Here is a 56855-nt window from a genome sequence, read left to right on the forward strand (position 1 = left end):
CCTTGCCCTGATCGACCGCCGTGAGCAGATCGGTCAACAGGTCGTCGCCCGGTTCCTCGCGCTTGCCGCGCATCTTGCCGCAGATGTAGGCGCGCAGTTCTTCCCAGGCCACGCGCGACGCGCTGCGTGGACCGCTCTCGTGCTGGTGCGTCATCACCTCGTCGGACAGCCCGGCGAAGAAGGCGTGGTCTTCGTAGGGCACCCCCATCAGCGCGCTGATGACTATCGCCGGTAGCGGAAACGAAAGATGCCTCCGCAGGTCGGCAGGCTGCGCCTGGGCCGCTAGCGTCTCGAACAACTGCGCGGCGATCGTCTCAACCTGTTGCGCGAGCAGCTTCACCCTGCGATTGCTGAAGGCTGGCGCCACGATTGTGCGCAACCGGGCATGCTCGATCCCCTCGTGCGACACCAGCCACCCAGGCGACCCAAGAATCACCGAGTCCGGCGTGAACTCCGCTGGCGGCATGCCAGCTGGCCGGAACGCCGCATCTGACAGCACCTGCTTGGCCTCGTCGTAACCGGTCACCCACCAGCCTTCGTGTCCGGACGGGAACCGCACGCGGTGGATCGGGCCGTTGGCGAGCAACGCCAGCATGTCGGGCGAAGGTTCGATGTGATTGACGCGCCACATCGGCAGCGTCGGCAACGAATGGTCTGACATGGCGCTCATTCTCTAGGCGATGGAAGGGCGAAAGGTGACCGGCAGGCGCTGCGGGCAGCGAATGACGTAGGACGGCATGTAGGTCACCTCTTCGGTGGCGATGGCCAGCGCCAGATCATCCAACCGTTCAAACAGCGCAGGAAAGGCGCAGCGCAGTTCCAGGCGCGCCAGCGCAGCGCCCAGGCAAAAGTGCGGGCCCTGACCGAACGACAGATGGGGGTTATGGCGGCGAGTGACATCGAACCCGTCGGCGCCTGGACCGAAGGCCTCCTCGTCGCGATTGGCCGTATGAAACGCCATCAGCACGGCATCGCCGCGGCGCACGGGGCAGCCTTCGATATCCATATCCTGCGTGGCATAGCGGAACGGAAGATTCGCCACACTGCTGCACCAGCGCAATATCTCCTCGATCGCCTGCGGCCACGGCACCTGGCCGCTGCGCACCAAGTGCAATTGCTGCGGATGGGTCAGCAAGGCCAGCACGCCATTGCCGATGACGCCGGTGGTAGTGACGAAGCCCGCGGAGAGCACCATGAACAGCATGTCGATGAGTTCGGTATCGGACACCAGTTCGCCCTTGTCGCGCCCGGCGATCAGCGCCGAGGCCAGATCGTCGCCTGGCTCGCGCCGCTTGCGCGCGATCAGCCGATGGAAAAACTCCGGAATGCGCTGGCGTGTCTGTTGAATCTCCTCCGCGGTGGCGGAGGTGTTGGCCAGGCTATTGGTGAGTGCGACGATCTCCTCGCGCTGGTCGTCCGGTAGACCGAACAGGTCGGCGATCACGCTGGTGGGAAGCGGAATGGCGAATTCGCGCATCAACTCGGCGCTGCCATGCCGGGCCATCCCTGCCAGCAGCCTATCGACGCAGTGTTCGATGCGCGGCGCCAGCAGGGCGATACAGCTGGGTGCGAAACTCCTGGCGAGCAGACCGCGCAAGCGCTGGTGGTCGGCACCATGCGCGGTGACCATGTTGTCCAGCTTGCACATCCCGATCAGCGGATGATTTTCAGGAATCTCGCCGTCCTGCAGCGCCCGCCACTGCCGCCAATCCCGGTTGAAGCGCTGGTCGGCGAGTAGCCGTCCGAGCGTGCCGTGATGGCCTGCAGCCCAGGCCACTACATTGCCGGGAAGCGCTACCCGCGCCATCCCCGGCCGCTGCAGAATCGCGGAAGACAAAGAATCCAGTTGCGTGGGAGCAACCGAAACATCGATCACGTCGCAATGATCGTTTTCTGGGGACATGCCAAAATTCCTTGAATGGCAGCAGGACAATCTCAGGATTAAGGTAAAGCCTCGCGCAGTGCACTGGTCGAAGAAGAAGTCGACTCCCTGCGCGATGGCGGCGACGACTTAGATGGCGCGGCCTGCTCTGTGGTGGGGGTTGCATAATGCTCAGGTGAGCCTGCAATGCTCGGCTTTGAACTGCATAGACCCATGTCGATCTCCTGCAGTGACTGTAGAAGCAAGTTTGCCGGGGGAGCGCTCGACTTGTTTCGCCTCACCGAAGTCCTGGCTGGGACGACGAAGGCATACGGGATGACCGGTGCCTTCCCCCGAAACGGCTGATCATCTGCCTGCTGGCGTTGCACCGGCTGCGATGGCGTTTTCGGGTTCTCCAACGGGGCGCGGTGGCCGCAGCTGCTCCAAGAGCTGTTCCAGCGTGCTCAGACGTACCGTGGCCCGCAAGGTGTCCGCCTCGGCGTGTTCCCGGCGCTGGCGCTCTTCGACCAGCTCTGTCCGCGCCGCAGCCAGTTCGGCGCGCACACCTTCCAGCGCTTGGACATCTTTGGTCCATCGCGCCTGCAGGCCTTGGTGCTCGGCGGCGGTCAGGCGCAGCGCGTCGCGCTCGCGCTGCTGGGCGTCGGCACGCTGGCGTGTCTGCGTCAGTTCCTGCTCCAGGCGGGTATGGCGTTCCAGCCACTGGCCGTTTTCCCGGTTGAGCTGCATCAGGTCGTGGTTCTTGGCGGTCAAGGCCTCGTTGGCCTGCCGCAGGGGCGACCTGCAACTCCTGCACCTGGTTCTCATGCCGGCGCTGTTCCTGCTCGCGCTGGTCTCTGACGGAGGTCCGGTAGTGCTCAAGGGCTTCCCTGGCGTGTTCGTGCTTCTGCTCCAGCGACTGGGCATGACGTTCGTGCTCCGCCAATCGCGCAGTGAGGCCCGCGATCCGCTCCTGCAGTTGAGCCAGTTCGGTAGTGCGGCTGGCCACCTCGCTTCTGGCGGTGGCGCTCGCCTCGCATTCGGCCTGCAGGGCGGTCTCGCAGCGCTGCAGCTGCGTCGTGAGTGAATCAGCCTCTTGCCGGGTGCGACGTCCCCCCACCCTGAGTAGTGGCTTGGTTTAGATTCCGGGGGTAATGATATCGGTGTTTGCCAGATGTTGGGCATAAGCAGCCGGGGTCATGCCGCCGATCGCCTTCTTGGGTCGGTCCTCGTTGTATTCGCGTCGCCAGCGTTCGATTTCGGTGCGCGCGTGCAGCAGTGTCGGGAACCAGTGCTCGTTGAGGCATTCGTCGCGTAGTCGGCCATTGAAGGATTCGACGTAGGCGTTCTGGTTCGGTTTGCCGGGTTGGATCAGCCGCAACTGCACGCCACGGGCATGCGCCCAGGCGACCATCGCCTTACCGCAAAACTCCTTGCCATTGTCGGTACGGATGACGTGAGGCAAACCGCGACTGTGTGCCAACCGATCCAGCACGCGCGTCACCCCGTGCCCGCAGATCGCGCGCTCCACGTCGATGGTGACCGCTTCGTGGGTTGCATCGTCCACGATCACCAGACACTTGATCACTCGGCCTTCGGCGGTGCGGTCGAACACGAAATCCATCGACCACACCTGATTGGCCTGTGATGGCCGCAGCAGCGGCTGACGCTCGCCTATTGGCACCTTTTTGCGTCTGCGACGCCGGACCTGCAGCTGCTGCTCGCGGTACAACCGCTCCACACGCTTGTAGTTCACGATGCGTCCTTCTTGTCGCAATTTGAGATAGATCATCCCCACGCCATAACGGCGATGGCGATGCGCCAACGCACAGATGCGTTCGCGCAGTTCGACGTTGCGATCTTCGCGCGGGCAATAGCGCAGCGCACTGGCGCTCATACCGATCACTGCCAACGCACGACGCTCGCTGGCACCACGCCCGATCCACTCGCGCACCAGCGTACGACGCGCCGGTGCGCTTACCACTTTTTCGCAGCGCATCCTTGATCAGGTCGTTCTCGAACAATTGCTCGGCCAGCAACTTCTTCAGCCGCGCGTTCTCGGACTCGAGGTCCTTGAGTCGCTTGGCATCGGGCACGCTCATCCCGCCGAATTTGCTGCGCCACAGGTAGTACGAGGCCTCGCTGAAGCCATGGCGCCGGCACAGGTCCTTGATCGCCACGCCGCTTTCGGCTTCGCGCAGAAAGCCGATGACCTGCTCGTCAGTAAAACGTTTCTTCACGTCCAATCTCCTCGGGGTAGGGAATTGGACTCCAAACTGAGGCGCTACTCAAAATTGGGTGGACGTCGAGAGCACGACCTGCATCAGGTCCTTCCAGTGCGTCTCGATCAGATCCCAGTCGACAGTGTCCCGGAACAGCGCGGGCCACGGTACGTCTGAGCACGCTGGAACAGCTCCTGGCGCAGCTGCGGCCACCGCGCCCCGTTGGCGAACAAGTAACGTCTGGGAAGGACGAAACCTCCCCAGACGCAAATAGTCAGTTGCTTTGAGGAAAGCTAATGCCGGGCGAAGCGCCACCAAAGACGGAGCAACTACCGCGCGTCAGGTTGTTCTGCTCGAACGTCTGGCCGGCATTGCCCAGGCAAGTCGGGGCATTTGTCGTACCATCGTTTACCGCTACGTTTACCGTGACGTGCGAGCCGCGATTGAACGACACCGTCTGAGTTCTGGCGCCGTTGCCGAAGATGTTGAATTCGGTCAGGCGCCAGATCTTATTGATATCCACCGTAGAGGCGCGCTGACTCACGCTGTAGGCCCTTCCGTTCACCGAAAACGACACGGTATCCACGCCCCCCGAGGTCGCAGAACCGGTCAGCTTGACACCAGCGATGCCCGAAACTGGCACCAGAGGCACTCGCACCAATTCGCTGTTAATCACGCAAGCGTTGCCTTCGTAAGCATCCCAGCCGGACGGGCAACCCGCCGCATCGTATTCCGAGGTACTGTCCGCATATACCCAGCTTTCAATGAAGATGACCGGGTCAAAGCCATTACTTGAGTCTTCGTCGGCGTCGCTGGAGTAGACGTACTGTTGCCAGGTCTTGCACGAAGAAAAACCGAACTGCGCGCAAGCGGCGGGGTTGCTGTCGTTGTCGGTATTGATTTGCAGCGAGTATTGGACTACCCCAGTGGTCACGCCGCTTACGCTCGGGAACGAACCGACGGCTGAGTGGGTGAGCCTGCCCGTGCGTGCAGCGTAGTCATCGCCATTGCCGGTGATGAGCACACGGTTGTCGGTGGTGGTACGAGCGTTGCCGCTGGCAACGTGTCGTGGCTTCATGACCAACTTCGGCGGTGCGCCACAGCGTACCGCCTGCCACCCCATGTCCGGAAATGTCGAGCTAAAGCAGCCCTCCATAGCCGGAGCCTCGTGCTTGAGCGTAGTTTCCCATGCAGACATAGCCTCGGCACGGCCAGTATTGTTTATTGCAGCGACCTGCGCCGCTGCACCCGCGCTAACGATGCTTCCAACGATGCAGGCGCCAAGCATGTACTTCGATTTAAATTTTCTCATGGTCTTTCTTCTGGTTTGATAGTTAAATTACAGTAAAATTTTAGTAAATTTGCGGCGCACCAATCGGAAGTAATCGCCGCGTTAGAGAAGTGCCACTTCTGCGGCAACGCGTTACTTCGTCCTCGATCACAATTCATAAAATGGCGCGAGACCAGCGCTAAACCGCCAGACGTGGAGGTCGCGGTCCAGCATGCGCGCGGGCCAGCTCGGTCAGGCGTCGCGCGGCGCTGGCGATGGGCGCATCGAACCAGACGGCATGCGGAGTGCCGGAAGCCGGGGCGGTTCACCGGCCTACACCCCCCCAAAAAAAGTGAGCTAACTCGCTGTCAGTAAAGGCCTTTTACACGAATCCCTGCCGACCCCTAATCCTGCCGGGCACGATGGCGCTAGCCGCCGGCCAGGCGGCTAGCGCCATCGTCCGGATCAACGCGCCTCGAATGCCCCCAGGTCCGGCGCACGTCCGTTAAAGGCCTCACCGGTATCGGCGCCGGCGTCGATCAAGGCGCTGCCCGGTGCCAGGGTGGCGAAGGTGATGATGGGTAGGTCGCCGTTGGCCTGGCGCGGACGCATGAGCTGTCGCTCGTCCAGGCTGACGAAATCGCCTGCACTGATGACAAGGGGAAGATTGAACAAATTGCGGCCGATATCGTTCTCACTTGCAGACCCCAGGTTGATCATTTCGATGCGCGTTCCGAATCCCAGGTTATTGGCCAGATGGTGGTCGTATCCAGGCACGTCGGTGAGGTTGTCGCTTAAGGTGGATTGCATGTCGTAGTTGGCGCGGCCGTTCTTGATCGATGTATTGCTGATCCACTCCTGCCCACCGATGTGGTGATTGGCGTAGAGGCCGTTGGATCGATTGCCCACTGCCAGATTGAACCGCACGATATGGCGCGGCACCGGCTTGGGATAATCGCTTCCGTTGCGGCCGTAGCCGCCTGCCTTGAAGCCTGCGCCATTGCCCAGCGGGGTGAATGCGCTGTCGTACCCGTTGTAGAACGACCAGTTGCGTTGCAGGGTGACTGCGGCAGCAGCATTGATCAGGTCGAACCCATCGTCGCTGTTGAACCATGCGCGGCTGCCTTCGATAAGGTTTCCGGTGCTTCCGGCAAGCGTCGGGTGCACGCCGAAACCGTCGATGTTTCCATCGGAGAATGCATTTAGTCCGCGGTTGTTATAGGCATCGACGTTGTGAACCCGGTTGTCGTTGCCGGAAACCAGGTACCAGCCGATCGCCTGGCCGTCATGGATCGCCAGATTCTCGAACAGGTTGCCGTTGCCGCGGTCAACGCGGAATGCCTCGGACTGGGTCAGGCGGTCTGCAATGGTGATCCGCACACCCACCACCTCGAATCCGCGAAAGACGCAGTTGTTGCTGGCCACCCGGAATGCGGCCACGCGCAGGCCGGTGGGCGTCACCGCAGAGAAGTCGAACACCGGCCGCTCGTTGGCGACGTTGACATAGGCGATGCCGGGCTTGGTGATCTCGTTGACCACGGCGTAGGGCTGCCGCACCACGCTGATGTTGGCGCTGGTCAGGCGATAGGTGCCGCCGCGCAGATAAACGGTATCGCCACCGGACGCGGCGGCCTGCGCAGCCATCACGCTGGCAAAGGGGGCGGCGCGGGTGCCGGGATTGCCGTCGTTGCCGGTGGGGGCGACGTACCAGTCGGCGGCAACGGCCGTGCACGGCGGCACGCAGGCGGCAATGGCGATCGCCACGATGGTGCAAAGAGAGAGGTTCATCGGATGTCCCTGGTGTACCGCATGAAAGTGACTGCTTGCCGCCCTTGACCCGGCGTGGCGCAAGCCGCGACTCGCGACTCGCGCAGCTTGCGGGAACCGGTTTGCGCTCGACAGTGGTCGTGCTCGGTTCTGCTACGGCGGTTGACGTTTCGATGTGCCGCAACGCAGAAGTGTGCAAACGGGACATAGGTCTCTGGATCGATGCGGGCGCTGCCGCTGCCCGCACTGCGGCGCGACGTTCCACGGCCGCCCTGTGTCCGGCATCGCATCGCCGCGCGCCATGCGATAGAGAACCGCCGTGGACCGTCGTACCTTCCTCACCCTGTCGGGCATTGGTGCTGCCGGCTTGCTGCTGCCGAACACCCGCCTGATCGCCGCCAAACAGTTGCTCACGCCCAACGATGCCGCACGCAGCCGGCGCTTGTCCGATACCGCGCTGAGCACCGCCAAGGCAGCCGGCGCCAATTATTGCGATGTGCGCGTAAGCAACTATCTGCGCCAGTTCGTGATCACCAGCGAGGCGCAGGTGGAGAACGTGGTCAACGCCGAATCCAGTGGGGTGTGCGTGCTGGCCGATGGCGCCTGGGGTTTGCGCCACCAACACGCTGACAGCGATGGCGTAACCACCGCCACGCCGGGCGGTGGCGATCGCCAAGGCCAACGCGCGGCCGGCCATCGCAAGCTGGTGCACTGGCTGGCACGACGCGAGGTTGGCCAAATTGTCCTGGAGACATCGGGCGGCTCCAGGGCCTGCACGTCTTCAGCCCAGTGCCGCTGCAATGACACTGCGGTGTTGCTTTGCTGCCCAAAATATCCGCTAACGCACTGATGCAATGAATGAAATACGAACGTATGAGCTATTTTTACACGTATGTCGGCTGAACCCCAGCGTCAGCGTCAGGGTATTGAGCTGGCGAAGGCCAGAGACAAGTACCGTGGCCGCCCGGCCGATCCGGCCGTACATGCTCGCATCGTCGCGTTGCGCGGTCGTGGGGAGACCATCGCCAACACTGCGCGCCTGGCAGGCGCGAGCGTCACCACCGTCAAGCGTGTGTGGGCCGCTCACTGCGCGCAAGGTCATGGGAATTGACTATATTGGACCCTCATGTAGGGAGAAGCGTGGAATTGCATAGCGGCATGCGCCCCACGCGCGCGCGTCGCAGACGCCACTTGCTGCGGCTCTTCGATCACGATACAAGGAGACGCTCAACTACCGACAAGGATGCAGTATGGAAGTCAATCCACCGTGGACATGTGACGAGTGCGGCAAGCCGATTCTCAGCGTTGATGACGGCTGGGTAGAGTGGCTCAATGGACGAAGCGAACCCGATAACATTCAGCGGAGTGCGCACCATCTTCGCCTTGTCCATCATCGGCACGCATCCCCAAACGCAGACAGGAAGAACGCGTGCTATCACGATGAGAACCAGTGGTTTGCCACCAAGCGATACACCGTTGCCGACCTGCCGCTTTCCAGTTTCGTAGGTTCCGATGGCCTGATTACGCTTCTGTCGTTCCTATATGATAAGCGCTTCTCGGAAGAGAGCGAGGTTCTGGAACTAATCAAACGTTTGCATGTGCCGAACTATGAAGCCGCCCGCCATTACTTTGAGGCCGCGATTGCTAACGGGGTATTTGAGCCGCGCTCCGCGCCGTCCTATTACGATCAAGAAGAAATGCGTGCGGTGCTGAATTGGGCGCAGGAGCAACAAGAACAAGCCTAGTCCTTTGACGCGTAACGAGGATTGGCCTTTTTGCGTATGGTTGTCATGCGAATGTTCGTCATCCAACTCCGAGCCCTCTTGAACATCGGGACGGAATCGAACTCAGCCGCAACAGCAAACGCACTCCTATAAGATTCCGTGAGTTCGAACTGAGCGGCGCCGAGCGCTTTTGACCATTCCTGGTTTTCTCCAAGCGTGTTCGGCATTTTTTTTTTCAAAAGGTCGACGACCTTCTCGCAGGCGAGGGCCGCATTGTGCAGGGGTTGCAAGAGGCGGGCATCAACGATGTTCTCAAGAGGCACAGCACGCAACGACTGTGCGAACACCTCAAACATTTTTGCCTCGGCGCTATATACGGATTCACGCGACTCCTCGCCTTGATTTCCAAGGAAAAACGTCTTGATCTGTACCACGTTTAGCGCTGCTTGTTCGATCCGTTTGAGGAACACGTCAGTTCGTCTACTGATGGCGCGGCGCTCCTGGCTAACCGCAAGCCGAGCGGCAAACCAAATTGCGGCTCCGGCAAGCAGTGCCTGCAGTAGTGCGGCCCAGACCTGCCATGCCTCGGGTTTTTCGCAGAGTGTCCAAAAGATCGGCTCGCAAAGCTGGGTTGTAGGCATGTGGCTCCATCCTTATTTGAAGACTTGGCAGATCGCATTTTTGTTCGGCATTGAGGGTCGGCAGGGATTCGTGTAAAAGGCCGTTGCTGACAGCGAGTTAGCTCACTTTTGGCTGTTTTTTACACAAATCCCTGCCGACCCTCCATATGCGATATATCACGGGCAGCTTCTCTAGCCAGGTGCCGGCAGCGTTCAGCAGTGCAGCCAATCAACGCTTGTACGATGGCGGCGTCCCCGTAAGGACATAGAGAATATCGACGCCAATTTGGTGCGCAGCGATGAGATACGCGCCACCCGGTAGATTCGTATCTTTTTCGAAATATAGCTGCGCCCACCGACTGACAGAACAGCGCTCGGCCATTTCGATTTGAGTAAGGCCGAGGCGCTTTCGCTCCGTCAGAAGACGTGCGCCGACGGTCTCGGGGAGCGCGGCTGTAGTTGTACGTGGGTTTGAACTCATGTTCACCAATGCCCCGGCTTATCGATTGCCTTGCCAGGCTTACGAACGCGTTTCGGTAGCTGGGCGGCCGCGAGCTCATCATCCAAAATGTATTGACGTGTCCAGTCAGCGCGGCACGACAGCGAGACGCTGACTCTTCTGTCCGATTCACCATCGATCGGCGGCCTGCGTGGCGTGACCACGCCTAGCACGATGATCGGGAAGTCCTCGCGGATCGCCGCAAGGACCGGCTCGATATCGCTATCGTTGGAGCACACAACCAGCTGCTGATAGCGCGCCGACGCAGCATCGCGATACATGGCCAGCGCCAGGTTCACATCGGTCTGTTTCTCTTCGAGCTTCCAGACCCGAACCCGGCGTGTCCGATCATACGGCTGGCCGCTGACAAACTCCGGCAGAAGGGTTCCCGCCTTGTCCCAGCTGTGTTTGCCTAACGTCGTGGCGAATCGTTGTGGGTGGGTGTGTGCTAGCGCGTGCAGATATGTCGCTTGCGTTTCCGAGGCCTGCTTGTGGGTCGCAAACCGACCCAGCGCCGGCGCTGTGAAATATCGGACGTGCAGCAGATCGGTGGTCGGGTCTTGGTCATGCAGGAGGCGATCGAACAGTGTGACCACATCGAGCCACTTGAATGCGGTCCCACGGATGCGCCCGTAGTATAGGTTGTAGCCATCGATGTAGACGGCAGTCGCTTTGGCGATGGTCACATGGAGCTTCCTGCGGACATGAAAAAACCGCCTTGCGGCGGTTTTTTCGTCCCAAGCCGTTACCCAACTGAATGGGGCGACAGGGGAGGAGTGGTGAGGCTAGCCTAATGGATGCGCCCGGGCGATGCAACATCTGGACTACTTTGGGTTCATGTGCGGAGGAAGCCCTGCCCCACTGCGTGGAATCCGCGTTATGTCCGCAAACGGCTCGCAACACCAGGCTTGCACCGCGACTTAAAATGATCAAGCATCAAACATCAATGTTTGATAGACCTATGATGACATCAACCATTTCCATCACCACCCTCGCCGCCCTCGCCAGTGCCGGTGTGCTGAGCACAGTACAGCTGGTCGGCCAGGCCGGCGGCTACGTATTGATGGTGCGCGTGGGCCAAACCGAAAAGCAACTGATCGGCCAGCGCGGCGAGCCGCGTGTGTTTTCCAGCCTCGACACCGCCGCCGCCCAGCTGCTGGCGCGAGGGGTGATGGTGTTTGAAGTGCTGCCAGCCAACTACGTGCGTGCGCCGAAGATCTACCGACGAGGACGGCCGGCTGCGCTCAAGGAGTTGTCCAACAGCAAGCGCGAGAGCAACCCCGCCAAGCCGGCCAAGAAATCGGCTTGCGCCGCGACGACGGTGGCCACCGTCGCCGTGAAGATCCTACCCAGCGATCGGGCCCAGCTGAAACTGCCCGGCCTACCGCGCAGCCGTAAATCCAACCCAACACCTAAAGGACGTAAAGCGCTATGACGCAGGACCGCTACGGAATCTCATTCAACGACTCGCCGGTACCCCTGTGGGTGTACGCGCTGCCGCGCGCAGAAGGTCGCCTGCCAGAGGAAACGAACGGTGGCCAATGGCGGTGGCTTCGCCTGGACCGCATCACGCAAGTGATGACGGAACTTGCAGTTGGTGATCCTGCCGACGAGAGCGGCCAATACATGGTGACCATCACGGCCGATGGCGAGCAATATCACCCTACGAGTCTGCTAATCAAAGATGAGGAAATCGACGCGGCGGAGCTGTATGTCATCGAGTATGTCAATCGATCCCTGGCCGTGCTTGCCAAAGGTCGCAAGAACTGAAGCCCGCGCAGCAAAACGAAGCGCATCAAGTGATTGACACCCCAACGATCGAGCGACGGAGCAATACATGACGATCAAAGCAAGTGCGGTCACACCAGCAAAAGCGATCGAGCTTGCGCCCGGCGCGCTCTTCGTGATCAAACAAGAGTGGTACTTGCGTGTGCAGCTAACAGGTCACTACGAGCCAATCGTTGAGTCTGCGATCCAACTGGGTGGAGGAACTGAGGTTTTCGACCCAAGCGGGGAGCGCTGTATCACCCTAGCCCCGAACCATTCCTTTGAGGTCCGCCTAATTGGCGCAATCGACGGGCCGGGAGCGCCCCCGCACGGCGCGCCCAACGGACCGAGGCGGGTCCCCCACGGCTCGCTCACCTGGACGGTTGGCGGCAAGCTGGTCATAGCTTGGGAAAAGCTCTATTTGACACTCGATGGTCTCGAGTCCAACGAGGTCAACCCGCACGATGCTTTTTATGTCACGCATTGGGGCGTGTGGGGACTCGATCCCGACGGCAAGCAGATCAGTCCCGAGCCGCTGGTTGTGATCGGTGCGCATGCATAAAGGACCGGCATCCCTGCCGAGGTGCGAACTTGAACAAATCGACGCAGGGGCGTAACGGCGAGCAGCCCCGACGACCGGTCGCGGCGATATAGAGCGAGCTGAATTGTACCGAGCGGCGGAACCGCGCAGGATGCCTATCGCAGTTGCTGAGCTGGGCGATCGTTGCCACCGCCGCCGCTCGAGCTGCCGCCGCCGCTTTGCGAGTCGTTCTGGACAAAAGGACACTTCGGAATCGCATTGCCCTTGGCCATCTCGCGCTGCATCTTCTCGATCGGCGGCCGGCACTCGGCGACAGCAGTAGGCCCGCTAGGATTGGACAGGCACATGGCGACCTCGCACGCCCACGTGTCCTTGTCGGACATCATTTTTCCGGGCTGCTGAGCTGCTGACGCGATGCCAGTCAACGCAAGGCATGAGACAAGCGGCAAGAGGTTTCTAAGGGAATATTGCATTGTCGGCTCCGTTTGGAAAATGCGGATAACCGATGGCCTTGGCTGTGATACCACCAAATTTTCGGTGGTGCAATGTGATCTTTTGCGCGGCCTTTCGCGCCGTCGTGCCGGCGGTGCCGGCATCGAGCCACCTACGGCGTCTCGCCCCTTCGGGCTTAGTCACGGCCGCCTGCGCGCTCCGCTTGCAGAGTCAGCATGTGCGCCTGCCTCGTAGTGACATCGCATTACATACAGCCAAGCAAGTGGACGCTGACACTAAGAGCAGCTATCAAAACTGCTGCGCAGCCGCCAGGCGGGCGCGGCCAGTGCTCGGAATTCTCATGTACCCCCGTACACTCCGGTTCCTCCGCGCCGTCCGCACCCACCTGACGACTGCTCGCTACGTTTTGTTAGCCGCTCTAAATAAACTGGACGAAGCTATCAGCCAAACTGGACGACGGCGTCATTTAGGCTGGACGGTTGTGACTTGCAAAGTCAGCGCAGCCAGGCAAGGAGGATGCAACTCGCACAGCACCGGCTGGCATGCTACTGGTCAGAGGCAACGCTTATAGAGCGCCCAGCGCCGTCTGCGGGAGGACTGCGCGGCCGCGTACTGCTAGCGAGGGATTCTCACGGAGCCTATGGGCGATCGCCGGCAGCCGTTGGTGACCTGGTTGTAGATCAAGAGGGTCGGCAGGGATTCGTGTAATAAACCTTTCACTGACAGCAAATTAGCTCACTTGTGGCTACTTTTTACACGAATCCCTACCGACCCTCCCGCTCAGGAATCCCGCCCGACCTCATACGCGTGCAGGGCTGCTTATTCCGACTGAGGCGCCGGCTGCATGGGCAGCTGCGCCGGTGCGTCGACCCAGGGGGCGTCCCTACCCGCCGTCCCCTCCGATTCGCCTCCCCATTCGTCGCGCGCGTCGTGCCACTCGTCGCCGATCTGCTCAAGCGTGCCGACCAGGGTGCGTTCGGCGGACGCCCGCTGTGAGGGGCTGAAGAACAGCGGCTCATGCGGCACACCCGCCATCTCGACCCCGGCTACGTCGTGCACATCCATTGCAGCCGGCGAGCGGTGCCCGGCGACCAGTTCGAAACCCAAGGCCATCGCGCTCCGGCCGAGTCGGATCGCCTGCTGTTGGCCCCAGCCGAGCGCTCCGCTCGTCGCCATGAGGCCCTTGGACAGGACGTCGCCGGCCACCCGGCCGAAGAGCAGGTAGGCCGCCGTGTAGCCGACGGTCCCGGCTATGAAGCCCGATGGGTTGGCCCTGGGGTCGTCCATGTAGCTGCTCATCACAGCGGCTACGGAGAAGGGCAGGCCGATCGTCATACCGCCGACGGTGTCGCTCACGCTGTCGTTCATCCCCGCGTGCGTGACGTGCGGGCTCAGCGCTTCGCGGAGCAGGAACGTCGACGAGACGACCGCATCGGCGATGAAGTCAGGTAGGGCCAGCCCGTTGTTGCGCATCAGGGCGATGTTTGATCCGAGGACGGCGAAGGCTACGGTCGCCAGCGCGAGCTTTCCCTTCAGGTCGGGGTTGTTTGCGAACGATGCGTCCAGGGTCCGGCGCACCGCCTCTAGGGGGCCTGGTGGGTTATCGCTTGCGGCGACCGGGCTCTCCTGCCGCGTCCCGGTCGCTACGAGCCGCTCAAGGCCCGTCACGATTCTGGACAGGTCCTGCTTGAAGAAGGTGAGCTGCCGATCCATGTGCGGCGTGATCCGCCGGTCCTGCTGGAATTCGCCGACGGAGCGGTTGACGTTGTTCAGACCCGCGCGCAGATCGCCCACGACTCCCTCAATGGCGTCCCTGAAGCCGTCGGGAAGATCACGCCTGCGGTTGAAGGCGCCGTTGAAGCGCAGCCGCATCGAGTCCATCAGGTCCTGCCCCAGCCGCAGGCCGAACATCATCGTCCCTTGCGCCACCGCCGCGCCGGCGACGAAGCCGGCGTTGCGCTGCAGCGGCGAGGCCTTGGCGTAGAAGGTGGGTACGGCATAGACCAGCGAGATGAAGAAGACGAGGCTGTGCCGGTTGATGGCGTGCTTCATGAACAGCTTGGCGTCCGTTGTCGGGCGTCGCATAAGCGAGACCAGCTGTATCGCCGTGTAAGTGTAGGAAGCAATGTTGAACGCAGCGTAGGTGCCAGTCTTCTGGGTAAACAGTGTGGCGAGCGGCAAGGGGTACAGCAGAAGGGTCAGCGCTCCCTGATATATCCGCTTTGCGGCACTCGCGTCGTGCTGCAAGGTGTGGATGTCGGTCTCTAAGCTGGTCATGACCGGTTCGAGATAGCGCCGGGCCTCGGCCAGGAACTCCGCCTCCTCTGGCGTCGACGCCTGCTTGTCCAGGTGCGACCGCAGTTCATCGACCTTCTCGCCCATGGCGGCCAGCAGCGTCTTCGGCTCTCGACATCCGGGCTCGGTGACCAGTTCGTTACGCAGCTTGCCCACGAACTCGCTGTCATCGAACTGCCGAAGCTCCTGGACGACCGACAGGTTGCCCAGGAAGGCGGCGATCCGCGACGAGCAATCGCGCATGAGCAACCCGCTCTCGACGTCCCTCGCTTCGCCGGGATTGGCCAAGCGCGGCTGGCTCGCCCCGGAACGGGCCGGTTGCGGAAGCACATCCGGGACGCCTTCATCGTCCCCGGCTTGCACAATGGCCGGTATGATTTCGGGCCTCGAAGGCCGCTGGCTGGAGATCGACAGCAGGTCCGCGAGGCACATCGTGGTTTCCGAAGCCGGTCTCGGGCACGCGCGTGCTTGCGTGCCGTCCGTGGGCAACAGAGTGCCGCTGCCGTGTCCCGCTTCGATCTCGATGCTGCGGTCGGCGGGTGACGATCCGTCGCCCGCAACCGGGTCGTGCGGATGCGCGTTAGGGCCAGGGCTTGCGGTTTTGATTTGCATGATGGAGTCCTTGCGAGGAAGAAGGCGTCGAGCGCGCTCGCGTGCGAATCGGCGTCGCGTGTCGGCGGTGGTTCAGCCTGAAGCCGGCGTCTGCGCTCAGGCCTCGGCGGAGGCTGCCGACACCGACGTCCCCCCGCCCTGAGTAGCGGCCTGGTTTAGAGTCCGGGGTTGATGATATCGGTGTTTGCCAGATGTTGGGCATAAGCAGCCGGGGTCATGCCGCCGATCGCCTTCTTGGGTCGGTCCTCGTTGTATTCGCGTCGCCAGCGTTCGATTTCGGTGCGCGCGTGCAGTAACGTCGGGAACCAGTGCTCGTTGAGGCATTCGTCGCGTAGTCGGCCATTGAAGGATTCGACGTAGGCGTTCTGGTTCGGTTTGCCTGGCTGGATGAGCCGTAGTTGCACATCACGGGCATGCGCCCAGGCGACCATCGCCTTACCGCAAAACTCCTTGCCATTGTCAGTGCGGATCACCTTCGGCAAACCGCGACTGTGCGCCAGTCGGTCCAGCACGCGCGCAACGCCGTGGCCCGAGATCGCGCGCTCCACGTCGATGGCGACCGCTTCGTGGGTTGCATCGTCCACGATCACCAGACACTTGATCACCCGCCCTTCGGCAGTGCGGTCGAACACAAAGTCCATCGACCACACCTGGTTGGCCTGCGATGGCCGCAGCAGCGGCTGACGCTCGCCTATTGGCACTTTTTTGCGCTTGCGCCGTCGGACCTGTAGCTGCTGTTCGCGGTACAACCGCTCCACGCGTTTGTAGTTCACGATGCGTCCTTCTTGCCGCAATTTGAGATAGATCATCCCCACGCCATAGCGACGATGGCGATGCGCCAGCGCAACAATGCGCTCGCGCAGTTCGCCATTGCGGTCTTCGCGCGGGCAATAGCGCAGCGCACTGGCGCTCATGCCGATCGCTGCCAAGGCACGACGCTCGCTGGCACCGCGCCCGATCCACTCGCGCACCAGCGTACGACGCGCCGGTGCGCTTACCACTTTTTTCGCAGCGCATCCTTGATCAGGTCGTTCTCGAACAGCTGCTCGGCTAGCAACTTCTTCAGTCGAGCATTCTCGGACTCGAGGTCCTTGAGCCGCTTGGCATCGGGCACGCTCATCCCGCCGAATTTGCTGCGCCACAGGTAGTACGAGGCCTCGCTGAAGCCATGGCGCCGGCATAGGTCCTTGATCGCTATGCCCGCTTCGGCTTCGCGCAGGAAGCCAATGATCTGTTCCTCGGTAAAGCGCTTCTTCACGTCCAATCTCCTCGGGGTAGGGAATTGGACTCCAAACTGGGGCGCTACTCAAAATTGGGGGGACGTCGGGTAGGGAATTGGACTCCAAACTGAGGCACTACTCAAAATTGGGGGGACGTCGGTCAGGCAGGGTCATATGACTGCTCACCAATGCTAAGGAATTCTTAGCGTAACGCTTGACCCTGTTCGCGTTCCAGCAGCGATTACGCGAATGGCGGGCCGCGTTTGGTTACCGAGCTCTTAGATATGCTCCTAGGTAACACAGCATGGCGCTTGCTGTGCATCACTTAGAGCAGCTATCAAAACTACTGCGCAGCCGCCAGGCGGGCGCGGCCGGTGCTCGGAATCCTCATGTACCCACGTACACTCCGGTTCCTCCGCGCCGTCCGCACCCACCTGACGACTGCTCGCTACGTTTTGTTAGCCGCTCTTAACCGCCTTACTGCGATCTCGCTTAGACCGTTCGGGTTTTGGGCGCTTAGGTGGACTCCGTCCCACGTGTTGCTGCCACGCTGCTTCGAGTGCTGCCGGCAGATCGTTCAATTTGACGAGTTGCGCCTCAAGTGCATCTGCGCGTGCCTGCTGAATCGTGAGGTCTTGGCGGAGCGCTGAAACATCGCCTTGCGCGTGTTCTAGCGCTTCCTCAAGTCGGCGCTTATCCAGCGCTGCCTCTCGCTGGCTGGCAGCTAGCTGCTGCTTGGCCTGCTTGGATTCCTGACGCGCATGATCGATCTCCGCATGTGCCCGGTCTTCAGTGGCGCGCATATGCTGGGTCAAGGTGTCGCGCTCGGCACGCGCTGCGTCCTGCAACTCCTGGAGTTGGACCCGTAACATTTCATTGGCGCTTTCTGAGCCGAGGGCGCGTAAAGCTGAGGCGTCACGCTGCTGGCTAAGTTCGGCCAGCTGACGCTGCAGCTGCTCGACAAAGCGCTCTAACTCGGACGTCCGTGCGGCGGCGAGTTGTTCGGCTTGCTGAGCAGCGTGGGTTACGCTTTCTAGTCGGGCAAGCTCGGCCTGCATAACGTGCCGGTCTCGCTCCAACGTTTCTCGGGCGTCTAAGAGGGATGCACGATCAGAAGCCATTGCGTCATCGGCCTGGGCTCGGGCGTGGTCTAGCGCCAACGTCCACCACTGCCCTGCCAGGGCCGCGACAGCTTCAGGCACGTTGGCTGTGGTAATCCGGACCTGGCGGTCCGTTGCCAAGCGAGGCCCCAAACCTTGCCACCAAGTCTCCAGCCAGCGCACGACTGTATTCGGCGACCCTGTACCCAGATAGGCGCGGATACGCTCAACCGTAGGTCGTTCGCCATCTGCAACAAGTGCATCGGCAGCGCCGTGCACGTCGGATTCGGTGATGCCTCTGGCCATCAAAAATGTCTCCCGTACTGGCGCCCTGCCCCGCAGTTGACGTAGTCGCGATAAGTGATGATTATCGTGGCTACGTCCGCTTATTCGTAGCGTACATTACATACTATGAATGCTAATTCCACTAGTGCCGCGCTCGTCCAGACCGTCCACCAGCTGGTACTGCCCGAACAGCTGGCGCAACAGGCGGCGGATGCGGTGCGCGAGCTGCTGGCCGAAGCAGCGGCCGAGAACACCACCCGCAGCTACACCAGTGCCCTGCGCTACTGGGCCGGCTGGCATGCGGCGCGCTACGGCATCGAGCTCGCATTACCGGTGCCCGAAGCCACCGTGCTGCAGTTTGTGGTCGACCACGTGCAGCGCCGCTCGACTGACGGTGAGCTGGCGTGGGAGCTGCCGCCGATCGTGGACCAGGCCTTGGTGGCGGCCGGCCTGAAGGCCAAGCTTGGGCCCTGGACCTTGGCCACCGTGCGGCATCGGGTCGCCGTGCTGTCCACCGCGCACAGGCTCAGACAGGTGACCAATCCCTGCGAACAGCCAGCGATCCGCACCGTGCTCAGCCGCGCCGCCCGAGCCGCAGTCAAACGCGGCGAGCGGCCGCGCAAGAAGACCGCGATCACCCTGCCCGAGCTGGAAGCCCTGCTGGCCACCTGCGACGACAGCCTGGAAGGAATACGGGATCGCGCCCTACTCTGCTTCGGGTTTGCCAGCGGTGGGCGCCGGCGCAGTGAGATCGCCGCCGCCGACTTACGTGACCTGCGCCGGATCGGCGAGGCGGGCTACATCTATCGCCTGGAGCACAGCAAAACCCAGCAGGCCGGCGTCACCGCGAGCTCGACCCCGGACAAGCCGGTGCTCGATCGGGCCGCCCTCGCGTTGCAGGACTGGCTGGACGCAGCCGGGATCACCGAAGGGGCGATCTTCCGACGGCTGTGGAAGCAGCGCGTCGGCCCTGCCCTGTCTCCGGCCGCGGTAGGCGAGATCGTACAGCGGCGGGCGCGATTGGCCGGGCTGGAGGGAGATTTTGGCGGGCACAGCCTGCGCTCGGGGTTCGTGACCGAGGCTAGCCGCCAAGGCGTGTCACTTCCGGCGATCATGCAGCTGACCGAGCACCGGTCGGTGTCGAGTGTCGTCGGGTACTTCCAGATGGGCGGCGCCACGGCTAATCCCGCTGCTCGTTTACTAGAAGATTGACTGCCGCTGGTCGTGGTCCAGACGCAAGTTCGGCCGCGTCAAGCAACCGGTTGACGCGTAGCATGGCTCCACGTAGCGGTAGCTCACCAGTTCGCCTCAACTACGCAAGCGGCATCTGTGTATGCAGAAAAGAACAAATCGCCTTCTCTGATCTTCACTTTCGACGATTCTTGCGCCTAGAAGTCTTCGCTACCTTATTGCGGATCTTCGCTTTCTTTCGTGATCGTGAAGCGGACGCCGCTGGTAACTCCGGACGATGCTGAGGAAAGTCTTGAGTCCAGCGATGCTGTAGAGGAAGATTATCAGGAAGAATGCCCAAACCATCAGCAAATCGCCGCAACTCCACTAAGAGCAGCTATCAAAACTACTGCGCAGCCGTCAGGCGGGCGCGGCCGGTGCTCGGAATCGGCATGTACCCACGTACATTCCGGTTCCTCCGCGCCGTCCGCACCCACCTGACGACTGCGACGTCCCCCCGCCCTGAGTAGCGGTCGGGTTTAGAGCCCGGGGGTGGGTCAGTCGTGAAGCAAGTCAGGTATCGGGTGCCACATAGTTACGTCCTGCTCCCTAGGTTTCCAGGCTCGCCGAAGGAGGCAGCGGCAAAACTTTGCCGAACATGGCGGATCGATGCTGCCATGAACTTTTTCCATCAAAAACAGTCAAAGCGAGCTGGGCAATCAAGATTGGAGAGTGGGCGCCGTTGCTGTAAGTCGCCGATGCCAGGGAGGCAGCCCCGCTGCCAAGACAATTTCTCTTTATTTATTGAGTACCAATCAATGCGCCTCCTCAACAGGGACGAAATGCAATGCGTGGCTGGCGGACAGTCCTACCGTACGCCCGGCGGTAATACAGTCAATGTCTCAGCCAACCTCTCGGACGCACAAGTTACGACGGTAGGTAAGATAGTCGATTACGGCTATAGCCACCGCATGCTTCCCGACGAGGTAAGCACAGCTGTCAATCAAGCGTTCTATGAAAGCTCGCTTGGGGCCATCACGAGCAATCCATCGAACCCGAACGTGCAGGGCTTGTATCAATACGATGCCACTACTTGGGACAGCCTCGGACACTCTGCATTGAATAGGTCAAGCACTGACGATCAGATAGCCGCAATGTATTCTGATATCCGCAGCTTTGAAATCAGATGGGCAGCAGGAAGGCAAGCAGGATCTATTCCAACGTCGTTACTGCTAGAAGATTACATTGAAATAAAGCACCACTTAGGCAGTAACAGCACAAATTGGTCATCACCTGTCCTCAATGATTACCACGGAAAAGTCACAGTTCTTGGCTTTACATCAGTGTCTAACAATGGAACCAGTGGAGGCGGTGCAGAAACAGGGGGGAGCGCTGGGTCCGGATCAAACACAGGTGGCGGAGGTGCCGGCGGCGGGACAACCGGCCCTGGAACTGTGACCGTTGGGCCTCCAAAACACATTGAGCGATAGATTTGCCCGTTCTTAAACTTGAGAATTTTGATGAAATACTTATATCATTTCATTGTTGCCGCAGCCTGCTCGCTGACTGCAACAGTACACGCCGCAGAATGCAGCAAAGACGTCGCATACTATGTTTACTCTAGCCAGCCCTCACTCCACGCGAAATTGGAGTCCATCAAAAAAGATGGTCAGCCACGTGAAGTAGGCGTAGAGATTAAAGATTCTACGCACAATCTCAACTATTGGTTTTTAGTGGACAAGGGCGCTGGCTATTACGCCAGTCTAATATCAACAACCAATTACGCCCTTCCAGATTGGAAACACCCCGATCCAGACGGCCCCCGCAAGCTCCGGGACATGGAGATCTATGGCTGGGACAAAAGAATGAAGATGTCTGACGACCTCCGAACCGACCGCCCTTTGCCAGACTACATCTTTGTTCCGGCACTGGCCGAATTGGTCACCCACGCAATACCTGAATCCTATCACCTCCCGCCAGGATTTTTTAAGCGAGCGGCTTGCAACATCTAGAAATAGCGGGGATGCCATAACAGGCGTCCCCTTTTTATAAATCATTTAGCACAACCTTGACTGGACCATGGAACTTTTTCGTAAGGAAGCGGCGGAAGCTTCGGTTTTGAATAGTGGACAGGTTGTCATACAAACACCCAGAGCCCACCACGCCGCAGGATTGGCAGCGCTCGCCATTTGTATAGGAGCAGGACTATTTATAACATTTGCCAGTTACTCAAGGCGCGAGCAGGTAGCCGGCCATCTTGTGTCAAGCAATGGAGAGATTCGAGTATTGTCCAGAAGAAGTTCCAGCGTGTCTAAGATATACGTTCATGAGCTGCAGCATGTAAAAAAAGGCGATGCCCTTGTTCGACTCTCAGAAGAGATTACGACCACAGACGGAGGCGTTCACGCCTCAACCCAGCGCCATATAAAAACTCAGATAACCCAGATTGACAGCAGCATCTCAGCTACTGAAGCAAACTTGGATTCAGAAAAAACCCAACTCAAGACGAAGATATCTTCTATTGAGACTCAACTAACCAACCTAAGAGACCAAATTACTTATCAGTCTACCGCCGTCTCACAAAAAAATAGGACACTGAGCAAATTAAAGCCTCTTCTAAAAGATGGCTATGTAGCGGAGTATCAGGTCCAAGAAATCGAGTCGGGACTGCTAGACTCTCAAACCCAAGTCTCTGCACTTAAACGTCAGCTTGCAGAAATGGAACAGGGACAGAGAGAAGCACAGCAAAGACTTGCTTCCATAAATGCCGAATCTCTTATAAAAACCAATGAGCTACAGCGTGAGCGTGAACGGCTAGAAGCCACTCTAACTCAAGATCAAAGTGATTTAGAGATCATTGTAAGAGCGGAAGAGGATTCAATGGTAAGCACCTTGCTTGTCCAGCAAGCTGCAGCCATTAACCCTGGACAGGCCATCCTGACACTAGTTCCAGAACCGTCCACCATCATCGCAGAAGTCTTTATTCCCAGTAGCGCAATTGGATTCATCCACCCAGGCACCAGAGTAGCTCTACACTACGCTGCATTCCCCTATCAGAAATATGGCGTTCAATACGCATCCATAGAAAGTATCTCCCAAACTCCAGTATTGCCATCACAAGTATCCGATTTGTTAGGACAAGCTCCTCCGCCCCAGCCGCTTTATAGAGCAAAAGCCAAACTAGAAAATCAAAAAATCTACGTCGAGGGTTCTTCTAAACGTCTAAATCCGGGCATGCAACTTGACGCAGAGCTCCTACTTGAGCGTCGTTCCATTGCATCATGGCTTTTCGAGCCTATAAGTGCTTTCCATGCATCTGTCCAAAACTAACATGCAAGATCATGCAGTCACATTAGATACCACACCGACTTCTTTGCTGAGGGCATGGATGTCACGTGCCACGAAAATCGTTTACCAATCTGAGGCAAATGAATGTGCGCTTGCATGCCTTTCAATGATCTTACACAAGCATGGGAATCAGGTCAGTTTAGAGGAGTTGAGAACAACCGCTGGGAACTTTGCCCAAGGCATGACGGTAAGTGACATAGCAAACGCAGCTGAGCGCAACGGATTGGTATGTCGCCCACTCAGGTTAGAGCTAGAAGAGCTTGGCCAACTTACACTTCCGGCGATCCTTCACTGGGACATGGATCACTATGTCGTGCTTGAACGCGTGCACCGTACAAGCATTGTGCTGCTTGACCCAGCCAGGGGTCGCGTCAGCGTTAGAAATGATCAGATAGGAAGGCACTTTACGGGAATTGCAGTAGAGCTTCTTAAGGGTCCGAACCTCAAGCGACGAACAGAGAGAAAGCCATTATCGCTTACTGCACTTTTCGGCCCAGTTCGCGGATTGCGATCGGCCCTATTGAATTTAGGCATGCTTTCACTTGGATTGGAGCTGGTAGCACTTGCATCGCCTCAGGCATTCCAGATCGTCGTAGATCGTGTATTGGCGGACGGAGATCGCGGTCTTCTTCCGGTGGTGGTGGTGGCCATGGTGATACTTGCAATCACTCAAGTTGTTTTTTCATTGATACGAAGCTGGGCCATCGTCTGGATTAGTAGTCAAATCAGTATTGGCTGGAGCACAGGACTTTTCTCCCGCCTACTCAGGCTACCGCATACTTTTTTTCAGAATCGGTCACTGGGAGACATAAGTTCACGATTCAGCACACTCTATACAATGCAGCAAGCCGTAAGCACCCAGCTTGTAACAGGAGTTTTAGATGGCATCATGTCGATCGCAACGGGAATAATGCTATTCATATACAGCCCCAAGCTAGCGTTATTCACTATTTTTGCGTCGGCAACTTATATTGCAGTTCGATTGGCTTACCTTAGCCGACTGAAGCTAAACACGGTATCCGCTTTGATTGAAGAGGCTAGACGTCAGTCGTTGCTCTTGGAATCTATTCGCGGATCTCAAACGTTAAAGCTCTTTGGCAAAACCGCTTGGCAAGCTTCGCGATATGCCAATCGAAGTGCAGCTTCAATTGGCGCATCCGCGCTCGTACAGAGGACAACTGCTGCTTACAGTGCAATGGGTACTGTCACGCTGTCAACGGCGCGAATTGGGGCGATAGCGATCGGAGCCGTATTAGTTTTTAAAGGAGACTTCACAGCAGGCATGCTCGTAGCCTATGCATCATATGCAGATCTATTTGTCGGTCGACTCAGTAGTTTGGTGGAATACGGAACTCAACTCTCTTTACTGAGTGCACAAGCTGAGCGCGTGGCAGACATCGCTCTGGCTCAACCCGAAAAAGAGCCAGCCGTCCCTACAAGGCTAGGCAAAGAAAAACTTCAAATCGAGTTTAGAAACGTCAGCTATCGATATTCCGACAACCAGCCGTGGATCCTTTATGACGCCAGCCTTCTCATTCCAGCCGCCTCTACAACGGCTATCTGCGGGCCGTCAGGTAGCGGAAAGAGTACCCTTGCAAAGTTACTTCTTGGATTAGCGGAAGCCCAACAAGGTGATGTGCTGTTCAATGGCCGGACCATTCGAGAGATGGGACCGTCAGAAGTCCGGGCCCAGCTTGCTTGCGTTATGCAAGACGACGTGTTGTTCCAAGGCAACCTTGGAGAAAATATAAGTTTTTTTGATGAGAAGCCAAATCAGTCGATGATCGAAGAAGTTGCAAGTCTGTCTTGCATCCACGGCGATATATCCTGCATGCCGATGGGTTATCGCACCATGGTCGGAGACATGGGGTCATCGCTATCGGGCGGGCAAAAACAGAGGATATTGCTCGCTAGAGCGCTGTATCGAAATCCAAAAGCCCTCCTCTTGGATGAAGCTAGCAGCCACCTTGACCAAGAGCGAGAGACCTCCATCATTCGCAATCTTCGGTCACTTAAAATGACGGTTATCCAGATCGCGCACAGGAAGGAAACGTTAGATTCCGCCGACCGCATTTTTTTAGTGCAAGATGGCAAAATCAGGTCTTTACGCTAATCTGAGATATAAAAATAAGTTGAAATAATAGAACAAATACAAATGACCAAAATTCGCATGAAAATTAATCGCACTGATTATAATGAAATGACAAGTATGCCCGAGATAGATCGATCAGCTGTCGCCAACCGCATAAAGGCAACCAGAACTAAACTTGGTTATTCTCAGCGTGATCTTGCCGACGCCTTGGGGGTAGGCCGGTCAACGGTTGCCCACTGGGAGCGTCAATCAGGCTTTTTACCATCGACATCCCATCTGAACAAATTAGCAACGTTGCTTCAAGTCAAAATCGACTGGCTAGCTTTTGGCACGCCGATAAACGCTTTTGAGCCAAGGCAGCAGCAACCCATGCGTCGCAACGATATAGAAACAAGACTGGTTAGCGCTTCACGTCACATCCCTGTGACGCTTTTGTCAATGATTATTGCGCTATTGGAGAGTATCGGCGAAGCAGCCTGAAATTCAGGGCGTGCCTTTATGGACTGGAGTTGGGCCACCTACTGTCACACTGCCGGAACTGCCGCCGGCACTTCCACTACTGCCCGGAGATCCGCCACCGCCGCCTCCACCGTTACCACCGCCAGTAGCTCCACCATGTGCTGGTCCTTGCACGATAGTCGTCAAGCCGAGAATAGTAACCTTACCTTGGTAGTCATTGATGACCGCGCTATTCCAATCAGTGCTATTACTGCCAAGATGATGCTTTACCTCAATATAATTTTCAAAAGTCAGCGTGGAAGGAATCGCGCCACTACCAATTCCACTATTGTATCTTGAATGAAATGCGACTATGTCCGAATACATGGCTGCCACTTGATCTGAATCACTAGCGCGATTCAACGCGGAATGGCCTAAGTCGCTCCAAGTGGCTGCATTATATTGGTAGAGCCCCTGAACTGATGAGTTCGAAGGATTCGATTCCATCGTGCCAAGAGAGCTTTCATAAAATGCTTGATTGACTGCAATTTTAATGTCACTGAAAAGAAACCCGTGGGACAATCCATAGTCAACAATGGTAGCAGCTGTATTGCTCTGAGCTTGAGATAAATTAGCGCCGGTAGCGTAACTATTATTTCCGGGCGTCGTATAAGCGCCACCACCAGACACCAAATGCATTTCCTCCATTTTAAGCGCGCGCATCTTTTCCTTCACCCTGAATTAAATGGATCCGATTTTTTTAAACTTGCTTAGTATTCTCAACTAGGCATTGACAGTAAATAGCATTGCCGTGTGTTTTTGCAACCTAAAGTGCTTCGGATTGCACACCCCGCTTCTTACTGCACACACGCAGATCGCTAAATTCGCCAGATTGTGGATGAGGGTAATCAGAATTCGACCAACGCATCAACTCGCAAAGTTGTTGGTAGGCAGGCAGCTAGATCGCTATCGCGACTTCCAATTTCTCAGATAGATTGATCTACAGTAGTTGTAACCAAGCGATGTATTTCTTAAAACGACGAGTGGCAACCGTTCTTCGATGGGAGGATTCGACGTGTAGGTGTCACTAAGTCGTGGAAATTTGCCACCTTCCCAGTACGAAGATCCACTCAGAAGGGGATGCGGTCCGGGCGGACGAAATCTTTCCTCTCTGGCTAATCAAGCGCTGTCGACGCCATGAGTTAGGTTTCATGCGTGTGGTTGCCGGCACCGCATTAGAGGGGCAGGATTCTGCCCCCCCTGGACGTGTCGTCGGCAGCAACGCTCTACTTCCTGATCTCAATCAGTATGTTGGTGCTCAGGAGGCCAAGGCCCTGGGACGGCCTATCAAATATCTGTTGATTGGCGAGAGGAACGTTTCGGAAAGGTGCGGCTGTTCTGGGACATCGAAGCTGGCCCACTCCTTCGTCCCCAATCTCCAAACCGCATCGCCGCGTGTGTTGGAGCGGGCGGCGGGACAGCCGCCCATACATCACACCGGTAAGCGGTGTTAGCGCCTTGCAGCGACACCTATCTGATCCATGATCCAGCTCGCATCTGCGATCACATCGCTTTGGACATAATGCGATGATCGGCGTCCCGCAGTGGACAACCTCTCCCTCAGGCTCATCACCTGATTACTGACATGACAGCAGTGGACGGCAGACCATTGAAAGATGTGGGAGACAAAGGCTCTCGTCTCGGAGATGTGCTCGCTACGGGGGCCGGGTGATTGTGTCTCTGAGGGAAGATCCCAGAACGCTAGCATCATCTCATGGGCGGAGGTCTTCCCCATAAGCTGTGCCTGCACGTGTGCTAGCCAACTCACCGACAAACACAAGCCCAGATGTGAACTTTCATATGCCAACAGATTGATATCGTCCGACCAAGGCGCGCTGTTGTTTTGCCCGCGCCGAGTGCGCAAAAGCCACAGGGAGAATCCGATGCTGCAGGGGCATGCAAGCTGATGTTTGCCTGATCCACCAGCCATGCCTTGCATACACGCATGGCCAGACTTTTGCGCCAAGGTGTGCGCCTGCGCAGCAACGCGAGAAATGGCTTCTTCGTGGGTACGAACATGGGTCGTGGCTATTTGCCAATGCGGGATGAGGCGGAAGTACTGGCTGAGCACCCGGCTTTGCGGGGAAAGCTCTGCTGCGCGCATCTCCTCCGCCGCATAGATACGGACATCGTGAGGCGAAATACCCAACGCACTAGACGGTCCGGATGACCGTGGAAGGCCGGCAATCCAGACCCGCTCAGCTAGCTGGCAGGTCGGTTGATCCTCGACCGGGGATGCTTTAGGTGCTGCGGGCTGCGATGTGGTGCCGTCATCCACGCCATCCAGACGACATCCGCATCCGCCGCAACGCAGCGGCTCCCGATCAAAGAAGACACGATAGCCATTGTGCTGGCCACAATAGTTGCAGAACTGTTCAAGGCGGACGTGATGCTCAGGGCAAAACCAGAGTGAGCGATGCTGATGGATCGCCTTGTGATGATTCCGCTTCATGCACTGGGGGCACCAGGAGACCGAAGCTCGATACCATTCCAAGGGCACTTCAGTGAGGTCTTGCCGCGCCTTGGCGATCACGCGACGAAGGAGCGGATGCGTGATTTCGTCACTCGCCACCTTCAGTTGCGCCACCCAATTCATGAATTCGAATAGGTGGGTGGTCGAAGGCGGACGATACGGTTGGAGCGTGCGTAAGGGCCGCTCGATGAGTTTGGCAATGTCGTATGCGCGGCACAGGTTGAATCGGCCGATCGCCGCGTATGCCCCATAAAGGGAGTTTTTCTCCCAATGCTCTGGAAGATGGGCAACAAAACCCACCGGCGCCGAGGCCTCAGATGACATCAATCTTCTGAAGCAGTTCCGACGTGATCTTCAGCTCCGCACTGTCTGCACCACGAAGGTGAATGAAGAACGATGCCAAGAACCCGGCCACGCTGGACATGGCCACGACGGTCCCCACGCCAGGCAAGCGTTGCTGTTTTAGTTCGCGCCAGAACAGCGCACTACTGCTGGCAAGCCGCCCCCCTCCCTCATAGTGTCGACTCCCCGTAATTCAATGCCAGCCAAAACTAGAGGTCTGCGGTTGATGTTGATCGCGGAACTCGGCGGGCGTTAGCCCGCCCAGGCTGTCGTGCGGGATCTGCTGGTTGTAGTCGGCCAGCCAGTGTTCGGTCTGTTCGCGAACCTCGCTCAGCGTGCGGAAGATGTGCATGTCCAGCACGCCGCGCCGGTAGCTGCCGTTGAAGCGTTCGATGAAACCGTTTTGCATCGGCCGTCCCGGCTCGATGAAATCCAATGCGATACCTTTGCGCTCGGCCCACTCGGCCAAGGCCAACGCGACAAACTCCGGGCCATTGTCCAGGCGAAGTTTGCCGGGGTAGCCGCGCCAGGCTGCGATGCGCTCCAAGGTGCGGATGACGCGGGCGGCCGGAAGATTCAAGTCCACTTCGATCGCCAAGGCTTCCCGACTGAAATCGTCGATGACATTGAACGTGCGGAAGCGTCGACCATCCCACAGCGCATCGGACATGAAGTCGATCGACCATCCTGCATTGGGGCCTGCTCCGCATGTCAGCGGTTGTGGATGACGCGTCGGGACCCGGCGCCTGCTGCGACGACGCTGATTGAGCTTCATCAAGCAATACACGCGCCAGACCCTCTTGTGATTCCACACATGTCCGCGACGGCGGATGATCTGAAAGAGCTTTCCAAAACCACGCTCGGGAAAGCGTTCGGCCAATTCGGACAACAGCGCAATGACCTCCTCATCCCGATCTGGACGACGCCGATAGCGCACTGTCGAGCGCGCCACGCCAACCACCGAACAGGCCCGGCGCTCGCTCCAGCCATGCTGCTCGATGAGCCAGGCAAGAAGCGGGCGCTTATGCGCCGGGTCTACAGCTTTTTTGCGATGACATCCTTGAGTGCATGGTTTTCCATCGCGAGCTCGGCATACATGCGCTTGAGCTTGCTGTGCTCGGTCTCCAGGTCGCGAAGGCGCTGCACGTCAGCTGCCTCCATGCCACCGTACTTGGACTTCCAGACGTAGTACGTCGCGTCGGAAATGCCCAGCTCACGGCACACATCTTTGACCTGGCGGCCGCCGTCCACCTGCTTCAGCGTGGCGACAATCTGGCTCTCGGTGAACTTGCTCTTGCGCATCGTTGGTCTCCTTGGTGGCTAGTGTGCCCGGAGACCTCTAACTATGGATGGATCAATTTTACGGGGAGTCGACAAAGTACCTTGATCCGGCGCTGTATGCCGATCTTGAGCACCGTTGCACTAGCGCGCTGATCAAAGCAGCCACTCCCAGCACGCTGCTCTTCGTCATCGCCTTCCTGCATGAGGTCACCTGGCGCAGGCACCGAGGGACACGGGCGGCAAAGGAATTAGCTGACAACGCGGTTACCGCATTCCGCCTCAATGCACGAACGCGCCTTCGAAGACGGCCAGCGACTTGGCGAACAGCTTCAACCTTACTTGCAAGACGCCGTGGCCAATGTCTCGGTATGGGGTGTCCGATCCGCGCCTTCAAAGCTCCCTCGGGCACTGGGAGACCTTTGGGCACTGCCTTTCCTGGTGAAGAAGAACCAGGGAATGCTCGATGCCTGCGCTTGCCTACATGCGGCCGGTGAAGCATGGTACGAGCGCATAGACCATCCTTTGCCTGAGCGATACCGAGATGGCGCCCTTGGAGTAACAGTCGAGGGCTTGACCTCGTATACACCCGCCCAGACGAGCATTAAAGCGGCACTTCTTGCGCTACGACTGGGGTTGCTCAGAACGCATGGCGATATCTCGCTTGAATACGATCAGTCGCTGTTGATCACGGCACGTACTAACCCTGGCGCCCATGCAAAGTCGTCTAGCAGCTCTCGCGCTAGTGGTAGCACCCATTCATCTCGTTTATCCTCGCGTGCAAAATCGGCATAGAGATCGCCGCACGCTGGCGTGCACCGTATTCGCGCTTCAGATTCTTAGCTTCATGTTCCGCACGTATTTTAGCAAGTACAGGCTCTTGCAATGTGTCATAACTTTCTATGCAGTGAGCCGAAACCAACTGCCATCTCGCTTCATCGTTAAGGTGTAAAGCTTCACATACCTCGGAAAAATCGACGTCTTTTATATCTTGCCAGAGTATCGCAGGTATATCTTCACTTGTCCTAGAGCGTGTTATGAACTTTGCCCTTGTCACGATAACGTATACGGATGAAGCCTCGTAAGCCATATCCAACCGATATCTCCGACGAAGAATGGGCCTTCGCTGCGCCATATCTCACACTGATGGATGCGCAAGCACCGCAGCGCAAATACGCGCTACGCGCGATGTTTAACGCACTGCGCTGGATCGCACGCGCCGGCGCACCGTGGCGATTGCTTCCCAACGATTTCCCGCCTTGGGAAGCGGTGTATCAGCAAACGCAGCGCTGGCTGCAGGCTGGCTGCTTTGAGGCCATGGTCAGCGATCTGCGCTCACTCTTGCGTGTGGCACAGGGGAAGAAAGGCCAGCCGAGCGCGGTGATTTTTGATGGCCGGACGCTGCAGTCCACCTGTGAAAGCGGGCCGCGTGCTGGATACGATGGCTATAAGCGCAAGAAAGGCAGCAAGGTGCATATGGCCGTCGATACGCTGGGACATCTGCTTGCCGTCCAGGTCACGCCGGCCAACGAGCAGGAACGCGCACAGGTCCGTTCGTTGGCCCAGGAGGTACAACACGTGACCGGTGAAACGGTCAAGATCGCTTTTGTGGATCAGGGCTATACCGGCCAAGAACCGGCGCAAGCGGCTAAGGAAGAGGGCATTGAGTTGCACGTCATCAAGCTGCAAGAAGCGAAGAAAGGTTTGTCTTGCTGCCGCGCCGCTGGGTTGTCGAGTGCAGCTTCGGCTGGGTCAATCGCTTCAGACGACTGGCGCGCGACTATGAGCGATTGCCGGAAACGTTGGCCGGTTTGCACTTTGTCGTCTTCACGATCCTGATGCTTGGAAATGCAGCCGCTCTATTTCAAAGTTCATAACACGCTCTAGGGCACCTCAGCGCAGCGGGACGTCCGCCACCTTGTCCTGGTAGTCCTTCTTCGGGTCCACGCCGAGCAGCACCTTGATGCCGGCCAGCAGGCTGGAGCCGTTGAGCCAGATTTGCGCGTGATCGGCGTCCAGGCGCAGCAGCGCCAGCTTGGGATCGTCCTTGCCGCCTTCGTACCAGGCTGCAACGTACGGGTTCCACAGGCGATCAACCACGGCAGGGTCGGTGTCTTCGCGCAGCGAACCACTGATGCTGGCGAACAGGTCATGCCCCTTGCTGCTGAACGCGCCGATCACGCGGCGGCCCTGGCCCAGCATCGCGATCAAGGCATTGTCCTTGGAGGTAAAGAACCAGATCGGGCCACCGCTGTCGCCTTCGATCTGCGCGGTCATCGGGCGCGCATGGCCGTCTTCGACGCCATCCAGGCCGAGCATCACGGTGCGATCGGACTTGAGGGCTTTCCAGAATTTGTCTTGCAGTTCTTTGGGATCTGCCATCTTCGATTCCTGACTAGGCGCATGTCTCTGCGGGTGCGTCAGTCTGGAAGCCGGCATGCCCACGGCATGTGACGACGTGCGCCGTTGCATGCCGGCTGGGCCTGCATGGTCGTGAGGCACTGCCGTTGTGCAAACGCATATTTGCGTTGCCCAGCAGTGCGATGTTGCGACGCGCGCACAGTGCAAAGCGTGACCCCGGCGAAGCTCTTGCACATTGCCGCTGCTGCGCGCCGCCGCCAAGCGGCCGCGGCAGTAGCATCGCCGCACCGCGCATGCGGTGCCAGCACGTTTGCTTCGCAAGCCAGCGGTGTGCCTCGCCTGCGTCTGCGTTGCCAGCACGCGGCACACCGTTGGTGTTTGGTGTTTGGTGTTTGCCATCCGGCAAGCGCATCCTCTCTGGAGAGCGTCATCCCATGTCTGCATCGCATATCCGCACCACCTGCCTCGCCACCGCGCTGCTGAGCCTGATCAGCCTTGATGCTGCTGCCCTCACCGGCACCGCCAGCCGCCCGCAGCTCACCAGTAGCGAAGCAAGCACGTATACGATCAGCAAGGCGCTCGCCAAGGCCGGCCCGATCACCGCGTTGGTGACCGACAACTGGAACCCCACCGCCGGCGTGGCGCTGCTGACCGCCGACTTTGCGGTGGCCGCCGATGGCTCCACCCGTTATCGCACGGTGCAATCGGCAATCGACGCGGCTGTGGCCGCCGGTGGCAGTACACGCCGCTATATCAGCGTCAAGGCCGGCACCTACACCGAGCTGGTGTGCGTGCCGAGCGGCGCACCGCCACTGACCCTGTTCGGGCTTGGCAGCGCCACGACCGATACCGTCATCCGCTACAACAATGCCAACCCCACGCCCAAGCCAACCGGCACCGCAAGTCACCCTTGCGCCAGCAATGCGTCAGCTGCCACGGTGGGCACTTCCAATAGCGCGACGGTTACCGTGCGTGCCAGCGGCTTCCAGGCGCGGCATCTGCGCTTTCACAACAACTATGTCGAAGGCACTTACGCCGACAACAATCAATCGGCAGTGGCACTGGCCGTGCGCGGCGACCAGGCCAGCTTCGAGGACGTGCTGGTCACCGGCAACCAGGACACCTTGCTGATCAGCGCGACCAACGCCGCCAACGTGATCCGCGCCTATTTCAAGAGCAGCACGATCGAAGGCGATGTCGATTTCATCTTCGGATCCGGCATCGGCGTATTCGACAACGCAATCATTCGCTCGGCCGGCGCGCGCCTGGGCAGCAACCGTGGTGGCTACATCTTCGCGCCAAGCACGCGCCCGGGCAGCGGCTACGGCTTTCTGGCGATCAACAGCCGCTTCGTGGCGGGCTCCGGCTCGCCGGACAATCAAACCTACCTCGGGCGCGCATGGGACGAAGGCGTTAGCGGCCTGTCCGCGTACGTCAACGGCACCTCGCCCAATGGCCAGGTGACCATCCGTGATTCCACGCTGGGCAGCCACATCCGCAAGACCGCGCCATGGAATGCCTCCACCGCCAGCCGCCCGTTCTGCAGCAGCAACTGCACCAATTCGGCCAACCGCTTTTTCGAATACGGCAACAGCGGTGCTGGCAGCGCCAACTGATCCAGACCGCAGCGTGCGGTAGCAGCGTCGGCCGCCGGCACGCGTGTTTGCGCGTGCCGGCGGTGTCGCCAGCGCAGTGGATCTGCTTCGCTAACAGGTGATCTGCCTCGCTGTGATTACGCGGCGAGTGCAACGGATATCGAAGCGGGTACTGAACTCACATAACGGCGCCGGGCTACTGTTATGTGGAGAACCGCTGCAATGAGTACGGCTTGTTGCCTTAGCGCCAGCCGTTGATGCCGCGCCAGGATGACAGCCAAATGGCGGCAGCGTGACCGCAACGCGCCATGCGCTTTTGCGTTTAGCGCTTCGCAGACATCGAGCGACGCCGTGCACCTCCATGCATGCGGTGAGATAGATCTCGCAGCGCTCTCCGCGGTAAGCCATCCGTAGCGCAGGACTTGCAGCGCCGCGCCCGGCAACTGCGCGCACGTCTAAACATCAGCTCGGCACGCAGGCTGCCGCCTCCACGCCAACACCTCATCAGACCTCGCACTCGCTTCGGCTTGGCGGCGCCGACTTCGCCTGCCGGTTTTCGAGCGCCAGACAAACGCGCGATGGTGGCGTGCCATCCGACCAGTCACGCACACGACCAATCATGCGACTCGCATCCGCGCTGCACTGCATCTCTCGCATGAGGTGAGCGGCGCACCGCGCAAATCCAGCGTTGCGTGCCATCGCAGCGACCTGCGCTTATTCCTTGCAGCACGCATCGCATCCCTTTTTGTCATCTCCCGCTCCCACTTCCCTCCCCGCCTGGAACCGCCGATGCAACCGCACTCTCGCCTTCCCGCGCTCGCGCCACTCTCGCTCACACTCCTCGGCCTTGCCACGTTTCAGGCGAGTGCAGCACGCCCGCATGGGCTTGACGTTGCCGATACCGCGCACAGCATCTCCACCAGTTGGGGTGTCGTGCAGCAGCCCGCGCTCCCCAGCCAGGTCTGCACAACGCTCAAGGCTGCGCTGGTGCCGGTTGCCGGCTCGCTGGATGCGCTCGACCAGGATCCCACCCAATCCAAACGCGACACCGCACGCCTGCAGGCGGCCATCGACGATTGCCCTGCCGGCAGCGCGGTGCGTCTGGTGGTCGGCGATGGCGGAGAATCCGGCCTGTTGAGCGGCCCTCTCACCATCAAGAGCGGCGTGACGTTGTGGATCGATCGCGGCGTGACCTTGTTCGGCTCGCGCAATCCGCAGGATTACGACAACGGTCTGGGCACCTGCGGCACCGCCACCACCGACAAGGCCAAGTCCTGCAACCCGTTGATCCATGCCGCCGACACTGCCAAGAGCGCCATCGTCGGCGCCGGCAAGATCGACGGCCGCGGCGGCAGCACGCTCACAGCAGGACCGAATGCCGGCAAGGCCAGCTGGTGGGATCTGGCCTATCTCAACGTCACCAAGGGCCTGAGCCAGCACGTGCCACGGCTGCTGCAAATCGATGACAGCACCGACTTCACGCTGTACGACATCACCCTGGAAAACTCGCCAAATTTCCACGTCACCACCGACAACGTGGTGGGCCTGACCGCCTGGGGCATCAAGATCCTGGCACCTAGCCTGGTGTATTCGCGCCCCGGCTACCACTGCCCTGCCGGCAGCACCCCGGACGTGAATCCGCACGCCAGCTGCTTCACCCCGGAAACCGCCAAGAACACCGACGGTTTCGACCCTGGCCAGTCCAAGAACGTGTTGTTGGCGTACTCGTATATCGGTACTGGCGATGACGGCGTGGCGATCAAGGCGCATGCCAAAAACAAGCGCAGCATCGCCTCGGAAAACATGCTGTTCGCCTACAACCAGTTCTACTACACACACGGTTTCTCGCTCGGCAGCGAAACCGATTCGGGGATGCGCCATATCGCCGTACGCGGCCTGAGCATCGACGGCTTCAACGCCAACGACGTGCAGCGCGATCCCTATTCGGCCAATGGCCTGCGTATCAAGTCCGATGCCTCACGCGGCGGCCAGGTCTACGACATCAGTTTCGAGAACATCTGCATGCGCGGGGTTGCGCGGCCGCTGGTATTCGACGCCAACTACGCCAACCCGGCCACACGCGATCAGTTGCCGCGGTTCAGCGGCATCGCACTGACCAATGTGCACTCCCTGGGTTCCAAGGCATTCGGTGGCGGCGAATTGAGCTTCTACGGCTATCGCGATGCGACCACCACCCTGCCCATCACCATGTCGCTGGACAATGTGGTGCTCGATGGTGGCCCGGTCGCCTTTGCGCAGCCGCATTTTGGTGGCCCAGCCAGCAACCCGGGCGCGGTGCACTTCACCTTCAAAGGCGGGCCGGTGAGCTTCTTTGATCAGCTCACCGAGTCGGCGGCCAACGATGTGCAGTTGCAGGGCCGGCCCGGGCCGGGCGCGCCGTTGCAATGTGACGATGCCTTCATTGCGTACCACAGCGTGCTGCCTGACTCACCGATCTAAGCGCCGCAGTGTTCGCATGGCTATGGCGCTGCTGCGGCCGGCCTGGCCGCAGCAGCGGTCATTCACTCAGCGCCGCTGGCTGCGCGCCAGCTGTGCCAGAGCTGCTGCATCGGTGGCGCATAGGCCGTGCGGCCGGCCAACTCGCGCTGCAGGCGCAGCCGCGCCAGACGCGACCAGACCCGATGTGGCCTGGCCAGCGCCGCCTTACGTGGCCACGCGCGCAACAGCTGCGCGCGCCAGGCCGGCGCACCGACGCCCCCCGGCGCGGCACTGTCACCAGCCACACGCTGGCGCGCATCCAGCCATTGCACCACCACGGCCGTGGCATCGCTGCTGCGTGTGCGTGCGAAGACCACCGCTTCCACCGCCACCACCGCTTCGGCAAACGCCTGCAGCCGCGCCATGGCCTGCGCCAGGTCGTCCGGCTGCGCGCGTGCGGCCTGCATGGCCGGCAAGGTGTCGGCCAACTGCGCCCAGGGTGCGCGCACCGGTTCAAGCACGCGCCCCAATGGATGACGCGAGCGCTGGTTCGACCAGTCGTTCAATTCCTGCTGCCACCAGGCCAGCTTGGCGTCTGCCGGCAACGGGTCGCCGGGGATATTCATGATGTCCTCCCATTCCTGCAGCAATGCGAACCAGGCCGCGGCCAGGCGACGCTGCGGTTCGGGAATGAAGGGCTCGGCCACCGACCATTCCGGCCAGCGGCTGCGCCACTTGTCGAGAAAACTGTCCAGGGCGCTGGATTGGCTCATGGCGGGTCCAGAAAAGCGAAAGAAAAGATCAGGGCTGCGGCCAGGCGGCCGGCTCCCACAACTGCGGCGGCTGTTCCACCAGCACGTCGGCCTGCCAGCTCAGCGGGTCGTCATCGCCCAGCCGGTAACCCCATAACGCAGCCACCGACGGCATGCCGGCCGCACGTGCGGCCAGGATGTCGCGCTCGTCGTCACCCACATAGACGCACTGCGTGGCGGCGACGCCGATGCGCTCGGCCGCCACCAGCAACGGCAGCGGATGCGGCTTGCGCTCGGCCAGCGTATCGCCGCCGATCAGCACCGCGCAGCGCTGCTGCCAGCCCAGTTGCGGCAGGATCAGCTGCGCAAGGTATTCGGGCTTGTTGGTGACAATGCCCCAAACACAGCCGGCCTGCTCCAGGCGCTGCAGCATGACCTCGACACCGTCGAATAGCTGTGCCTGCGTGCCGAGCAGCGCTTCATAGCGCTTGAGAAACTCCGGCACCAGCACCTCGCGCGCGGCCGCATCCAGATGCGCGAAGGCCACAGCGAGCATGGCGCGCGATCCTTTCGACACCACCGGCCGCAGCTGCGCCAGCGTGATGCAAGGCAGCCCACGCTCGCTCAGCATCGCGTTGACGGTGGCCAACATGTCCGGCGCACTGTCGAGCAAGGTGCCATCCAGGTCGAACAACACCGCACGCGGAAACCTCACAGACGCACCGCCATCCCAGCGCGATCGACAATCAGGCAGGAACCGGTCGACATCAAGACCGCAACCAACCGCCGTTGCGATTCCCGACTCCCGATTCCCCATTCCCTGCTCGTCACGGCTTCACCGCACACGCCAGATAGTTCACTTCGGTGCGCGAGGACAACCGCGCGCGGTTGCGCCACGGCTCGTACAGCATGCCGCTGACGTCTTGCAGCTGCAGCTCGGCAGTGCGCAGCCAGGCGGCCAGTTCGGACGGCTTGATGAAATCCTTGTAGTGGTGCGTGCCCTTGGGCAGCAGCCGCGCGATGTATTCGGCGCCCACTACCGCCAGCGCAAACGCTGCCGGGGTGCGATTGAGCGTGGACAGGAACAGCGTGCCGCCCGGCTTGAGCAGGCTTGCGCAGGCACGGATGATCGCCAGCGGGTCTGGTACGTGCTCCAGCATTTCCATGCAGGTCACCGCATCAAAGCTGCCCGGCTGCTCGGCGGCCAGGTCTTCCACCGACTGCACGCGGTAGTCCACCTGCACGCCCGATTCCAGGCTGTGCAGCCGCGCCACTTTCACCAGCTCCGGCGCCAGATCGATCGCGGTGACTTGCGCACCCAGGCGCGCCATCGCTTCACTGAGCAGGCCGCCACCGCAGCCAACGTCGAGCACGCGTGCGCTCGGCAGCGCGACACGCGCCGCCACGTAGTCCAGCCGCACCGGATTGAGCGCATGCAGCGGCTTCTGCGGGCCGTCGGCATCCCACCAGCGGTTGGCCAGTGCGGCGAACTTGTCCAGCTCGGTCTGGTGGAAATTGGACGATATGGACTGCGGATTCGGATTCATGTGGCTCTCCGTGATGCGATGGCCGCGCTCAGGCGCGGACGGTGCGGATACGGTCGCGCCACTGGAGCGCGTTGGCGACCAGGGCAGCGGTATCCATGTCGATGAGCTCGCGTTGCACCAGCTTGGGCTTGCCGGCGATCCACACATCGGTCACCTGGTGGCGGCCGGCGGCGTAGATCAGCTGCGACAACACGTGATGCAGCGGCTGGGTTTCCAGCGCAGACAGATCCACGCAGACCAGGTCGGCCTGCTTGCCCACCTCGATCGAGCCGATGCGGTCGCCAAAACCGAGTGCGCGTGCGCCACCCAGCGTGGCGGCGCGCAAGGTGGTGGCCGCATCCAGCGCGGTGGCATCGTTGGCCACCGCCTTGGCCAGGATCGCCGCGGTGCGGTTCTCGCTGAACATGTCCAGGTCGTTGTTGCTGGCGCAGCCGTCGGTGCCGATCGCCAGGTTCACGCCGGCACGTTGCAGCGCGCACGCCGGGCAAAAGCCCGAGGCCAGCTTGAGATTGGATTCGGGGCAATGCACCACGCTGACACCGCGCTCGGCGCACAGGTGGATTTCGGCCTCGGTGAGCTGGGTCATGTGCACCGCAATCAGGCGGTCGTTGACCAGGCCCAGACGATCCAGCCGTGCCAGCGGGCGCTGGCCGTACTGCGCCACCGAATCGGCCACTTCCTGCGCGGTTTCGTGCGTGTGCAAGTGCACCGGCATGTCCAGCTGGTCGGCCAGCATGCGTACGCGCTCGAAGTTGGCATCGTTCACCGTGTACGGCGCATGCGGTGCAAACGCGGTGCTGATCAGCGGATCGTCGCGCCACTGGTCGTGCAGCTCGCCGGCACGTGCGAAGTATTCGTCGTCCGACGAGGCCCAGGCGGTGGGAAAATCGATGATCACCGCGCCCACCAGCGCACGGAAGCCATGCTGCTTGTAGACGGCCGCCTGCACGTCGGCAAAGAAGTAGTTCTCGTTGACGCAGGTGGTGCCGCCGCGCAGCATCTCGGCGATCGCCAGGGTGGTGCCATCGGCGACGAATTCCGGGCCGATCACTGCCGCTTCCACCGGCCAGATGTGCTGCTGCAGCCACACCATCAGCGGCAGATCGTCGGCCACGCCGCGCAGCAGCGTCATCGGGTTGTGCGTGTGCGCGTTGACCAGGCCAGGCATCAGCGCCGCGTCGGGGCGCGACACGGTGCGTGCCGGGGCAAAACGCGCGCGTGCGTCGGCCGTTGGCAGCACGGCAACGATGACACCGTTGCTGACCGCCACCGCGTGGTCTTCAAGCACCACCGCGTGCGGTTCGATCGGCACCACATAGCCGGCCTCGATCAGCAGGTCGCAGGGTTCGGGCGGGGCGTTGGTCATGAGCGGATCCATTGAAGTTAGTTGCCGAACGGCCAGGAGTCGGTGGAGCGTGACACAGGCACATAGCGCATGCCGTCGTAACGCAACACTTGGCGTTGGCGGCGCGTGCGTTCGGTGTCTTGTGCGCCCTCAACCGTGGTGGAGGTCACCACGGTTGCGGTCAGCGCGATGTCGGCGTAGCCGGCGTGGACCGGCGTGTCCATCGACAGCGTCAAAGTGCCGCGCTCGGTCACCACGCCTGCCTTCCCCCAGTTGCATAACTCGCCTTGCACCTGTCGCCAGACAGTCAGGTTCTGCTGCAGCACCGGGCGTAGCCGGCGCCCTTCGCGGACCAGCAAGGTCAATGCGTCGTCGCTGTCGAAATCCGGGCAACTGGCGCCACGCGCGACGCTGTGCACCACGACACCAAACGCGCGCACGCCTTTGGCCAGGTCATAGCGCGCGGTGTCCAGGCGCAGACTGTCTCCCGCAAGTTCCAGGCTGGCATCCTCGCCCATTGCCTGGGCATACAACGCCACTACCTCGCCACTACCGGCATCGAGCATTGCAACACGCAACTCCAGGTCGCGTTCGCCAGCGGGAGTGGTGGCATCGCCAGCAAACGCGATTGCCGCCAAGCGGATAGCTGGATCGTACGGCCAGGGTTTGCAGGTCTGCGCCACGGCACGTTCCGCCGGCACCGCCGCTGCAGCGCCACCCACCACGCCGGAGGCCGCAACCGCGGCCATCGCCGCCACGCTCTGCGCGTCGCAGGCGGTGGCTCCCGTTTGTGCAAACACCGGGCACGCCGCAAGCGTGCCACTCAGCACCATCAGGACACTGGCACTGCGTACTGCTCGGCCGGACCGGCGTCCCAAGTGCATCGGGATTACTTGACGCGCGCCGAGTACTCGCCCGAGCGGGTGTCGACCTTGATCACTTCGTCCTGGTTGACGAACAGCGGCACACGCACCACCGCGCCGGTTTCCAGGGTGGCCGGCTTGCCGCCGCCGCCAGAGGTATCGCCACGCACGCCCGGGTCGGTCTCGGTGATCTTCAGCTCGACGAAGTTCGGCGGCTGCACCCAGATCGGGGCGCCGTTCCACAAGGTCACGATGCAGTCTTCTTCGCCCTTGAGCCACTTCTCCGCGCCGCCCATGCCGGCCTTGTCGGCCTGCACCTGCTCGAAGGATTCCGGGTCCATGAAGTGCCAGTACTCGCCGTCGGTGTACAGGTAACGCATGTCGGTATCGACCACGTCGGCCACTTCCACGTCATCGGTCGCCTTCATGGTCATTTCCACCACGCGGCCGGACTTGATGAAGCGGTACTTCATGCGGGTAAAGGCCTGGCCCTTGCCCGGCTTGACGTATTCGGTCTCGGTGATGACCGCCGGTTCGTTGTTGACCAGGATCTTCATGCCGTTCTTGACGTCGTTCATGCCAACAGTGGCCATGGTGCAGCTCCTCGATAAGGCGACGGCCCGCCACTTCCTGGCCGGCCGGATTAGAATGGGGCGCCCGCCGCAACCGGCGGGCATTGCTTTTGTGACCGCACATGATAACCGCAGCCCCACTCGCCTTACAGCCATCTACACCGCCCGCCCTGCAGCGCCCGCGCTGGCAACAGCTGTGGCGGCAGGCCGTGCGCGACCCGCGTGAGCTGCTGACGCTGCTGGGGCTGGACGCGCACGCGGCCGGCATCAGTGAGGACGCCGCGGCCCAGTTCGCCGTGCGCGTGCCGCGCAGCTTCGTGGCGCGCATGCGCCCGGGAGACCTGAACGACCCGCTGTTGCGCCAGGTGCTGCCGCTGGATGCGGAGATGCGCGTGGTGCCCGGCTTCGCACTCGACGCGGTGGGCGATGGTGCCGCCCGCACCACCACCGGGGTGATCCAGAAATACCGCGGCCGAGCGCTGCTGATCGCCACCGGCAGCTGCGCGGTGCATTGCCGGTACTGCTTCCGCCGCCATTTCCCCTACGCCGAGGAAACCGCCGCCCGCGATGGCTGGCGCGAGGCCGTGGCGGCCATCGCCGCCGATCCGGACATCGACGAGGTACTGCTCTCCGGCGGTGACCCGTTGTCGCTGGCCACGCCCAAGCTGGCCGAGCTCACCGACGCCCTGGCCGCCATCCCGCATCTCAAGCGCCTGCGCATCCACAGCCGGCTGCCGGTGGTGTTGCCCGAACGCGTGGATGCGCCGCTGCTGGCGTGGCTGCGCAGCCTGCCGTGGCCGGTGGCCTTCGTGATCCACGCCAACCACGCCAATGAATTCGATGCCGAAGTCGACGCCGCACTGCACGCGCTGCGTGGTGCCGGCGCGCAGCTGCTCAACCAGGCGGTGCTGCTGCGCGGCGTCAACGACAGCGTGGACGCACTGGCGGCGCTGAGCGAGCGCAGCTTCGCCGCCGGCGTGCTGCCGTACTATCTGCATCAGCTGGACCGCGTGGCCGGCGTGGCGCATTTCGAAGTCGAGGACGCACGCGCCCGTGCGCTGCATGCCGAGCTGGCAACGCGCCTGTCCGGCTATCTGGTACCGCGTCTGGTGCGCGAGATTCCCGGCGATACGGGAAAGCGGCCACTGTAAATACCTCGGTGGCGCATGGGATTGGCAGGTGAGCGCAGCTTGCCGCTCGCCTGCGGGGAAACAAACCACCCCCACATCCCGTAGGAGCGCACCCGGGCGCGACCGAGCACCCTCCGTCCCGTAGGAGCGCGCTTGGGCGCGACGGGCGTTACCGGGAAAGCCCCATCGTGCACAGGTGCGCTCCTACGTAGCTAGCCGCGCTGCTCTGCAATCGATTAGGTAACGCCGACAAGATGCGGCTGCAATCCCATCGGTTGAGCGCACTCGCTCGCCTGCAGAGAAATGGACCAAACCGCCATCTCGTAGGAGCGCACACGGGCGCGACCGGGCACCCCACATCCCGTAGGAGCGCGCTTGGGCGCGACGGGCGTTGCCGGGACAGCCCCATCGCGCACAGGTGCGCTCCTACGTAGCTAGCCGCACTGCCCCGCAATCGGTTAGGCGACACCAAGCACAGGCGCTGTCATCAAGCCGGTTGAGGCACTCGTCAGCCCGCCGCGATCAGCTTGACCATGTCGGTCGGGCTCAGCGGGCGGCTGAACCAGTAGCCCTGGCCCAGGTCGCAGCCGCGGTCGCGCAACAGGTTGAACTGCGCTTCCTGCTCGATGCCCTCGGCCACCACGGTGATCCCCAACGAATGCGCCATGCCGATGATGGCCGTGGTCAGGGCCAGGTCGTCGGGGTCGCGCTGCAGGTCGGCGATGAAGCTCTTGTCGATCTTCACGCCATCCACCGGCACCTGGCGCAGATGACTCAGGCCGGAGAAGCCGGTGCCGAAATCGTCCAACCACACCTTTACCCCTGTGCGGTGCAATTGATCGAGCAGGCTCGCAGCCATCATCTCGTCGCCGATCACCGCGGTCTCGGTGAGCTCCAGATGCAGGCGCGCAGCCGGCAGGCCGGATTCGGCCAGGCACTCGGCCACGGTGTCGATCAGGTCGCCACTGCGCAGCTGCCGCGGCGAGACGTTGACCGAAATAAACAAGCCCTCGCCCACCACCGGCCATTTGGCCGCTTCCAGGCAGGCCGCACGCAGCACCTTGGGGCCGATCACTTCGATCAACCCACTCTGCTCGGCGATATCGATGAAGGTGGACGGCGGAATCGTGCCGAGCGCCGGGTGCTGCCAGCGCAGCAACACTTCCACACCCACCAGCACGCGGTCGCTGGTGCGGTAGATCGGCTGATAGACCAGCCGCAACTCATCACGCTCCCAGGCACCACGCAACTCGTGCTCCATGTGCACGCGGCGCTCCACCGCATGGTCGGCTGCGCGGCTGTAGAACCGGTGGCAATTCTTGCCAGCCACCTTGGCCTGGTACATCGCGATGTCGCCGTTCTTCAGCAGCGCCGTGGCGTCGTTGGCATCGTCCGGGAACAAGGTGATGCCGATCGACGTGCCCAAAAACACCTCGCGCCCCTGCACGTTCAACGGGCGGCTCAACTCATGCACCAGGCGGTCGGCCAGCTGCGCGGCGAGCAAGGTCACATCGCCGCTCTGCAGCAGGATCACGAACTCGTCGCCGCCGAACCGCGCCAGGATCGCGTCATCGCCGCCCAGTGCCGCCACCGCACGGCTGATGCGACTGGAGAACTGCAGCAGCGCTTCGTCGCCGGCCTCGTGGCCCAGGGTGTCGTTGACCCGTTTGAAGTCGTCGATGTCGGCGAACAACAGCGCCAGCTTGCTGTCGGTACTGCGTGCGGTGTGCAGCAGATGGTCCAGGCCTTCGCGGAAGCCCAGGCGGTTGGTCAACCCGGTCAGCGCGTCGGTGTAGGCCATGTGGCGCACCTCGCGATCGTGCCGGGCAATGCTTTCGCTCATGCGGCCGAACGCGGAAATCAGCTCGCCGATTTCGTCATTGCGCGGATGCGGCGGCAGCTGCACCAAGTAGTCGCCACGTTCGATCTGCCGCGCCGCCGCCGCCAGCAGGCGCACCGGTGCCACCAGCGTGCGTTGCACATAGATGGCCAGCAGGATGCCTAGCGCCACCAGCGCGGCCAGCAACACCAGCAGCCAGCCCAGATCGCGCTTGCCGATCGCATTGAGATTCTGCACCAGGGTGAGGTTGGCGCTGGATTCGATCTTGCGCACGCGCTCGCGCGACATGCCCACCCGCACGCCACCGATGCGCTGGTCGCCGACCTTGATCGGCACGGTCACATCCAGCACTTCCGGCGAAGACTGCAACAGCAGGGCCGGCGCCACGATCGCCTTGGCAGCGAGCGGGTCCTGCATGGGCTGGCCATAGCCCTGCAGCGTGGCGCTGCCGTCGTGCACCAGGCGGCCGCGGCGGTCGAACACCAGCACGTAGCTCACCACCTGCTGGCGCGAGGCGTTGCGCACCAGCGCGCCCACCGCCGCCAGATCCGAGTAGTACAGCGGGTTGGCCAGACCCGAGGCCAGCTCGGTGGCCAGGGTCTCGCCGCGCGTGCGCAGGCTGCGGTCGAACAACTCATGCAGGATCTGCGCACTCAGGCTGCGCACCTCGCGCTGCATCGAACTTTGCCGCTGCAACAGCGAAGCCAGGATGGCGCCGACCAGCAACAGCGTCAGCGCCATCACCAGCAGGAACCGGGCCTGCAATCCAAAGCGCACCTGCGTCATTCCACCTGCGTCCTGACCTGTTGCAGCCCGTTGCGCAACGCCTCCAGGCGCGCGCGGCTGGGCGCGTCCACGGGATGGAACGCCGTGGTGCCGAAAAAGCGCTTTAACGCCGGGCCGGCCTGCGGGTCGGCGGCGGCCTGCAACAGCACCGCGCGCAGGCGCCGCTCCACCGCCGGATCGATGCCGGTACGCACCATCTCCACCGCGCGCGGCACCGGCGCACTGCGGTGCACGATGCGGAACTCGCGCTTGAACGTGGGCGGCAGGTGGCGCTCGTCGTCCCAATCCAGGTTGCTGAAGGCGCCGGCGTCGATCAGCCGTTTGTGCACGAAGGCGGCGATGTTCAACTTCGAGCCGACCAACAGGTAGCCCACCGAACCGAGTACCTGGGTATCGTCGGGCGACAGCAGCACATCGCAGGCCAGGCCATTGCGTACCAGCTCCAGTATCGGCACCAGGTAGCCACTGGTGGACGAGGCGTTCTGCAGCGCCAGGGTATGGCCACGCAACTGCGCCAGCGAACGGATCGGGCTGTCGCGCCGCACGAAGAACACGGTGTGGAAGTCGCGCACCCCGCTACGTTCGGTCATCAACAATGGATGTGCGCTGCCGCGCTGCTCCAGCAGCATCGCCGCACCGGCGGTTTCGCTGACCCAGTCCACCCGGCCACGGCGCAGGTAACTGGCCATCTGGCGCGCATCCGGCGCCATCAGGATCTCGCCACTGCGGATGCCAACCTCGCGCATGCGCGGCACCACGTAGTCCAGCAGCGGCTTGAGTTGATCGTAATGGGTGGCCGGATCATCGCTGATACGCCCCAGAACCAGGACCGAAGAAGGCGCTGCCGCAGCCGTCGCGGCGAAACTTGCGCAGGCCAGCAGCCACGCAATCAGACAGCATCGTAGACCGCGCAAACCAGCTACTCCCCTAGAGTCGCCGACACCTTAGCCGAATCTTCCAGGTTGTGACAGCCGTCAGGTTCCGGCCTGGCGCGCCAGGCCCGCCATGCGCTGGGCATCGGCCAGGATGCCGCGCAGCAGACGCACTTCCTGCTCGGTCATTTCCGCGCGCAGCAACAGCCGGCGCAACTTGCGCATCGCCGAATCCGGCGCACGGCCCTTATGGAAGTCGATTTCGTCCAGGGTCTGGCCCAGCTGGCCGAACAAGCCTTCCATTTGCGCATGGCTGGCAGGCAGCTCACGTGGGCCAGCGCCGTCCGCGGCCGGCGTGGCCTGTGCTGCGGGCGTGGCCTCCGCCGCAAGCTGTGCCAAGCGAACCTCATAAGCCAGCACCTGCACCGCCGAGGCCAGATTGAGCGAACTGAACTGCGGGTCCGATGGGATATGCACGGCCGCATGGCAGAGTTGCAATTCGTCATTGGTCAGCCCGGTACGCTCGCGCCCGAACACGATCGCTACCTCGGCCGGTTCGGCCGCCTTGGCCCAGGCACGGCCCGCGCCCGCGTCCGGTGCCAACTCTTCCAGCGCTACCCGGCGCGCGCGCGCCGTGCAGCCGATCACCAGCGTGCAGTCCGCCACCGCCTCGGCCAGCGTCTCCAAGATCGGTGCATCGCTGAGCACGTCTTCGGCGCCAGCAGAGCGGCGGTAGGCATCTTCATCGAGTGCCTTTTCCGGTGCGACCAACACCAGGCGCGCCAGCCCCATGGTCTTCATCGCGCGCGCGGCGGCGCCGATGTTGCCTGGATGCTGGGTACCGACGAGAACAAAACGGATGCGCTGACTGACGGACATGAACGGAGATTGGGGAGCAGTTCGGCCGTAGATGGTAAACTGCGCGGCCGGCTTTCGCGCCGGACCGCTCTTTTACCTTCGCCATTTCCGATTCTGCCTTCACGGGAGCTTTAACCATGCAGAAACCCGCCGTCACCGTCATGGTCAAAGCCGCCCGCCTCGCCGGCAATGTGCTGTTGCGCGGTATCAACAAGCTCGATGCGCTCAATGTGGTGCAGAAGGGCCGCATGGATTACGCCAGCGAAGTCGATGCCGATGCCGAGAAGGTCATCATCAAGGAACTCAAGCGCGGCTACCCCGAGTACGCCGTGTTCGGCGAAGAAGGCGGCGTGCAGGGCGGCAAGAGCGGCCGCTACACCTGGGTCATCGACCCGCTCGACGGCACCAGCAACTACCTGCGCGGCTTCCCGCATTACTGCGTGTCGATTGCGCTGGTGGAAAATGGCGAGCCGACCGACGCGGTGATCTTCGACCCGTTGCGCAACGAGCTGTTCACTGCCAGCCGTGGCGCAGGCGCAGTGCTCAACGATCGCCGTATTCGCATTGCCGAGCGCAAGGATCTGGAAGGCGCGATGGTCCACACTGGCTTCCCGCCGCGCGAGCGCGCACGCGCCAGCGCCCAGCTCAAGTGCGTGGACGCGCTGCTGGTGCAGGCAGAAGACGTGCGCCGTACCGGCTCGGCCGCGCTGGACCTGGCCTATGTCGCCTGCGGCCGTGCCGATGCGTATTTCGAAGCGGGCGTCAAAGCCTGGGACATCGCTGCCGGCGTGCTGCTGGTGCGCGAGGCCGGTGGCCGCGTTTGCGACTACAAGGGCGCCACCCCGCCGCGCATGGACAACATGGGCCCGGAAACGCAGCAGATCGTGGCGGGCAACATCAAGATCAGCGACGCACTGCAGAAGGTGATCGTCAACACCGGCTACGCACGCGAATTCGATTCGAAGTTCTGATCGGCACCCAGCAATCGTAGGAGCGCGCTCGCGCGCGATGGAGCTTTCCCGAGGAACGCCTCCTCGCGACCAAGGTCGCTCCTACACGACAGACCGCAATAAACGAAGAAGGCCAGGATCGCTCCCGGCCTTCTTGCGTTACAGCATGAACGCTGGCTACTCACCTACATTCGAAACACATTTTAATCGGCGCTCCGGCAGTCGTAGGAGCGCGCTCGCGTGCGATGAAGCTTCCCCCGAGTAACGCCTCCTCGTGACCAAGGTCGCTCCTACACGACAGACCGCAATAAACGAAGAAGGCCAGGATCGCTCCCGGCCTTCTTGCGTTACAGCGTGAACGCTGGCTACTCACCTACATTCGAACACATTTTAATCGGCGCTCCGGCAGTCGTAGGAGCGCGCTCGCGCGCGATGGAGCTTTCCCGAGGAACGCCTCCTCGTGACCAAGGTCGCTCCTACACGACAGACCGCACCAAACGAAGAAGGCCGGGATCGCTCCCGGCCTTCTTGCGTTACAGCGTCAGCGCAAGACTCAGGCGATCGCGGCGTGGTAACGGCGCTCGACTTCGTCCCAGTTCACCACGTTGTAGAACGCGCCGATGTAGTCCGGGCGACGGTTCTGGTACTTCAGGTAATAGGCATGTTCCCACACGTCCAGGCCCAGGATCGGCGTATTGCCTTCGAACAGCGGGCTGTCCTGGTTGGCGGTGCTTTCGACCACGACCTTCTTGTCCGGGGTGACGCTCAACCATGCCCAGCCCGAACCGAAACGGCTCAGCGCGGCCTTGGTGAAGGCTTCCTTGAACTTCTCGAAACCGCCGATGTCCTTGTCGATCGCCTTGGCGACCTCGCCCTTGGGCTCGCCGCCACCGTTGGGCGACATGACGGTCCAGAACAGCGAATGGTTGGCATGGCCACCACCGTTGTTGCGCACCGGGCCCTGCAGGTTTTCCGGCAGGCTCTTCAACTTGGAGACCAGCTCCTCAACCGGCAGGTCGGCGTACTCGGTCCCTTCCAGCGCCGCGTTGACGTTGTTGATGTAGGTCTGGTGATGCTTGGTGTGATGGATTTCCATCGTCTGCGCATCGATATTCGGTTCCAGCGCGTCGTAAGCGTAAGGCAACTGCGGAAGGGTATAAGCCATGAGGGTCTCCTGGACTTGCCGCCCGGCAAAAGACCGGGCGTTGCGGGGTAGATGGTAAGGACCTGGACTGCGCTTACCAAGGGTGAGGCGAGGGAAACTTCATCCCATCACCTGCGCAGTGCCGCAGTTCCTCGGCTGCACACCTTGCACCATGCCCCGGTTACTTGGGCGTGAACCGGGCGTGCCCTTCCCCGCCGCCACGTTCAAAGTCGACACAGTCGCGCGACGGCATACTTGGTCTCTCATCCGCCATGGCTGCGGTTGCCTCTTTCGCTTCGGACCACCCATGCGCAAACCCGCCTTGCTGATCGTCGCCATCGTCCTGCTTGTAGCCGGGCTCTGGGGCATGCGTGTCGTGCAGACGCCCAAGCCGCAGTTCGCCCCGCAACTGTCGGCACCGGTGACTGCCGCACCAACCGCAACGTCGGCGCGCCAGGTGCCGCGGCTGCCGGCATTCCTGCCGACCGAAGCCATGGCAACCATCGTGTTGATACAGCGCGGCGGGCCGTTTCCCTATCCGCAGGACGGCGCGGTGTTCGGCAATCGTGAGCAGCGGCTGCCGGAACGGCCGCGCGGCTATTACCACGAGTACACCGTGGACACGCCCGGCAGCGCCGATCGCGGCGCACGCCGGATCGTCACCGGCGGCACGCCGCCGCAGAGCTGGTACTACAGCGACGATCACTACGCCAGTTTCAAATCCTTCCAGGGCCCTACCCCGGAGCAGGCACCATGAGTGCAGGCGACTTTGCGCTGGATCTGTCCGACCCACAGCAGTCCGGCGTGTATCAGGCGCAGACCCAGGACCTGGACACCATGGCCGCCCTGGCACGCGATGCCGGGCTGCGCATCCTGCGGGTGGATCTGGCGGCCTGCGCCGACAAACGCACCCTGCTGATGCGCCTGGCAATCCAGCTCGATTTCCCGCCAGGCTTCGGTCGTAATTGGGACGCGTTGAGTGATGCCCTGCGCGATCTCAGCTGGCTGCCGGCACCGCGCGGCTATGCGCTGTTGCTCGATGGTGCCGATGCATTGGCCAACCACGCACCGGCCGACCGCGACAGCCTGCTCGACATCCTCGACGAAGCCGCCACCGCCTGGGCGGCGCGCGGACGCAGCTTTGCCGCCTTCGTCGCGCCGGCAAGCGCCTGCGACTAACGTGTAGGACAGCTGCTACGCCGACGCAGCACGTGCGTATCGGCGTCACCTGCCCCGCACACTTGTTCAGCGATCCAGCTCGCTCCAGCGTGCGTAGGCCGCATCCAGCTGCGCTTGCGCATCGGTGAGGGCGGCAGTGTGCGCGGTCATCGCCGCGCTATCGCGCTGATAGAACGCCGGGTCGTTCATGGCGTCGGTCAATGCGGCGACCTGCTGCTCCAGGGTCTCGATCAGCGCCGGCAGTTGCTCCAGCTCGCGCGCTTCCTTGTAGCTGAGCTTGCGCTTCGGCGCAGCCTCTTCGGCCACGGCCGGCACCGGTGCAGCAGCGGCCACCGGCGTGGTCGCCGCTGCAGTTGCAGAGGCCTTGGCCACCGCCATCGCATTGGCCGGCGCGGTGCGGCGCTGGCGCAGCGAATCGCTGTATCCGCCGACGTAATCGCCGATCAGGCCATCGCCTTCCATCACCAGCGTGGAAGTCACCACGTTGTCGAGGAAGTCGCGGTCATGGCTGACCAACAGCAAGGTGCCGGTGTATTCGCCGAGCAGCTCTTCCAGCAGCTCCAGCGTTTCCACGTCCAGGTCGTTGGTCGGTTCGTCCATCACCAGCAGGTTGGACGGCTGCGCGAACAGGCGCGCCAGCAGCAGGCGATTGCGCTCACCACCGGACAGGCGCGTGATCGGCGCACGTGCGCGTTCGGGCGTGAACAGGAAATCCTGCAGATACGCATGCACGTGCTTGCGCTTGCCGTTGATCTCGATGAAGTCGCGCCCTTCGGCCACGTTCTCGATCGCGCTCCAGTCCTCGCGCAAGGTGGCGCGGTACTGGTCGAAATAGGCGATCTGCAGATTGGTGCCGATGCGGATCTCGCCCTGCTGCGGCTGCAGGTCACCCAGCAACAGCTTGAGCAAGGTGGTCTTGCCGCTGCCGTTGGGGCCGATCAGGCCGATGCGGTCGCCACGCTGGATGATGCTGGAGAAGTCCTTGACCATCGTGCGCGCGCCGAATGCAAAGGTGACCTCTTTCGCTTCGATCACCTTCTTGCCGGACGACTCGCCCTGCGAGACTTCCATGCGCACATTGCCGGTGAGATCGCGGCGCTGCACGCGTTCGTTGCGCATCGATTCCAGCCGCCGTACGCGGCCTTCGTCGCGCGTGCGGCGCGCCTTGATGCCCTGACGGATCCAGATCTCTTCCTGCGCCAGCATCTTGTCGAAGCGCGCATTTTCCTGCGCCTGCGCATTGAGCCGCTCTTCGCGCCGGCGCTCGTAATTGGCCCAGTCGCCCGGCCAGCTGGTGACCTGGCCGCGATCGATCTCGACGATGCGCGTCGCCAACGCACGTAGGAAGCGCCGGTCATGGGTGACGAACAGCACGCTGCCGTTCCAGCCCTTGAGGAAAGTTTCCAGCCAATCGATGGCTTCGATATCCAGGTGGTTGGTTGGCTCGTCAAGCAGCAGCACGTCCGGCGAAGCCACCAGCGAGCGTGCCAGCAGCACGCGCCGCTTCATGCCGCCGGACAGCCGCGCGAACTCCGCATCGCCGTCAAGATCGAGCTTGGTCAGCGTCTCGCTGACGCGCTGATCCAGCGCCCAGCCCTCGGCCGCATCGATCTTGGCCTGCACCTTGCCGAAGGCATCGGCATCGAAGACCTCGGCGTGGCTGAGTTGATGGAACTCGGCCAGCCAGTGACCCAGTTCACCCAGCCCGTCGGCCACCACGTCAAACACGCTGCCGCCGGTTCCCTGCGGAACCTCCTGCTCCAATCGCGCGATCCGCACGCCCTGCTGCACGCGCACTTCGCCGTCATCGGGCTTGAGCTCGCCGGCAATCAATTTCATCAGGGTCGATTTGCCGGCACCGTTGCGGCCGATCAGGGCGATACGCTCGCCCGGCTCGATCGTCAGGTCGGTTTTTTCCAGCAACAACGGGCCGCCGACGCTGTAGTCGACGCTTTGCAGAGTGATTAAAGGCATGGGCTAATTGTACGGGAATCGGGAATGGTGAATCGGGAATGGAAAAGCCTCGCCGTTGCGATTCCCGATTCACCACTCCCGATTCCCGTTAAAATGCGCCATGAACGAATTCTCCGCGCTGCCGCTCTCGCCAGCCTTGGCCCCCGGCATCGATGCCCTGGGCTACACCACCCTCACGCCGATCCAGGCGCAGAGCCTGCCGCCGATCCTCCAGGGGCTGGATGTGATTGCCCAAGCGCCCACCGGCAGCGGCAAGACCGCCGCGTTCGGGCTGGGCCTGCTGCAAAAGCTCGACCCGGCACTGACCCGTGCGCAAGCGCTGGTGCTGTGCCCCACGCGCGAGCTTGCCGACCAGGTCGGCAAGCAGCTGCGCAAGCTGGCCACCGGCATTCCCAACATGAAGTTGCTGGTGCTCACCGGCGGCATGCCGCTCGGCCCGCAGCTGGCATCGCTCGAAGCGCACGACCCGCAGGTCGTGGTCGGCACGCCCGGCCGCATCCAGGAACTGGCGCGCAAACGCGCCCTGCATCTGGGCGGCGTGCGCACGCTGGTGCTGGACGAGGCCGACCGCATGCTCGACATGGGCTTTGAAGAACCCATCCGCGAAATCGCCAGCCGCTGCGACAAACACCGCCAGAGCCTGCTGTTCTCGGCGACCTTCCCCGACATCATCCGCACGCTGGCGCGCGAGCTGTTGAAGGACCCGGTGGAAATCACCGTGGAAGGTGCGGACAACGCACCGGAGATCGACCAGCAGTTCTTCGAAGTGGACCCCACTTATCGGCAGAAGGCGGTGGCCGGGCTGCTGCTGCGCTTCAATCCCGAATCCAGCGTGGTGTTCTGCAATACCCGCAAGGAAGTGGACGAAGTGGCCGGCTCGCTGCAGGAGTTCGGGTTCTCCGCGCTGGCATTGCATGGCGACATGGAGCAACGCGACCGCGACGAGGTGCTGGTGCGCTTCGTCAACCGCAGCTGCAACGTACTGGTTGCCAGTGACGTGGCCGCGCGCGGCCTGGATGTGGAAGACCTCGCGGCGGTGGTGAATTACGAGCTGCCCACCGACACCGAAACCTATCGCCACCGCATCGGCCGGACTGCGCGCGCCGGCAAGCACGGCTTGGCACTCAGTCTGGTGGCCCCGCGCGAAAGCGCTCGTGCGCAGGCGCTGGAGGCCGAGCACGGCCAGCCGCTCAAGTGGTCACGCGCACCGCTGGCCACCGCACGCCCGGCGCAATTGCCGCTGGCAGCGATGACCACGCTGCGCATCGATGGCGGCAAGACCGACAAACTGCGTGCCGGCGACATTCTGGGCGCATTGACCGGCGAAGCAGGCTTGTCGGGTGCGGCGATCGGCAAGATCGCCATCTACCCTACCCGCTCGTACGTGGCGATTGCGCGGGCGCAGGTCGCTCGTGCACTGACCCATCTGCAGGCCGGCAAGATCAAGGGCCGCCGCTTCCGGGTGACCAAGCTCTAGGCAGCGCGTCTAGCCAAATCGGGGAGCCCACGCAGGTGGGCTCGACGGTGCAGCGGTCTGGCCGCTGCACCGGTACAGCGATCCCTTGCTCAGTAGCTCAGTGTTGCCAGCAGCGGCACATCGTTGAGCCATTTGCTGCGGCCCTGCAGGGCCTGCAGCTCGACCAGCACCGCCGCGCCGACGATTTCCAGCTCCAGCTGCGCGGCTAGGCCCAAGGCCGCACGCAGGGTGCCGCCGGTGGCGAGCACGTCGTCGACAATCAAGACCCGTGCGCCACGCGGCAGCGCATCTTCGTGCATCTCGATGCGATCGGTGCCGTATTCCAGCGCGTACTCCTGGATCAACGTGCGCCCGGGCAATTTGCCCGGCTTACGCACGGGCACGAAGCCAGTGCGCAGCTCACGCGCCAACGCCGCGCCCAGAATGAAGCCCCGCGCCTCGATGCCCAGCACCGCATCCAGCGGCGTGGTGCGCCAGGGTTGCGCCATTTCATCCAGCGCAGAAGCGAAATCCGGGCCATCGGACAACAGCGGTGTGATGTCCTTGAACACGATACCCGGCTTGGGAAAATCGGCGATGTCGCGGATCCGGCCCGACCAGTGGGTCGGTCCGGAAGAGGTGGAACCGGCGCAGCGGCTGCAGTCGTTCATGGCGGTCGTGGCCAGTGGGAGCGCTCTATTCTAGGCGAGCACGCTGACTGTGCGGCGCCGACGACCGCTGCCGACATGAGCGCGTCAGGAACTGCAGGACAACATCGAGCATCCCGCGCGGTCCCGCGCCCAGTCCGGGCGCTTGGCCGCGAATGCTTCACGCCCGGGTTGGTCGTCGTACGGGCGCTGCATGACCTCCAGCAGCGCGTGCACGCCCGACAGATCGCCCTGCTCGGCCTGGTCGATCGCCTGCTGCGCCAGATAATTACGCAGCACGTAGCGCGGGTTGGCCGCCCGCATCCGCGAAGCGCGAACCGCATCTGACGCGCCGTCTTGCAGGCAACGTGCGGCATACCGCTGCAGCCAGGCGTCCAGCGCTGGCGCCTGCGCAGCACGCTTGGTCTCGTCGTAGAAGGCCTCGCGCAGCACAGTGGCGTCTGGCCGCTGGGGCGACAGATCCATCAGGCCACGGAAGGTCAGCGTCATGTCCATCTCCGCTTCGCGCATCAACGCACGCAGGTCGTCGATCAGCTGCAGATCCTCGTCCTGGCACTCGGCCAACCCCAGTTTGGCCGCGGTATCGCGCCGGTCACAGGCCAGGTAGGTGTTACGAAACTGGTCCAGCCCGGCCTGCAAGGGCGCGGCATCGCCGAACAGCGGCGACAGCGCCTGGGCCAGCCGCCCCAGATTCCAATACGCCACCTGCGGCTGGGTGCCGAAGCGATAACGGCGACCCTGCGCATCGGTGGTGTTGGGCGTCCAATCCGGGTCGTAATCGTCCACCCAGCCGTAAGGGCCGTAGTCGATGGTGAGCCCCAGGATGGACATGTTGTCGGTATTCATCACCCCATGCACGAAGCCCACGCGCATCCAGTGCGCGACCATCACCGCAGTGTGCTCGCACACCTGGCCGAACCAGGCGGCAATCCGGTCTTCGCCGCTGCCCGGCAGGTCAGGGAAATCGCGCGCCAGGGTGAAGTCCACCCACTGCCGTAGCAGATCGACGTCGCCACGCGCGGCGGGCAGTTCGAAATTGCCGAACCGAATGAACGAGGGCGCCACGCGGCACACGATCGCGCCCGGCTCGCGGCGCGGATGCCCGTCGTAGAACATGTCGCGCACCACTGCATCACCGGTGCCCACCAGGCTCAACGCCCGGGTGGTGGGCACGCCCAGGTAATGCATCGCCTCGCTGCACAGGAATTCGCGGATCGACGAACGCAACACGGCACGGCCATCCGCCCCACGCGAATACGGCGTTGGCCCGGCGCCCTTGAGCTGCAGTTCGTAGCGCCCGCCATCGACCCCGATGGCCTCGCCCAATGAGATCGCGCGGCCATCGCCCAGCTGCCCTGCCCAATGCCCGAACTGGTGACCACCGTAGTTGACCGCCCACGGCTGCATTCCCGGATACAAGGCATTGCCGCCAAACACCTGGGCAAACTGTGGGCTGGCAAGATCCTCGGCACGCAGACCCAGGCGCTGCGCCACATCGGCCGAATACGCAAGCAGCGTGGGCGCGGCGACCGGCGTCGGCTGCACCGCAGACCAGGCGGCCAGCACTTCGCGGCGGCGTGGGCCTTCTTCCGGGTCGCCCGGCAACTGGGCGCGCAAACGGTTATCGAATTGGAGATGGGTCATGCGTGCAAGCCTAGGGCACTGGCGATGAACTTCGCATGCGCGCAGCGCGCATCCACGCGCGCGCCGGCATCGTATCTTCACCTGCTGCACCATTGCCAAGCAGGCTCGGCCTGCCTGCAGTCACCACGCGCCCAGCACCCTCTCTTCTTGCCTTTCGAGCGACACCGCCCATGCCCTCACGCGCTTCCCGCTGGTTCCGCCCCGCCCTCGTGCTACTTGGTTCGCTGACCTTGAGCGCCTGCAGCAGTGTGTTCTTCGGCGGCATCAATGCCGCCACCAGTCGCGAGGGCGTGATCGAGCACCGCGACGAGGTGTTCGACCCGGCCCTCGGGCTGGCGCTGGACGTCTATCAACCGCGCGACGCACTCAATGCGCCGGTGGTGGTGTTCTTCTATGGCGGGACCTGGAAGCGCGGCACGCGCCAGAACTACAGCTGGGTCGGCCGCTCGCTCGCGCGCCAGGGCGTGGTCGCGCTGGTCGCCGATTACCGCAAGTATCCGCAGGTCGGGCTGGACGGCTTCATGACCGATGCCGCCAAGGCGACGGCGTGGGGCTATCACCATGCGCAGGCCTATGGCGGCGACCCGACACGCGTGGCGGTGATGGGGCATTCGGCAGGCGCGCATATTGCCGGACTGCTGGTGACGGATCGCAGCTGGCTTCAGGCGCAGGGCCTGCGTCCGCAACAACTGTGCGGTTTCGTCGGACTTGCCGGTCCGTATGATTTCTCGCCCATGACCGACCCCGAACTCATCGAGGTCTTCGGCACCTCACCCGCACAGCAAGCCGCGTCGCAGCCTGTGGTTCACGCAGACGGCGACGAGCCGCCGATGTTGCTGCTGCATGGGCAAGACGACCGCGTCGTGGAGCCGCGCAACAGCACCTCGCTGGCCGGTGCCGAACGGCGCGTCGGCGTCCAGGCGAACGCCACGTTTTATCCCGGCATGGGGCACATGGGCCTGGTGCTGTCGCTGCGCAAAAACCCGGCCGACTCGCCCGCGTTGCGCGACACCCTGCAGTTCCTGCGTGACTGCAAGGCTCCTTGAGGGGAGAGCCCGCCCAATCCGGCAGCACACCTAAGTCAGCCGGTTAGCTGCGAACGACTCAGGTAGCGGGCTTGGCCCGCTGCAGCTCGAACGGGCCGCCCTTCTTCAGTGCGGCCTGATATGCCGGGCGCGCCTCGATGCGCTCGATAAAGCTGCGCAGCTTGGGATAGGCCTCCAGCCCGCCGCCTCGCGCAGCCGCCGCCTGCACCGGGAAACTCATCTGAATGTCGGCCGCAGTAAAGCGCTCACCCGCGAACCAGCCGCTATCGCTCAGCGATTGCTCCATCCAGTCCATATGCAACTTGAGTTGCGGCCCGACGAAGCCAGACATCGCTTTGTCGACGATCGCGCGCGCAATGGGCTTGGCGAAAAAGGGCATCGGGGCCGAGCGGATGCGCCC

46 protein-coding genes, 3 other RNA genes and 7 pseudogenes (2 of these 56 running past the window's edge) are annotated in these 56855 nt (G+C 61.8%); 24 read left to right on the forward strand and 32 right to left on the reverse strand.

Annotated elements, in window-relative coordinates; translation table 11 throughout:
• The 5 genes and pseudogenes from ACCQ01_RS12615 to ACCQ01_RS12635 all read right to left on the reverse strand — a co-directional run.
• A protein-coding gene (locus tag ACCQ01_RS12615) for a cytochrome P450 (RefSeq protein WP_228434155.1) crosses the window boundary here: on the reverse strand, positions 1-661 show its 5' portion. The gene continues 542 nt to the left of window position 1, outside the view; the window shows 661 of its 1203 coding nt (coding positions 1-661); its start codon is at positions 659-661; its stop codon lies off the left edge, out of view.
• 12 nt (positions 662-673) lie between these two features.
• Complete coding sequence (locus tag ACCQ01_RS12620) at positions 674-1903, reverse strand: cytochrome P450 family protein (protein WP_228434154.1); 1230 nt, start codon at positions 1901-1903, stop codon at positions 674-676.
• Between the two features lie 74 nt (positions 1904-1977).
• Positions 1978-2097: pseudogene (locus ACCQ01_RS12625) on the reverse strand (type III secretion system effector XopAI); the annotation flags it as partial.
• Positions 2098-2227: 130 nt separating this feature from the next.
• A pseudogene (locus ACCQ01_RS12630) lies at positions 2228-2966 on the reverse strand (DNA-binding protein); the annotation flags it as partial.
• Between the two features lie 30 nt (positions 2967-2996).
• Positions 2997-4098, reverse strand: a protein-coding gene (locus tag ACCQ01_RS12635) for an IS3 family transposase (protein WP_228434153.1) whose coding sequence is annotated in 2 segments (ribosomal slippage) — positions 2997-3846 and positions 3845-4098 — 1104 coding nt in all. Because the reading frame shifts where the segments join, the coding sequence is not laid out codon by codon here.
• A gap of 134 nt (positions 4099-4232) precedes the next feature.
• Here ACCQ01_RS12635 and ACCQ01_RS12640 point away from each other — a divergent pair.
• Positions 4233-4367: pseudogene (locus tag ACCQ01_RS12640) on the forward strand (DNA-binding protein); the annotation flags it as partial.
• On the opposite strand, the gene ACCQ01_RS12645 reads toward ACCQ01_RS12640, so the two are convergent.
• A complete protein-coding gene (locus ACCQ01_RS12645) occupies positions 4355-5392 on the reverse strand; it encodes a hypothetical protein (protein ID WP_228434152.1) in 1038 nt (345 codons plus the stop codon). The pseudogene ACCQ01_RS12640 and the gene ACCQ01_RS12645 overlap by 13 nt on opposite strands.
• A 423-nt stretch (positions 5393-5815) precedes the next feature.
• Positions 5816-7138 carry a right-handed parallel beta-helix repeat-containing protein gene (locus tag ACCQ01_RS12650; protein WP_228434151.1) on the reverse strand — a complete coding sequence of 441 codons (1323 nt, stop codon included), beginning with the start codon at positions 7136-7138 and terminating at the stop codon, positions 5816-5818.
• A gap of 298 nt (positions 7139-7436) precedes the next feature.
• On the opposite strand from ACCQ01_RS12650, the pseudogene ACCQ01_RS12655 reads away from it, so the two are divergent.
• The 3 genes and pseudogenes from ACCQ01_RS12655 to ACCQ01_RS12665 all read left to right on the forward strand — a co-directional run.
• A pseudogene (locus ACCQ01_RS12655) lies at positions 7437-7806 on the forward strand (TldD/PmbA family protein); the annotation flags it as partial.
• Between the two features lie 218 nt (positions 7807-8024).
• A pseudogene (locus tag ACCQ01_RS12660) lies at positions 8025-8228 on the forward strand (helix-turn-helix domain-containing protein); the annotation flags it as partial.
• A 139-nt stretch (positions 8229-8367) separates the two neighbouring features.
• Positions 8368-8862, forward strand: coding sequence for a hypothetical protein (locus tag ACCQ01_RS12665; RefSeq protein ID WP_046932908.1), 495 nt, complete (start codon positions 8368-8370; stop codon positions 8860-8862).
• Here the strand turns inward: ACCQ01_RS12665 and ACCQ01_RS12670 are convergent.
• The 3 genes and pseudogenes from ACCQ01_RS12670 to ACCQ01_RS12680 form a co-directional block, all read right to left on the reverse strand.
• Positions 8859-9482, reverse strand: coding sequence for a hypothetical protein (locus ACCQ01_RS12670; RefSeq protein WP_046932906.1), 624 nt, complete (start codon positions 9480-9482; stop codon positions 8859-8861). The two genes, ACCQ01_RS12665 and ACCQ01_RS12670, sit on opposite strands and share 4 nt — an antisense overlap.
• Positions 9483-9720: 238 nt before the next feature.
• Positions 9721-9843: pseudogene (locus tag ACCQ01_RS12675) on the reverse strand (XRE family transcriptional regulator); the annotation flags it as partial.
• A gap of 101 nt (positions 9844-9944) precedes the next feature.
• On the reverse strand, positions 9945-10646 hold the full coding sequence (locus tag ACCQ01_RS12680) for an NYN domain-containing protein (RefSeq protein ID WP_074059020.1): 702 nt from the start codon (positions 10644-10646) through the stop codon (positions 9945-9947).
• Between the two features lie 278 nt (positions 10647-10924).
• Here ACCQ01_RS12680 and ACCQ01_RS12685 point away from each other — a divergent pair, with 278 nt between their 5' ends.
• From ACCQ01_RS12685 to ACCQ01_RS12695, 3 genes are all read left to right on the forward strand, one after another.
• Positions 10925-11395 (forward strand): ParC-related protein, encoded by a 471-nt coding sequence (locus ACCQ01_RS12685; protein WP_068574831.1) that lies wholly within the window; start codon positions 10925-10927, stop codon positions 11393-11395.
• Positions 11392-11730, forward strand: a complete 339-nt coding sequence (locus ACCQ01_RS12690; protein ID WP_228434150.1) for a hypothetical protein — start codon at positions 11392-11394, stop codon at positions 11728-11730. The genes ACCQ01_RS12685 and ACCQ01_RS12690 overlap by 4 nt, the downstream gene beginning before the upstream one ends.
• Before the next feature lie 67 nt (positions 11731-11797).
• Complete coding sequence (locus tag ACCQ01_RS12695; RefSeq protein WP_228434149.1) at positions 11798-12289, forward strand: hypothetical protein; 492 nt, start codon at positions 11798-11800, stop codon at positions 12287-12289.
• A gap of 134 nt (positions 12290-12423) precedes the next feature.
• Here the strand turns inward: ACCQ01_RS12695 and ACCQ01_RS12700 are convergent, their stop codons facing one another.
• Entirely contained in the window at positions 12424-12741 is a 318-nt protein-coding gene (locus ACCQ01_RS12700; RefSeq protein ID WP_068574823.1) for a hypothetical protein, read from the reverse strand.
• A gap of 320 nt (positions 12742-13061) precedes the next feature.
• Here ACCQ01_RS12700 and ACCQ01_RS12705 point away from each other — a divergent pair.
• Positions 13062-13136, forward strand: a non-coding RNA gene (locus tag ACCQ01_RS12705) — sX9 sRNA.
• 404 nt (positions 13137-13540) lie between these two features.
• On the opposite strand, the gene xopAA is transcribed toward ACCQ01_RS12705, so the two are convergent.
• Together xopAA and ACCQ01_RS12715 are read right to left on the reverse strand one after the other, a co-directional pair.
• Positions 13541-15628, reverse strand: coding sequence for a type III secretion system effector XopAA (gene xopAA / locus ACCQ01_RS12710; RefSeq protein ID WP_228434148.1), 2088 nt, complete (start codon positions 15626-15628; stop codon positions 13541-13543).
• Between the two features lie 155 nt (positions 15629-15783).
• A protein-coding gene (locus tag ACCQ01_RS12715) for an IS3 family transposase (protein ID WP_372358798.1) occupies positions 15784-16886 on the reverse strand; the annotation gives its coding sequence in 2 pieces (ribosomal slippage) (positions 15784-16628 and positions 16628-16886; 1104 coding nt in all).
• A 351-nt stretch (positions 16887-17237) separates the two neighbouring features.
• On the opposite strand from ACCQ01_RS12715, the gene ACCQ01_RS12720 reads away from it, so the two are divergent.
• Positions 17238-17312: non-coding RNA, sX9 sRNA (locus ACCQ01_RS12720), on the forward strand.
• On the opposite strand, the gene ACCQ01_RS12725 is transcribed toward ACCQ01_RS12720, so the two are convergent.
• Complete coding sequence (locus ACCQ01_RS12725) at positions 17307-18254, reverse strand: DNA-binding protein (RefSeq protein ID WP_228434289.1); 948 nt, start codon at positions 18252-18254, stop codon at positions 17307-17309. The genes ACCQ01_RS12720 and ACCQ01_RS12725 overlap by 6 nt on opposite strands.
• Before the next feature lie 105 nt (positions 18255-18359).
• Between ACCQ01_RS12725 and ACCQ01_RS12730 the strand changes: the two genes are divergently transcribed.
• The 6 genes from ACCQ01_RS12730 to ACCQ01_RS12755 all read left to right on the forward strand — a co-directional run bounded on the left by ACCQ01_RS12730 (position 18360) and on the right by ACCQ01_RS12755 (position 25323).
• Positions 18360-19445, forward strand: coding sequence for a site-specific integrase (locus ACCQ01_RS12730; RefSeq protein WP_228434290.1), 1086 nt, complete (start codon positions 18360-18362; stop codon positions 19443-19445).
• A gap of 410 nt (positions 19446-19855) precedes the next feature.
• Positions 19856-19918: non-coding RNA, sX9 sRNA (locus ACCQ01_RS12735), on the forward strand.
• 1005 nt (positions 19919-20923) lie between these two features.
• Positions 20924-21415, forward strand: coding sequence for a hypothetical protein (locus tag ACCQ01_RS12740; protein WP_160954709.1), 492 nt, complete (start codon positions 20924-20926; stop codon positions 21413-21415).
• Positions 21416-21482: 67 nt separating this feature from the next.
• A complete protein-coding gene (locus tag ACCQ01_RS12745) occupies positions 21483-22733 on the forward strand; it encodes an HlyD family secretion protein (protein WP_160954710.1) in 1251 nt (416 codons plus the stop codon).
• A complete protein-coding gene (locus tag ACCQ01_RS12750; protein ID WP_160954711.1) occupies positions 22714-24864 on the forward strand; it encodes a peptidase domain-containing ABC transporter in 2151 nt (716 codons plus the stop codon). Before ACCQ01_RS12745 ends, ACCQ01_RS12750 begins: the two co-directional genes overlap by 20 nt.
• Before the next feature lie 42 nt (positions 24865-24906).
• Positions 24907-25323, forward strand: coding sequence for a helix-turn-helix domain-containing protein (locus ACCQ01_RS12755; protein WP_228434292.1), 417 nt, complete (start codon positions 24907-24909; stop codon positions 25321-25323).
• A 3-nt stretch (positions 25324-25326) separates the two neighbouring features.
• Here the strand turns inward: ACCQ01_RS12755 and ACCQ01_RS12760 are convergent, their stop codons facing one another.
• The 3 genes from ACCQ01_RS12760 to ACCQ01_RS12770 all read right to left on the reverse strand — a co-directional run bounded on the left by ACCQ01_RS12760 (position 25327) and on the right by ACCQ01_RS12770 (position 29458).
• Positions 25327-26016 (reverse strand): hypothetical protein, encoded by a 690-nt coding sequence (locus ACCQ01_RS12760; RefSeq protein WP_184429137.1) that lies wholly within the window; start codon positions 26014-26016, stop codon positions 25327-25329.
• Positions 26017-26791: 775 nt separating this feature from the next.
• The gene (locus tag ACCQ01_RS12765; RefSeq protein ID WP_160954714.1) at positions 26792-28138 is read right to left on the reverse strand and encodes a hypothetical protein; all 1347 of its coding nucleotides are present in this window, start codon (positions 28136-28138) and stop codon (positions 26792-26794) included.
• A gap of 211 nt (positions 28139-28349) precedes the next feature.
• A protein-coding gene (locus ACCQ01_RS12770) for an IS3 family transposase (protein ID WP_322635046.1) occupies positions 28350-29458 on the reverse strand; the annotation gives its coding sequence in 2 pieces (ribosomal slippage) (positions 28350-29197 and positions 29197-29458; 1110 coding nt in all).
• A gap of 1047 nt (positions 29459-30505) precedes the next feature.
• Between ACCQ01_RS12770 and ACCQ01_RS12775 the strand changes: the two are divergent.
• A pseudogene (locus ACCQ01_RS12775) lies at positions 30506-31311 on the forward strand (IS5 family transposase).
• 16 nt (positions 31312-31327) lie between these two features.
• On the opposite strand, the gene ACCQ01_RS12780 reads toward ACCQ01_RS12775, so the two are convergent.
• Positions 31328-31816 (reverse strand): pyridoxamine 5'-phosphate oxidase family protein, encoded by a 489-nt coding sequence (locus tag ACCQ01_RS12780; RefSeq protein WP_011037408.1) that lies wholly within the window; start codon positions 31814-31816, stop codon positions 31328-31330.
• A 455-nt stretch (positions 31817-32271) separates the two neighbouring features.
• Here ACCQ01_RS12780 and ACCQ01_RS12785 point away from each other — a divergent pair, with 455 nt between their 5' ends.
• Together ACCQ01_RS12785 and ACCQ01_RS12790 are read left to right on the forward strand one after the other, a co-directional pair.
• Entirely contained in the window at positions 32272-33411 is a 1140-nt protein-coding gene (locus ACCQ01_RS12785; protein ID WP_267132043.1) for a putative acyl-CoA thioester hydrolase, read from the forward strand.
• Positions 33412-34179: 768 nt separating this feature from the next.
• Complete coding sequence (locus tag ACCQ01_RS12790; RefSeq protein WP_228432078.1) at positions 34180-35850, forward strand: glycoside hydrolase family 28 protein; 1671 nt, start codon at positions 34180-34182, stop codon at positions 35848-35850.
• A gap of 62 nt (positions 35851-35912) precedes the next feature.
• Here the strand turns inward: ACCQ01_RS12790 and ACCQ01_RS12795 are convergent, their stop codons facing one another.
• From ACCQ01_RS12795 to efp, 6 genes are all read right to left on the reverse strand, one after another.
• Entirely contained in the window at positions 35913-36602 is a 690-nt protein-coding gene (locus tag ACCQ01_RS12795) for an isoprenoid biosynthesis enzyme family protein (RefSeq protein WP_042597658.1), read from the reverse strand.
• Positions 36603-36630: 28 nt separating this feature from the next.
• Positions 36631-37296, reverse strand: coding sequence for a phosphoglycolate phosphatase (locus tag ACCQ01_RS12800; protein ID WP_372358800.1), 666 nt, complete (start codon positions 37294-37296; stop codon positions 36631-36633).
• Between the two features lie 112 nt (positions 37297-37408).
• Positions 37409-38128 (reverse strand): bifunctional 2-polyprenyl-6-hydroxyphenol methylase/3-demethylubiquinol 3-O-methyltransferase UbiG, encoded by a 720-nt coding sequence (gene ubiG / locus ACCQ01_RS12805; protein ID WP_228432081.1) that lies wholly within the window; start codon positions 38126-38128, stop codon positions 37409-37411.
• Between the two features lie 28 nt (positions 38129-38156).
• On the reverse strand, positions 38157-39494 hold the full coding sequence (locus ACCQ01_RS12810) for a TRZ/ATZ family hydrolase (RefSeq protein WP_228432082.1): 1338 nt from the start codon (positions 39492-39494) through the stop codon (positions 38157-38159).
• A 17-nt stretch (positions 39495-39511) separates the two neighbouring features.
• A complete protein-coding gene (locus ACCQ01_RS12815) occupies positions 39512-40357 on the reverse strand; it encodes a PA3715 family protein (protein ID WP_228432084.1) in 846 nt (281 codons plus the stop codon).
• Between the two features lie 5 nt (positions 40358-40362).
• Positions 40363-40929 (reverse strand): elongation factor P, encoded by a 567-nt coding sequence (gene efp, locus ACCQ01_RS12820; protein WP_011037416.1) that lies wholly within the window; start codon positions 40927-40929, stop codon positions 40363-40365.
• A 101-nt stretch (positions 40930-41030) separates the two neighbouring features.
• On the opposite strand from efp, the gene epmB reads away from it, so the two are divergent.
• Complete coding sequence (gene epmB / locus ACCQ01_RS12825; protein WP_228432086.1) at positions 41031-42059, forward strand: EF-P beta-lysylation protein EpmB; 1029 nt, start codon at positions 41031-41033, stop codon at positions 42057-42059.
• 487 nt (positions 42060-42546) lie between these two features.
• Here epmB and ACCQ01_RS12830 read toward each other — a convergent pair whose 3' ends face one another.
• Genes ACCQ01_RS12830 through ACCQ01_RS12840 form a run of 3 tightly spaced genes read right to left on the reverse strand, consistent with a single transcriptional unit; the run spans position 42547 to position 46415 of the window.
• A complete protein-coding gene (locus ACCQ01_RS12830; protein ID WP_228432087.1) occupies positions 42547-44664 on the reverse strand; it encodes a putative bifunctional diguanylate cyclase/phosphodiesterase in 2118 nt (705 codons plus the stop codon).
• Positions 44661-45578 (reverse strand): phosphate/phosphite/phosphonate ABC transporter substrate-binding protein, encoded by a 918-nt coding sequence (locus ACCQ01_RS12835; RefSeq protein WP_119959551.1) that lies wholly within the window; start codon positions 45576-45578, stop codon positions 44661-44663. The genes ACCQ01_RS12830 and ACCQ01_RS12835 overlap by 4 nt, the downstream gene beginning before the upstream one ends.
• A gap of 60 nt (positions 45579-45638) precedes the next feature.
• Positions 45639-46415, reverse strand: a complete 777-nt coding sequence (locus ACCQ01_RS12840) for an RNA methyltransferase (protein WP_228432089.1) — start codon at positions 46413-46415, stop codon at positions 45639-45641.
• A 116-nt stretch (positions 46416-46531) separates the two neighbouring features.
• Between ACCQ01_RS12840 and ACCQ01_RS12845 the strand changes: the two genes are divergently transcribed.
• Complete coding sequence (locus ACCQ01_RS12845; protein WP_011037421.1) at positions 46532-47365, forward strand: inositol monophosphatase family protein; 834 nt, start codon at positions 46532-46534, stop codon at positions 47363-47365.
• 532 nt (positions 47366-47897) lie between these two features.
• On the opposite strand, the gene ACCQ01_RS12850 is transcribed toward ACCQ01_RS12845, so the two are convergent.
• Positions 47898-48509: a superoxide dismutase gene (locus tag ACCQ01_RS12850; protein WP_011037422.1), complete on the reverse strand. Its 612-nt coding sequence runs from the start codon at positions 48507-48509 to the stop codon at positions 47898-47900.
• A gap of 286 nt (positions 48510-48795) precedes the next feature.
• On the opposite strand from ACCQ01_RS12850, the gene ACCQ01_RS12855 reads away from it, so the two are divergent.
• A complete protein-coding gene (locus ACCQ01_RS12855; protein WP_103701011.1) occupies positions 48796-49245 on the forward strand; it encodes a ribonuclease in 450 nt (149 codons plus the stop codon).
• The gene (locus ACCQ01_RS12860; RefSeq protein WP_070691226.1) at positions 49242-49667 is read left to right on the forward strand and encodes a barstar family protein; all 426 of its coding nucleotides are present in this window, start codon (positions 49242-49244) and stop codon (positions 49665-49667) included. Before ACCQ01_RS12855 ends, ACCQ01_RS12860 begins: the two co-directional genes overlap by 4 nt.
• Positions 49668-49733: 66 nt before the next feature.
• On the opposite strand, the gene ACCQ01_RS12865 is transcribed toward ACCQ01_RS12860, so the two are convergent.
• Positions 49734-51641 carry an ATP-binding cassette domain-containing protein gene (locus ACCQ01_RS12865; protein WP_042597675.1) on the reverse strand — a complete coding sequence of 636 codons (1908 nt, stop codon included), beginning with the start codon at positions 51639-51641 and terminating at the stop codon, positions 49734-49736.
• Between the two features lie 100 nt (positions 51642-51741).
• Here ACCQ01_RS12865 and dbpA point away from each other — a divergent pair, with 100 nt between their 5' ends.
• A complete protein-coding gene (gene dbpA, locus ACCQ01_RS12870; protein WP_011037426.1) occupies positions 51742-53118 on the forward strand; it encodes an ATP-dependent RNA helicase DbpA in 1377 nt (458 codons plus the stop codon).
• An 89-nt stretch (positions 53119-53207) separates the two neighbouring features.
• Here the strand turns inward: dbpA and ACCQ01_RS12875 are convergent, their stop codons facing one another.
• Entirely contained in the window at positions 53208-53768 is a 561-nt protein-coding gene (locus ACCQ01_RS12875; protein ID WP_014507965.1) for an adenine phosphoribosyltransferase, read from the reverse strand.
• Between the two features lie 84 nt (positions 53769-53852).
• Positions 53853-55409: a protein adenylyltransferase SelO gene (locus ACCQ01_RS12880; RefSeq protein ID WP_228432090.1), complete on the reverse strand. Its 1557-nt coding sequence runs from the start codon at positions 55407-55409 to the stop codon at positions 53853-53855.
• A 170-nt stretch (positions 55410-55579) separates the two neighbouring features.
• Between ACCQ01_RS12880 and ACCQ01_RS12885 the strand changes: the two genes are divergently transcribed.
• On the forward strand, positions 55580-56455 hold the full coding sequence (locus tag ACCQ01_RS12885; protein ID WP_228432330.1) for an alpha/beta hydrolase: 876 nt from the start codon (positions 55580-55582) through the stop codon (positions 56453-56455).
• A gap of 58 nt (positions 56456-56513) precedes the next feature.
• On the opposite strand, the gene ACCQ01_RS12890 is transcribed toward ACCQ01_RS12885, so the two are convergent.
• Positions 56514-56855, reverse strand: the 3' portion of a protein-coding gene (locus tag ACCQ01_RS12890; protein ID WP_228432092.1) for a glutathione S-transferase. The gene runs 357 nt beyond the window's last position; the window shows 342 of its 699 coding nt (coding positions 358-699); its start codon lies off the right edge, out of view; it ends in the stop codon at positions 56514-56516.

The organism is Xanthomonas sp. NCPPB 4037, assembly GCF_041475695.2.
GTDB classification, from domain to species: Bacteria; Pseudomonadota; Gammaproteobacteria; order Xanthomonadales; family Xanthomonadaceae; genus Xanthomonas; species Xanthomonas campestris.

Coding starts and splice junctions, on each gene's coding strand:
- ACCQ01_RS12765 (WP_160954714.1), bottom strand. CDS start 28,138: ATGTCATCTGAGGCCTCGGCGCCGGTGGGTTTTGTTGCCCATCTTCCA.
- ACCQ01_RS12695 (WP_228434149.1), top strand. CDS start 11,798: ATGACGATCAAAGCAAGTGCGGTCACACCAGCAAAAGCGATCGAGCTT.
- ACCQ01_RS12745 (WP_160954710.1), top strand. CDS start 21,483: ATGGAACTTTTTCGTAAGGAAGCGGCGGAAGCTTCGGTTTTGAATAGT.
- ACCQ01_RS12855 (WP_103701011.1), top strand. CDS start 48,796: ATGCGCAAACCCGCCTTGCTGATCGTCGCCATCGTCCTGCTTGTAGCC.
- ACCQ01_RS12755 (WP_228434292.1), top strand. CDS start 24,907: ATGACCAAAATTCGCATGAAAATTAATCGCACTGATTATAATGAAATG.
- ACCQ01_RS12880 (WP_228432090.1), bottom strand. CDS start 55,409: ATGACCCATCTCCAATTCGATAACCGTTTGCGCGCCCAGTTGCCGGGC.
- efp (WP_011037416.1), bottom strand. CDS start 40,929: ATGGCCACTGTTGGCATGAACGACGTCAAGAACGGCATGAAGATCCTG.
- ACCQ01_RS12750 (WP_160954711.1), top strand. CDS start 22,714: ATGCATCTGTCCAAAACTAACATGCAAGATCATGCAGTCACATTAGAT.
- ACCQ01_RS12650 (WP_228434151.1), bottom strand. CDS start 7,138: ATGAACCTCTCTCTTTGCACCATCGTGGCGATCGCCATTGCCGCCTGC.
- ACCQ01_RS12790 (WP_228432078.1), top strand. CDS start 34,180: ATGCAACCGCACTCTCGCCTTCCCGCGCTCGCGCCACTCTCGCTCACA.
- ACCQ01_RS12885 (WP_228432330.1), top strand. CDS start 55,580: ATGCCCTCACGCGCTTCCCGCTGGTTCCGCCCCGCCCTCGTGCTACTT.
- ACCQ01_RS12690 (WP_228434150.1), top strand. CDS start 11,392: ATGACGCAGGACCGCTACGGAATCTCATTCAACGACTCGCCGGTACCC.
- ACCQ01_RS12685 (WP_068574831.1), top strand. CDS start 10,925: ATGACATCAACCATTTCCATCACCACCCTCGCCGCCCTCGCCAGTGCC.
- ACCQ01_RS12865 (WP_042597675.1), bottom strand. CDS start 51,641: ATGCCTTTAATCACTCTGCAAAGCGTCGACTACAGCGTCGGCGGCCCG.
- ACCQ01_RS12620 (WP_228434154.1), bottom strand. CDS start 1,903: ATGTCCCCAGAAAACGATCATTGCGACGTGATCGATGTTTCGGTTGCT.
- ACCQ01_RS12850 (WP_011037422.1), bottom strand. CDS start 48,509: ATGGCTTATACCCTTCCGCAGTTGCCTTACGCTTACGACGCGCTGGAA.
- epmB (WP_228432086.1), top strand. CDS start 41,031: ATGATAACCGCAGCCCCACTCGCCTTACAGCCATCTACACCGCCCGCC.
- ubiG (WP_228432081.1), bottom strand. CDS start 38,128: ATGAATCCGAATCCGCAGTCCATATCGTCCAATTTCCACCAGACCGAG.
- ACCQ01_RS12815 (WP_228432084.1), bottom strand. CDS start 40,357: ATGCACTTGGGACGCCGGTCCGGCCGAGCAGTACGCAGTGCCAGTGTC.
- ACCQ01_RS12840 (WP_228432089.1), bottom strand. CDS start 46,415: ATGTCCGTCAGTCAGCGCATCCGTTTTGTTCTCGTCGGTACCCAGCAT.
- ACCQ01_RS12845 (WP_011037421.1), top strand. CDS start 46,532: ATGCAGAAACCCGCCGTCACCGTCATGGTCAAAGCCGCCCGCCTCGCC.
- ACCQ01_RS12730 (WP_228434290.1), top strand. CDS start 18,360: ATGAATGCTAATTCCACTAGTGCCGCGCTCGTCCAGACCGTCCACCAG.
- ACCQ01_RS12740 (WP_160954709.1), top strand. CDS start 20,924: ATGAAATACTTATATCATTTCATTGTTGCCGCAGCCTGCTCGCTGACT.
- ACCQ01_RS12780 (WP_011037408.1), bottom strand. CDS start 31,816: ATGGCAGATCCCAAAGAACTGCAAGACAAATTCTGGAAAGCCCTCAAG.
- ACCQ01_RS12700 (WP_068574823.1), bottom strand. CDS start 12,741: ATGCAATATTCCCTTAGAAACCTCTTGCCGCTTGTCTCATGCCTTGCG.
- ACCQ01_RS12810 (WP_228432082.1), bottom strand. CDS start 39,494: ATGACCAACGCCCCGCCCGAACCCTGCGACCTGCTGATCGAGGCCGGC.
- ACCQ01_RS12670 (WP_046932906.1), bottom strand. CDS start 9,482: ATGCCTACAACCCAGCTTTGCGAGCCGATCTTTTGGACACTCTGCGAA.
- ACCQ01_RS12665 (WP_046932908.1), top strand. CDS start 8,368: ATGGAAGTCAATCCACCGTGGACATGTGACGAGTGCGGCAAGCCGATT.
- ACCQ01_RS12645 (WP_228434152.1), bottom strand. CDS start 5,392: ATGAGAAAATTTAAATCGAAGTACATGCTTGGCGCCTGCATCGTTGGA.
- ACCQ01_RS12795 (WP_042597658.1), bottom strand. CDS start 36,602: ATGAGCCAATCCAGCGCCCTGGACAGTTTTCTCGACAAGTGGCGCAGC.
- ACCQ01_RS12860 (WP_070691226.1), top strand. CDS start 49,242: ATGAGTGCAGGCGACTTTGCGCTGGATCTGTCCGACCCACAGCAGTCC.
- ACCQ01_RS12725 (WP_228434289.1), bottom strand. CDS start 18,254: ATGGCCAGAGGCATCACCGAATCCGACGTGCACGGCGCTGCCGATGCA.
- dbpA (WP_011037426.1), top strand. CDS start 51,742: ATGAACGAATTCTCCGCGCTGCCGCTCTCGCCAGCCTTGGCCCCCGGC.
- ACCQ01_RS12875 (WP_014507965.1), bottom strand. CDS start 53,768: ATGAACGACTGCAGCCGCTGCGCCGGTTCCACCTCTTCCGGACCGACC.
- ACCQ01_RS12830 (WP_228432087.1), bottom strand. CDS start 44,664: ATGACGCAGGTGCGCTTTGGATTGCAGGCCCGGTTCCTGCTGGTGATG.
- xopAA (WP_228434148.1), bottom strand. CDS start 15,628: ATGCAAATCAAAACCGCAAGCCCTGGCCCTAACGCGCATCCGCACGAC.